Origin of the sequence: Embleya sp. AB8 (assembly GCF_049739465.1) — a bacterium.
Classification (GTDB): domain Bacteria; phylum Actinomycetota; class Actinomycetes; order Streptomycetales; family Streptomycetaceae; genus Embleya.
In genome coordinates, this window is the sequence record NZ_JBMHHY010000001.1 from 115,344 (window position 1) to 172,136 (window position 56,793).

Consider the following 56,793-nt stretch of genomic DNA (forward strand, 5'->3'; position numbering starts at 1 on the left):
ATCGCTCGGCGCAGGCGATGGGCGCCGAGATCGACGAGTTGCGCGCGCTGATCGGCGACGCGCCGTTCGGGGTCAACGCGTTCATGCCGCATCCGGCGCCCACCCCGGCCGAGGCCGACGCGACCCGGCGCTACGCGGGCTCGCTGGCCCGGGCCGCCGCGCGCTACGGCGGCACCGTGGGTACGCCCGCGCCCGGCTCGGAACGCGACGACTGGGACGCCAAGTTCGAACTGCTGCTGGCCCGCCCGGTGCCGGTGGTGAGCTTCACCTTCGGGCTGCCGGCGATGGCGCAGGTCACCGCGCTGAAGGCGGCCGGCACGCGGACCGTGGCCACCGTCACCACGCCCGAGGAGGCCCGGGTCGCCGTCGGGCACGGGGTCGACGCGCTGTGCGTACAGGGCGCGGAAGCCGGCGGCCACCAGGGCGGCTTCGGCAACCCCGACGCGCCCGCCCCGTACGGCCTGCTCACGCTGCTCACCCTGATCGCGGGCCAGACCGAGCTGCCGCTGATCGCCGCCGGCGGCCTGATGACGGGTCGTCAGATCGAGGCGGTCCGGCTGGCCGGCGCGAGTGCCGCCCAGCTCGGCACGGCCTTCCTGCGCTGCCCCGAAAGTGTCGCGCCCGCCGCGCACAAGGCCGCGCTGGCCGACCCGGCCTTCGACCGCAGCGTGCTCACCCGCGCCTTCTCCGGCCGCTGGGCCAGGGGCCTGCACAACGGCTTCGTGGCCCGGCACGAGGCCGAGGCCCCGGGCGTCTACCCCTACGTTCACCACCTGGTCTCGCCGATCCGCAAGGCCGCCGCCGCCCGGGGCGAGGCCGACGGTCTCGCGCTGTGGGCCGGCCAGGGCTGGCGCCTCGCCCGCGAGGAGCCGGCCGCCGAGGTGATCCACCGGCTCGTCGACGAGATGGCCGCCGCCCGAAAGGCATGCGCTTGAGCGCCCCCGTCTTCCTCGCCCCCGGCGAGTCGATCCGGCACGGCCGACAGGTCGTCCTCGACGGCGCCGAGGGGCGGCACGCCGTCACGGTTCGCCGACTGGCCCCGGGCGAGGAGATCGTCCTCGCCGACGGCGCCGGCCTGGCCGTACACGGCACGGTCAACCGCACCGAGGGCAAGGACACGCTGTACGTCGACGTCGACTCGCGCACCGAGGAACCCGCGCCGGCGCCGCGGATCGTGGTGGTCCAGGCACTGCCCAAGGGCGACCGCGGCGAGCTGGCCGTGGAGACGATGACCGAGGTCGGGGTCGATGCGATCGTGCCCTGGGCCGCCGCCCGCTGCATCACCCAGTGGAAGGGTGAGCGCGGCGCCAAGGCACTGGCCAAGTGGCGCGCCACCGCCCGCGAGGCGGGCAAGCAGGCCCGCCGGCTGCACCTGCCCGAGGTCACCGACCCGATGAGCACCAGGCAGGTCGCCGCGCTGCTGGGCGCCGCCGCGTTCGCCGGCGTCCTGCACGAGGCGGCCACCGAGCCGATCGCGACCGCCGCCACCCCGACCGAGGGCGATCTGGTCCTGGTGGTCGGCCCCGAGGGTGGCGTCGCCCCGGACGAGCTGGCCGCGTTCGCCGCCGCCGGCGCCACCGCCTACCGCCTGGGCCCGACCGTACTGCGCACCTCCACGGCCGGCGTCTCGGCCGCTTCCGTACTCCTGGCCCGATCCGGCCGCTGGGCCTGACCCGGCGGGTGGGTCACCCCACTACGATCGGGGGCGACCGCCCGTGATCGACTCGGACCCGATGGAGGCACCCATGGCTGCGGGGGAACCCCAGGCCGACTGCCTGTTCTGCAAGATCCTCGCCGGCGACGTCCCGGCCACGATCGTCCACGAGACCAAGGACGTGGTGGCCTTCCGGGACATCAACCCGCAGGCGCCCACGCACGTCCTGGTCATCCCGCGCGCGCACTACGCCAACGCGGGCGAACTGGGCGCCCAGGCCCCCGAACTGGCCAGCGCGCTGCTCGCCGAGGCGGCGGCCGTCGCGGCGGCCGAGGACCTCGCCGACGCGGGCTACCGGATCGTCTTCAACACCGGCGCCGGCGCCGGCCAGACCGTGTTCCACGTGCACGCACACCTCCTCGGGGGCCGCGGGCTGAGCTGGCCTCCCGGCTAGTCGGCCGTGTCCACCAGGGAATTCCTCGTCCTCGGCACCGCGAGCCAGGCCCCGACGCGGCAGCGCAACCACAACGGTTACCTGCTGCGCTGGGACGGCGAGGGGCTGCTGTTCGACCCCGGCGAGGGCACCCAGCGGCAGATGTTGCACGCCGGGGTGGCCGCGCACGACATCACCCGGATCTGCGTCACGCACTTCCACGGTGACCACTGCCTCGGCCTGCCCGGCGTGCTCCAGCGCATGTCGCTCGACCGGGTCCCGCACCCGGTGACCGCGCACTTCCCGGCCAGTGGCCGGCACTGGTTCGACCGGCTGCACCACGCGACCGCCTTCCACGAGGCGGCGGTGCTGCTCGAGCAGCCGCTGGCGGGGGAGCATGTGGTCCTCCCCGCCGGGCCGTTCACCCTGGAGGCCCGCCGACTGTCGCACCCGGTCGAGTCGTACGGCTACCGCGTCGTGGAACCGGACGGCCGCCGGATGTTGCCCGACCGGCTCGCCGCGCACGGCATCTTCGGGCCGGACGTGGGCCGGATCCAGCGCGCCGGCCGGGTCGGCGCGGTGACCCTGGAGCAGGTGAGCGCCCCCCGACCGGGCCAGAAGTTCGCCTTCGTGATGGACACCCGGCTGTGCCCGGCGGCCGTCGAACTGGCCCGCGACGTGGATCTGCTCGTGTGCGAGTCGACGTTCGCCGACGCGGATGCCGAACTGGCCCGCGAGGTCGGCCACCTCACCGCGCGCGAGGCGGCGGGCATCGCCGCCGAGGCGGGCGCGCGGCGGCTGGTGCTGACCCACTTCTCGCAGCGCTACCCCGATGTGACACCGCTGCTCGAGCAGGCCCGCGAGGTGTTCCCGGACACCGTCGCGGCGCACGACCTGGACCGGATCGAGATCCCGCGCCGGCGGCCGACGGCCGAATAATCCCCGGGTCCGCCAAGACCCAAGAGTTACCATTGAGCAACATCGAATCGCTTCCCGAACACGGAAATGAGGCGTGATCAGGCCGCCAAGGCCGCCCATGGCTCCCACGACGAACGCGCGAGGCGCGAGCTCCGAGAACACCCCGCGAAACAGCACGCGGGAAACTCCGACCGCGCAGGCCCAGGCGAAGATCACGATCCCCGCCAAGCACCCGATGGTGGCGCTCCTCGGTTCCGGCGACTCGTTCCTGCGAGTGGTCGAGCAGGGGTTCCCCGAGGTCGACATCCACGTCCGCGGCAACGAGGTCACCGTGGCCGGCAGCGAGACCGAGGTGGCCCTGGTCCGCCGGCTCTTCGACGAGCTCTTGGTCATCGTCCGCACCGGTCAGCCGCTCACCGAGGAGGCCGTGGAGCGCTCGGTGGCGATGGTGCGCTCGGGCGACGGGCACGGCCCGGCCGAGGTGATGACCCTCAACATCCTGTCCAACCGCGGCCGGACGATCCGCCCCAAGACGCTCAACCAGAAGAGCTACGTGGACGCGATCGACGAACACACCATCGTGTTCGGCCTCGGTCCGGCGGGCACCGGCAAGACCTACCTGGCGATGGCCAAGGCGGTCCAGGCCCTGCAGTCCAAGCAGGTCACCCGGATCATCCTGACCCGCCCCGCGGTCGAGGCGGGCGAGCGGCTCGGCTTCCTGCCCGGCACCCTCTACGAGAAGATCGACCCTTACCTGCGCCCGCTCTACGACGCGCTGCACGACATGATCGACCCCGACTCGATCCCGCGCCTGATGGCCGCCGGCACCATCGAGGTGGCTCCGCTCGCGTACATGCGAGGCCGGGCCCAGCCGGTCTTCACCAAGGTGCTGACCCCGTCGGGATTCCGCCCGATCGGCGAACTCGAGGTCGGCGATCTCGTCATCGGGTCCAGCGGTGAGCCGACCCCGGTCCTGGGTGTCTACCCACAGGGCGCGAAGGACATCTACCGCGTCACGGCTCAGGACGGGTCGTCGACCCTGTGCTGCGGTGAGCATCTGTGGACGGTCAGGACGGCTGCCGATCGTCGACGGGACAAGCCCTGGCGGGTGCTGGAAACCAGGGAGATGATCGGCAATCTTCGTGCCGCGCACGCCCGGCGCTATGAACTGCCGCTGTTGACCGGCCCCGCGTGCTTCCCCGAACGCGCGGTGCCGATGGATCCTTACGCCCTGGGGCTGTTGCTCGGCGACGGATGCCTGACGGGCGCGACCACCCCCGACTTCAGCACTGCCGATCCCGAGTCGGCCACCGCACTGGAAGCGGCGTTGCCCGGTGTTCGGGTGCGGGCGAGGAACCGGGTGGACTACGTACTGAATCGGGTGAAGGCGCCGGGTGACGTTGTCACGCTGGAGAATCCGGTCACCGGTGTACTCAGGGAACTGGAACTCCTCGGCGGCCGGTCGCAGTCGAAGTTCGTGCCGGACGCGTACCTGTACAACTCGGCCGAGATCCGGCTCGCGTTGCTCCAAGGACTGCTGGACTCCGACGGTGGGCCGGTGACGCAGAGCGGACGGACCTGCCGGATCCAGTACACGACGACATCGATCCTGTTGCGGGACGACGTGGTCGCGTTGGTTCGATCCCTCGGCGGCGTGGCGTACAGCCGACGCAGGGCCGCGTTGGGTCGCCCTCCCGGGCGGGCGAACGGCCGGGTGGTGGAGCATCGCCATGACGCCCACGTCATCGACATCAGGCTCCCCGAAGGCGTTGAACCCTTCCGGCTCACGCGCAAGCGGGAGAAGTACCGGGCTGCGGGTGGTGGTGGTCGACCGATGCGGCACATCGAAAGCATCGAACCCGCCGGTCGTGAGGAAGCGGTGTGCATCCAGGTCGCGGCGGCCGACTCGTTGTACGTTACGGAGGACTACCTCCTCACCCACAACACCCTCAACGACGCGTTCATCATCCTGGACGAGGCGCAGAACACCTCGGCCGAGCAGATGAAGATGTTCCTGACCCGACTCGGCTTCGGCTCGCGCATGGTGGTCACCGGGGACACCACCCAGGTCGACCTGCCCGGCGGGACCCAGTCCGGGCTGCGCGTGGTGCAGGAGATCCTGCGCGGCGTGGACGACATCGCGTTCTGCCGGCTCACCAGCGAGGATGTGGTCCGACACAAGCTCGTCGGCCGGATCGTGGACGCCTACGCGCGCTACGACGTCCAGGTCGAGGCCAACGGCCACCCGAACGGGGTGGGCACCGGCAACGGCGACGTGCCCAGGTCGCGCGGCCGGCGGCCGGCCGAGAAGAACGGTCGGGGCAAGCACACAGTGAACATGCAAGCAGTGGAACGGGAAGTGAACTGAAGGCCATGTCCATCGACATCGCCAACGAGTCCGGCACGGGGGTGGACGAACACGCGATCGTGGACGTCGCCCGGTGGACGCTGGACCGTATGCGCATCCATCCACTGGCGGAACTGTCCGTGGTCATCGTGGACGAACCCGCGATGGAGCAACTGCACATCCAGTGGATGGACCTGCCCGGTCCGACCGACGTGATGTCCTTCCCGATGGACGAGCTGCGTCCCGGCAAGGCCGACGAGGATCCCCCGCAGGGGTTGCTCGGCGACGTCGTGTTGTGTCCGACCGTCGCGCAGCGCCAGGGCGCGGCGGCCGGCCACTCCATGGACGACGAGCTGCACCTGCTCACCGTGCACGGCGTGTTGCACCTGCTGGGCTACGACCACGCGGAACCGGACGAGGAGCGCGAGATGTTCGCGCTCCAGAAGGAACTGCTCGAGTCCTGGCGGGAGGCCCGCCGCGCCGCGGAGGACCGCGGATGAGCCGGCCACGGGATATCCCCGCCCCCGACCGGAACCGGGCCGGGGGCGGCAGTGCCCGCTGACCGCGTGCTGCAACTGGTGATCGGCGCGATCGTGCTGGTCACCGCGGCCGGCCTGTTCGCCTGCCTGGAGGCCGCCCTCTCGCGCATCTCCCGGGTCCGCGCCGAGGAACTGGTCCGGGAGGAACGACGGGGCGCCAAACGGCTCCTGACGGTGGTTCAGGACCCCGCCCGATACCTCAACCTGGCGCTGTTGGTCCGGGTCGTCTGCGAGCTGTCGGCGGCCGTCCTGGTCACCGTGGTGTGCGTGGACGACTTCGCCGAGACCTGGCAGGCGGTGCTGGTCACCATCGGCATCATGGTCGTGGTGTCCTACGTCGCGGTCGGCGTGTCCCCGCGCACCGTCGGCCGCCAACACCCGGTCACCGTGGCCACGATCGGCGCACCCGTACTGCTCGGCCTGGCCCGCGTGCTCGGCCCGTTGCCGCGGCTGCTGATCCTGCTCGGCAACGCGCTCACCCCCGGCAAGGGCTTTCGTGAGGGCCCGTTCGCGTCCGAGGCCGAACTGCGCGCGTTCGTGGACCTGGCCGAGAAGGACTCGCTGATCGAGGGCGACGAGCGCGAGATGTTGCACTCGGTGCTGCAACTGGGCGACACCATCGTGCGCGAGGTGATGGTGCCGCGCCCGGACATGGTCTTCATCGAACGGCACAAGACGCTGCGCCAGGCGATGTCGCTGGCGCTGCGCTCCGGCTACTCGCGGATACCGGTGATCGGCGAGAACGAGGACGACGTGGTGGGCATCGTCTTCCTCAAGGACCTGGCCCGGCGCAGCACGGTGGGCGACCCCGACTGGGCCAAGGAGAGCGTCGACTCGATCATGCGCGCCGCGACCTTCGTGCCGGACAGCAAGCCGGCCGACGACCTGCTGCGCGAGATGCAGGCGGACCGCACGCACATGGTCGTGGTGGTGGACGAGTACGGCGGCACCGCCGGCCTGGTCACCATCGAGGACATCCTGGAGGAGATCGTCGGCGAGATCACCGACGAATACGACACCGAGAGCGCGCCGGTCGAACAACTCCCGGACGGCGCGTTCCGGGTCACCGCCCGCCTGCCCGTGGACGAGTTGGGCGAGCTGTTCGGCCTCGAACTCGACGACGAGGACGTGGAGACCGTCGGCGGGCTGCTCGCCAAGGCGCTCGGCCGGGTGCCGATCCCGGGCGCGACGGCCGTGGTCGAGGGATTGCGGCTGGTCGCGGAGAGCCCCTCGGGCCGGCGCAACCGGGTCGGCACGATCGTGGTGAGCCGGGTCGCGCCGGACCGGGACGTACCGGCCGGCGCCGCGGAGGGCCGGTCCGGGGCGGAGCGCAATCGCTGACGGGCCGCCGGGCCGGACGGGGAATGCGGCGAGTTAGGGTGTGCCGGCACCCGTACCGCGCCGAGTTGGAGGACCCCCGTGAGCGCCGAGACGCCCGAGTTCGCCGTCGACCCCGAGGACGCCAAGCTGGTCACCCTGGCCCGGGCCACCCGGGCCCGCAACGGGGCGAGCCAGGGGGCGGCGGTGCGGGACGAGACCGGGCGTACCTACACCGCGTCCACGGTCGCGCTGCCCTCGCTCGAACTGTCCGCGCTGCGCACGGCCGTGGCGATGGCGGTCGCGGGCGGTGCACGCGGCCTCGAGGCGGCGGCGATCGTGGGCACCGACGACGCGGTGACCGAGGCCGACCGGGCCGCGGTGCGCGACCTCGGCGGCGCCGGCACCCCGATCGTGTCGGCCGGCCCGGACGCGGTGGTGCGCTCGATCGCGACCGTCTGAGGTCGGCTTCGGGGCGCCCCGGGAACCCGGGGCGCAAGGAGCGCTCGCTTCTTGAGCGACAATGTCACCCATGAGTGATCGCCCTGACCCTTCCGCGCCCGTCCACCGCTCGGGCTTCGCGTGCTTCGTGGGCCGCCCCAACGCCGGCAAGTCCACCCTGACGAACGCGCTGGTGGGCACGAAGGTGGCGATCACGTCGGGCCGCCCCCAGACCACCCGCCACACGGTGCGCGGCATCGTGCACCGCCCCGACGGCCAGCTCGTCCTGGTCGACACCCCCGGCCTGCACAAGCCGCGCACCCTGCTCGGCCAGCGGCTCAACGACCTGGTCCGGGCCACCTGGGCGGAGGTCGATGTGATCGGCTTCTGTATCCCGGCCGACCAGAAGGTCGGCCCCGGCGACAAGTTCATCGCGGCCGAACTGGCCGAGGCCAAGCGCACGCCCAAGGTCGCGATCGTCACCAAGACCGACCTGGTGGACCAGCAGACGCTGGTCCAGCAGTTGCTCGCGGTGCAGAAGATGGGCGAGGACGTCGGCATCGAGTGGGCCGAGATCATCCCGGTCTCCGCCGTCGGGGACAGCCAGGTGACCCTGGTCGCCGACCTGTTGATGCCGCTGCTGCCGCCGGGCCCGTCGCTCTACCCGGACGGCGAACTCACCGACGAGCCGGAGATGGTGATGGCCGCCGAGCTGATCCGCGAGGCGGCGCTCGAAGGCGTGCGGGACGAACTCCCGCACTCGCTCGCGGTGGTCATCGAGGAGATGATCCCGCGCGAGGACCGTCCCGCCGACCGGCCGCTGCTCGACGTGCACGCGAACCTCTACGTCGAACGCCCGAGCCAGAAGGCGATCGTGATCGGCCACAAGGGCTCGCGGCTCAAGGACGTGGGCACCCGAGCCCGCAAGCAGATCGAGGCGCTGCTTGGGACGCCCGTCTACCTGGACCTTCACGTGAAGGTGGCCAAGGACTGGCAGCGCGACCCCAAGCAGCTGCGCAAGCTCGGATTCTGAGGTCGAACGGGTCGAACGGGTGGGTCAGCGGCCGTAGGGCGCGGGTGTGTTGCGCTTGGCGGTCACCAGGACGAAGACCGCGGCGCCGAGCGCGACCACGGCGCCGACCAGCAGCAGCCACAGGCCGATTCCGGTGCTGCCGTAGTGGTCGATGGTCTTCTTGACCAGTTCATGCGCTCTGCTCGGAATGTTGTCCTTCTTGATCGGCAGCCGGGACGGCTCGGCGAGGTTCCAGGCCGCAAGCCCGATCGCGACCACCGCCGGCACGGCGCCGGCGGCGGCGAGCGGGGCCTTGCGCAGCAGGATCCCGGCGGCGAACAGGGCGAGCACCACGATGCCCGCGATCAGCGTGTACACGCCGTCGCCGCCGAGGCCCTTGTAGGTCCCGCTTTCGCCGTTGGCATCGATCTTGAGCCACGGCAGGCACGACCCGACGATGATCAGCACCGCGGCGATCGCCCCCGCGATCGCCGCCGGTCCGAACGACGGCAGCCCGCCGCCCACGCCGCCTCCGCCCGGCATGGGCGGCGGGTATCCACCGGGTTGCGGCCCGTAGCCCGGCTGCGGCGGCACACCGTACGGACCGGGCTGCTGCTGCCCGTACACCGGCGGCGGCTGCTGGCCGTACTGCTGCGGGGGCTGCTGCCCGTACTGCGGCGGCGGGGGCGGCTGCTGGCCGTAGCCGCCCGGTTGCGGCTGTCCGTAGCCCGGTCCGCCCTGCTGGGGGTATCCGCCGGGCCGGCCCTGACCCGGCTGTGGTCCGTATGGGCCCTGGTTGTCGTAACTCATACTCAGGAGCGTAGGAGGAACGGGCCCCTCCGGGGAGAGGCTCCGGTCAAAAGATCACATGTGTTCGTATGCCGGATGCCTGCTCGGCCCGTTCGGCGGGTCGGGTATGGTTGCCGACATCATGCGTCAGTGGCTGCTTCTCCTTAGCCGCCGCGCCGGGGGCTCATCCCTCTGACCGAGGTCAGACCGGCTCCCCCGTCGCGGGGATAGAGGCATGTCCGCACGTCGGAGCCTCCGGGATGTCGCTTCCTCCCGTCGCCGGCCTACCTGCCGTTGCAGTCCCTTCCTCGCGCTCAGGAGACCAGCCGCATGTCCTTCGTGACTCGCCCCACGCCGATCACCGCCTCGTCCGTGACGCAGCAGCCGTCCGGGATGCCGATCCACAAGTACCGGCCGTTTCGCGGCGTCGACCTGCCGGACCGCACGTGGCCGTCGAAGACGATCACCGTCGCGCCGCGCTGGCTGTCCACCGACCTGCGCGACGGCAATCAGGCGCTGATCGACCCGATGAGCCCGGCCCGCAAGCGGACCATGTTCGATCTGCTGGTGCGGATGGGCTACAAGGAGATCGAGGTCGGCTTCCCGGCCGCCTCGCAGACCGACTTCGACTTCATCCGCTCGATCATCGAATCGGGCGCGGTACCGGACGACGTCACCATCTCGGTGCTCACCCAGGCCCGCGAGGAACTGATCGAGCGCACCGTCGAGTCGCTGATCGGCGCGCCCAAGGCCACCGTGCACCTGTACAACGCGACCGCGCCGGAGTTCCGCCGGGTCGTCTTCAACGTCGATCGTGCGCAGTGCAAGGCGATCGCGGTCTCCGGCACCGAGCATGTGCTGCGCTTCGCGGACAAGCACCTGGGCGCGGAGACCGCGTTCGGCTACGAGTACTCGCCGGAGATCTTCATCGACACCGAGCTGGACTTCGCCCTGGAGGTCTGCGAGGCGGTGATGGACGTCTGGCAGCCGGCGGCCGGGCGCGAGATCGTGCTGAACCTGCCCGCGACCATCGAGCGCTCGACGCCGAACGTGTACGCGGACCAGATCGAGTGGATGAGCCGCAACCTGAGCCGTCGCGAGTTCGTCGCGGTGTCCGTGCATCCGCACAACGACCGCGGCGCGGCGGTGGCGGCCACCGAGCTGGCGGTGATGGCGGGCGCCGACCGGGTCGAGGGTTGCCTGTTCGGGCACGGTGAGCGCACCGGCAATGTGGACCTGGTCACGCTGGGGATGAACCTGTTCAGCCAGGGCGTGGACCCGATGATCGACTTCTCCGAGATCGACGAGATCCGGCGCACCGTCGAATACTGCACGCAACTGCCGGTGCACCCGCGCCACCCGTACGCGGGCGACCTGGTCTACACCGCGTTCTCCGGCTCGCACCAGGACGCGATCAAGAAGGGCCTGGAGGTGCTGGAGCGGGACGCGGTGGCGGCGGGCAAGCCGGTCGAGGAGCTGAACTGGGCGGTGCCCTACCTGCCGATCGACCCGAAGGACGTGGGCCGCACCTACGAGGCGGTGATCCGGGTGAACAGCCAGTCCGGCAAGGGCGGCATCGCCTACGTGCTCAAGGCCGACCACCGGATGGACCTGCCGCGGCGCGCGCAGATCGAGTTCTCCCGGATCATCCAGACCAAGACCGACGCCGAGGGCGGCGAGGTGACGCCGGCTCAGATCTGGGCCGCGTTCCGGGACGAGTACCTGCCCACCCCGGATGCCTCGTGGGGCCGGCTCGAGCTGCACGGGCACCGGACGGTCTCCGGCGAGGACGGCAAGGACGTACTCACCGTCGAGATCGGCGTGGACGGCGTGGTCCGCACCCTGGAGGCGATCGGCAACGGCCCGATCGACGCGTTCGTCCGGGCCCTGGGCGACCTGGGCTTCGACGCCCGGGTGCTGGACTACAGCGAGCACGCGATGAGCGGCGGCGAGGACGCGCGGGCCGCGGCCTACGTCGAGTGCGCGGTCGACGGCCGGGTGTTGTGGGGCGTGGGCGTGGACGAGAACATCGTGCGCGCTTCGCTGGCGGCGATCGTGAGCGCGGTAAACCGGGCCGCGCGCGGCTGATCCGCGCGTTCGCAAGGCACGGCGAGACAACGGCGGTTCCCGGTCGCACCGGGGGCCGCCGTTTTCCATTCCATGACGCCGGAGTACCGGTTCCGGGTGTGCCGGGCGGTGGACACGTTGGGGTTCCGGGCCACCCATCGGGTACCGGCCCGCGCGAGTAAAAGTAACCATCTGTCCGCTTTCGATGACGCTTCGTGAAATTCGTGGCAGCATCGAAGCAGGCGGGAATATCGCGCTCCGCCGCGCGGGACGCAGGGGGCGGCACCATGTTTTTCGTCGTGGGCATCCGGACCATCCGATCGGCGATCGGGGACGGCGAGTTCCACTGTCCGGCGTGCGGCGGTGATCGGCGCTTCCGCAAGGGCGGCGGCCGGCGCCGACTCGTGCTGTTCGGCGTCGCGTTGATCCCGCTCGGGCGGGCCGGCTCGGGCATCGAGTGCGCGGTGTGCTGCACCCGGCACGACGTCTCGGTCCTGGAGGCACCGACCGCCCGGGCGCTCACCCTGCTGCTGCGCGAGGCGGTCCGCACCCTGGTGGTGGCCGTGGTGGCGGCCGTGGACGACGAGCCGCACGAGGCGGACACGGTGCGCGCGGCGGCGGTCGAGGCGGTCCGAGCCGCGGGCATGCCGAGCTACGACGCCTGCACGCTGGCCGCCGACGTCGGCGCGCACCTGGCCCAGGACACCGAGTGGGCGCTCGCCGAGATCGCCCCGCACCTCGCGGTGGCCGGGCGCGAGCACCTGGTCGGCGTGGCGGCCCGGGTCGCACTGGCCGGCGGGGCGTACGACCCGGCGCATCGGGTGATCCTCTACCACGCCGGCGACCGACTCGGCCTGGGCCGGGCCCGCGTCGATCACGTGCTCGCGGGCCCGTGAGCCGGCACACCGGCCCCGGCGTGCCGGTGGCGCGCGGCACAATGGGAGCATGAGCCTCCTCCGTGACGAGGGTGTCGTGTTGCGCGCCCAGAAGTTGGGTGAGGCCGACCGCATCATCACCCTCCTGACCCGCGACCACGGGATCGTGCGCGCGGTCGCGCGCGGGGTGCGCAAGACGAAGTCGAAGTTCGGCGCCCGGGTCGAGCCGTTCGCGCACGTGGACATCCAGTTCTTCACCCGCGGCAGCGACTTCCCCGGGCGCGGCCTGCCGATCATCACGCAGGTCGAGACGCTGGGCGCGTACGGCGGTCGACTCGCGCTCGACTACGCCGCCTACACCTCCGGCACGGCGATCCTGGAGACCGCCGAGCGGCTCACCGACCACGAGCGCGGGCAGCCCGCGATGCAGCAATACCTGCTGCTGATCGGCGCGCTGCGCACCCTCGCGGGCGGCGCGCACGAGCCGGGCCTGGTGCTGGACGCGTTCCTGCTCCGCTCGCTCGCGGTGGCGGGCTACGCGCCCAGCTTCGCCGACTGCGCGCGCTGCGGGCTGACCGGGCCCAACCGCTTCTTCTCGGTGCAGGGCGGCGGGACGGTCTGCGGCGACTGCCGCCCGGCCGGATCCGTCGTACCCTCACCCGAGACCCTTTCCCTGCTCGGTGCGTTGTTGACCGGCGACTGGGGCCGAGCCGACGCGAGCGAGCCGCGGCACCGGCGCGAGGGCAGCGGCCTGGTGGCCGCGTATCTGCAATGGCACCTGGAGCGGGGTATCCGCTCGTTGAGATTGGTGGAGAGATCGTGAGTCAGTCGCGTGGCCGCTTCGGCCTGTTTTCCCGCCGCCGGCGGGCCGAGTCGGCCCCCGCCCGGGCCGCTCGCGAGCAGCGGCACTACCGCGACCCCAAGCCGCACGCCGGGGGCGCGCTGCCCCCGGAGATTCCGGCCGACCTGGTGCCCAGGCACATCGCGCTGGTGATGGACGGCAACGGCCGCTGGGCCAAGGAGCGCGGCCTGGCCCGCACCGACGGGCACACCGCGGGCGAGGCGTCGTTGTTCGACGTGGTCGAGGGCGCCGCGCAGATCGGCGTCAAGTACCTGTCCGCGTACGCCTTCTCCACCGAGAACTGGAAGCGCTCGCCCGAGGAGGTGCGCTTCCTGATGGGCTTCAACATCGACACGATCCACCGGCGGATCGACGAGATGGACGAACTCGGCGTACGGATCCGCTGGTGCGGCCGGCGGCCCCGGCTGTGGGCGAGCGTGATCCGCGAGCTGGAGATCGCCGAGGAGCGGACCAAGGACAACACCAACCTCACCCTGGCGATGTGCATCAACTACGGCGGCCGGGCCGAGATCGCGGACGCGGCGGCGTTGATCGCGCAGGACGTCAAGGCGGGTCGGCTCGACCCGAAGAAGGTCGACGAGAAGTTGTTCGCCAAGTACCTGGACGAGCCGGACATGCCCGACGTCGACCTGTTCATCCGCTCCTCCGGCGAGCAGCGCACCTCCAACTTCCTGCTGTGGCAGTCCGCTTACGCCGAAATGGTCTTCCTGGACGTGCTCTGGCCGGACTTCGACCGACGGCACATGTGGCAGGCGGTCGAGACCTACGCGGCGCGCGATCGGCGCTACGGCGGCGCGCTGCCCAACCCGGTCGCGGCGGCGGAACCGGTGACCTCGGGCTCCTCGGCGGCCGGCAAGGCCTGAGCGGGCACCCGGTTTTGCTCGCGGGCGGGGTCGGATCGCCCACGTGGGCGATGGCTGTCGGGTGAAAGGTTCGCAAAGGGGGGCGTGCGCCCTGCGGCGGCCCGACGATCAATGCGAACATGACCATCATGTTCGAGAAGAGCGCGCCGCCGCGCCCCGTTGCCGCCGCGCGGGTGGCAACGCCCCGCGGCGCCGAGACGTCGCCCGCGACCGCCGGACCCGTGTCCCACGGTCGCCCGCCCGCCGAGCGATGGCGGCCGGGCCAACTCGAATTCTTCGTCCTGGCGCTGATCGTGCTGCTGTTCGCGCAGCCGTGGATCGTGGACCGGCTCGGCTCGCCCCGGATGCAGACCTGGGCCACCGTGTTCGTCGCGATCTCGATCCAGGCGCTGCCGTTCCTGGTGCTCGGCACGCTGCTGTCGGCCGCGATCACGGCGTTCGTACCGCCGTCGGTGTTCACCAAGGTGTTGCCCAAGCGGCAGTCCCTCGCGGTGCCGGTCGCCGGCGCCGCCGGGGCGATCCTGCCCGGTTGTGAGTGCGCGTCCGTGCCGGTGGCCAGCGGGCTGATGGCACGTGGGGTGGCGCCGGCTGCGGCGCTGGCGTTCCTGCTGTCCTCGCCGGCGATCAACCCGATCGTGCTGACCGCGACCGCGGTGGCCTTCCCCAAGCAGCCCGAGATGGTGCTCGCCCGGTTCGTCGCCTCGCTGGGCACGGCGGTACTGATGGGCTGGTTGTGGGCCCGGTTCGGCCGACCCGAGTGGATCAGGCCGATGAACCGCCCGCACGATCACGGCGGCAGCGGCAAGTGGGAGAACTTCCGGCTCGCCCTCCAACACGACTTCCTGCACGCGGGCGGCTACCTGGTGATCGGCGCGATGACCGCCGCGACGCTCAACGTCACGGTGCCCAAGCACGTGATCGACGCGGTCTCCGGCTCGCCGTGGTTCGCGGTCCTGGCGCTGGCCTTCCTCGCGGTGCTGCTCGCGGTCTGCTCCGAGGCGGACGCGTTCGTCGCGGCGAGCCTGCTGGGTTTCTCGCCGACCGCGAAGCTCGCCTTCATGGTGGTCGGCCCGATGGTGGACGTGAAGCTGATCGCGCTCCAGTCGGGCACCTTCGGGCGCGGCTTCGCGGCCCGGTTCTCCTCGGCGACGTTCGTGGTGGCGATCGTCGCAAGCTACGGCGTCGGATGGTGGTTGTTGTGAGGCGGGACGTCCAGGCGGTCCTGTTGATCCTGATCGGCGGCGCGCTGCTGCGCATCTCGCTGACCGACATGTACCTGCGCTACGTCAAGGAGGCGCTGCGCCCGGCGCTGATCGCCGCGGGCGCGGTGCTGCTCCTGGTCGGGCTGATCTCGGCGGTCCGGGACGGGATCCAGCGCCGGGCGGAGGAGCCGGCGACGCCCGCCGAGGCGGCGGACGACGAGCACGCCGGCCACGACCACTCGGCCGGGCCGCGCGCGGCCTGGCTGCTGTGCCTGCCGGTGCTCGCGCTGTTCCTGATCGCGCCGCCCGCGCTCGGCTCGTACACCGCGTCACGCTCGAACAACGTGGTGGCCAAGCCGGCCGCCGCGTCCAACGACGCCGGCTTCCCCGCACTGCCGCCGGGGGACCCGCTGCCGATGAGCCTGGCCGACTTCCTGATCCGCTCGGTCTGGGACACCAGCGCGCCACTCAAGGACCGCAACGTACAACTCACCGGCTTCGTCACCCCCGGCAAGGCCCCGGGCACCTGGTACGTCACGAGGATGGTGATCAGCTGCTGTGCCGCCGACGCCTTCGCCCGCAAGATCGAGGTACACGGCGCCGCCGCGCCACCCACCGACTCCTGGGTCACGGTGACCGGCCGCTGGCTCCCCAACGGCCAGATCCAGGCGGACGACGCGATGCCGGCGCTGACCGCCACGAAGATCGACCGAATCCCGGCACCGAAGGAGCCGTACGAATAACAGGACGCCGGACGCGCAAGCCGGTCGCGTCCGGCGCGACCATCTCGTCCGCCGTTGCCGAGCCGGCCCACTCGACCGACGAATCCAGCCCGGCCGGCGTTCGAGGCCAAGTGCGTCAGCGCGAGGTGCACCCGACACGATCGGTGTGCATCATCCAGCCCGGCCGGCGTTTGAGGCCAGAGCTTTTCAACCCGCGCCCACGGCACATTGCGCACACGTACCGAAGATCTCCAGCTCGTGCGAGACGTCCCCGAATCCGTGTTCCGCCGCGATCCGGTTCGCCCACCGCTCGACCGCCGGACCCTCGACCTCGACCGTGCGCCCGCACGAGCGACAGACCAGGTGGTGGTGGTGCCCCCGGCTGCACCGTCGGTAGACCGACTCGCCGTCCTGGGTGCGCAACACGTCGACCTCGTCCGCGTCCGCCAGTGCCTGGAGCGTCCGGTAGACCGTGGTCAGCCCGACCGCCTCGCCGCGCTGCTTGAGCAGATCGTGCAGATCCTGCGCACTGCGGAAGTCCTCGATCTCGTCGAGAAGCGCCGAGACGGCGGCACGCTGCCGGGTGGACCGACCCCGTACCGGGCTCGTGCCATGGGCGGTGGTCACCTGGGTGCCTCCTCGATCGCAGTGGGCCGGACGAGGCGTGTGTGCCTACGTCGCCATTGTGCCGGCGCCGGGTACCTCCGCGTCCACATGCACGTCGTCCGCGCGCAACGCGTCCGCCTGTGCCGCGGCGGCCTCCGCACGCCGGGCCCGGCGCCGATTCAGCGGCGCCGCGAGCACCCCCACCAGGACGAACAGCGCGATCGCGAGCAGCACGATGGTGGCCCCGGGCGGCGCGTCGACGTAATACGTCAGCGCCGTCCCGGACACCGAGACCAGCACGCCGACCACGATCGAGATCGCCGCCGTCATCGAGAAGGTCCGGGACAACTGCTGCGCGACCGCGACCGGGACCACCATCAGTGCGCTGACCAGGAGCAGTCCCACCACCCGCATCGCGACGGTGACGGTGACCGCGGCGGTGACCGCGAGCAGCAGGTTCAGCGCGCGCACCGGCAACCCCGTCACCCGGGCGAAGTCCTCGTCCTGACACACCGTGAACAGCGCGCGGCGCAGCCCGAGGGTGACCGCGAGCACCGCGACGGCCAGGATCGTGATCACCCGGATGTCCTCGGGCGAGACCGAGGTCAGCGAACCGAACAGATACGACTGGAGATTCGCGTTCGAGCCGTCCGGCGCGAGGTTGATCAACATCACGCCGCCCGCGATGCCGCCGTAGAACAGCACGGAGAGCGCGACGTCCCCGCTGACCTTGTTGCGCTCGCGAATCAGCTCGATCAGCACCGCGCCGACCGACGCGGTGAGCACCGCGGTCAGTACGGGGGAGGTGCTGAGCAGGAAGCCGAGCCCGACTCCGGTGAGCGCGACGTGCCCGATGCCGTCGCCCATGAACGCCTGCCGGCGCTGCACCAGATACACGCCCACGGCGGGCGCGGTCATCCCGACGAGCAGCGCCGCAAGCAGCGCGCGCTGCATGAAGGGGAAGTCCAGGATCGTCACGAGAGCAGTCCCATCCCGGCGCGGTGCGCGGTGTGTTCGTCGTGCGGGTGCACATGGTCGTGGCCCGGCAGGGCATGTTGGCCGACCGCCCGGGGCGGCGGGCCGTCGTGGCACACGCAGCCCTCGCGCAGTACCACCGCGCGGTCGATCAGCGGCTCCAGCGGGCCGAGTTCGTGCAGGACGAGCAACACGGCCCGGCCCTGCTCCTGCTGTCGGCGCAGGGTGCCGGCGAGTACCTCCTGGCTGCGCAGATCCACGCCGGCCATCGGCTCGTCCATGATCAGCAGATCGGGGCGGCGGGCCAGGGCGCGGGCGATCAGCACTCGCTGCTGCTGGCCGCCGGACAGGTTCGCGATGCCGTCGCGGGCACGATCGCGCATGCCGACCGCGTCCAGCGCCTCGTCCACCGCGGCCCGGCCCGCGCGGCCCGGCCCGAACAGCCGGCGGCCGTTCAGCAGCCCCGAGCCGACCACCTCCCGCACGCTGGCGGGCACTCCGGCGGCGGCCGTGGTGCGCTGCGGTACGTAGCCGATCCGGGACCAGTCGCGAAAGCGGGCGAACGGCGTGCCGAAGAGTTCGATGTCGCCGCCGGTCAGCGGGACCAGGCCGACCAGCGTGCGGACCAGGGTGGACTTGCCCGAGCCGTTGGCGCCGAGCAGCGCGACCACCTCGCCGGGGCGCACCGCGAGGTCGACCCCGCGCAACACCGGCCGGCCGCCGAGGGACGCGGTGCCGGCGATCAGTCTGGCCACCGGCGGGTGGAGATCCGCCCCGAGATCCGCCCCGAGATCCGTCCGAAGATCCGTCATGAGCAGCCGAGTCCCTTCCGCAGCGCGTCCAGGTTGGCGCGCATCACCGAGAAGTAATCGTCTCGGGCCTCGTCTTTTATGCCCTCGAGCGGATCGAGCACCGCGGTTTGCACCTTCAGGTCCTCGGCGAGCGTCTTGGCCGTCTTGGGCTCGGCCAGGGTCTCGAAGAAGATCGTGGTGACCCCCTTGTCCCGGGCCAGCTTCTGGATGTCGGCCCGGCGGGCCGGCGAGGGCTCGGACTCCGGGTTGACGCCGTTGACCGCGATCTCGTTGAGGTGGTAACGCTCCGCGACGTAGCCGAAGGCGGCGTGACTGGTCACGATGTCCTTGCGCGCGCAGGTCTTCAGGCCGGTGGCGAACTCGCCGTCGAGCTCGTTCAGCCGGGTCACCAGGGCCGCGGCGCGCTCGCGATAGTCGGCCGCGTTGGCCGGGTCGGCGGCGGCGAGCGACTCGCCCACACCCGTACTGATCGCGGCGAGCCGGGTCGGGTCCAGCCATACGTGCGGGTCGCCGTGGTCGGCCGTGGCGTGGTCGTGGCCCGCGTGCTCGTCGCCGGCGCCGTGCACCTCGGTGCCGTGCTCCTCCAGCGGTGCGAATCGGGTCGCCTCCGCGGTGTGCTTGGGTTTGTTCTGCGAGATCGCCTTGTCCACGGCGGGCTGCAGGCCCTTGAGGTAGACCACCAGGTCGGCCTGCGAGATCGCGCCGACCTGCTTGGGGGTCAGCTCCAGGTCGTGCGGCTCGGCGCCGGCCTTGGTCAGGTTCGTCACCTTCACGTGCGGCCCGCCGACCTGCTGGGCGACGAATTTCATCGGATAGAAGGCGGCGATCACCCGCAATTTCGCGCCCGCCCCGGTGTCCGCCTTCGCGTCGTCCGTGCCGGCACACCCGGAGAGCGTCAGGGCGGAGGCGGCGGCGGTCGCGAGCAGGGCGGCCGGGGCGGCGCGGCGTATCTTCATGACAATGATTCTCAACTAGAATGACAATCGTTGTCAATAATAGACCGTTGGGCCAACCGTGGCGGACCCGGCCCGGCCGTTATGGATTTACGGCGGTGACCAGCACGCCGGTAGCCTGTGCCGACACTGTCACTGCCCGCATCGTCGCACCGAAGAGAGCATTGTGGCCGCCGACAAGATCGACACCATCGTCAGCCTGAGCAAGCGCCGAGGCTTCGTTTACCCCTGTAGTGAGATCTACGGCGGCCAGCGGGCCGCCTGGGACTACGGTCCCCTCGGCGTGGAGCTCAAGGAGAACATCAAGCGCCAGTGGTGGCGCACGATGGTCACCTCGCGTGACGACATCGTCGGTCTGGACTCCTCGGTCATCCTCGCCCGCGAGGTGTGGGAGGCGTCCGGCCACGTCGAGGCGTTCGTCGACCCGCTGACCGAGTGCACCTCGTGCCACAAGCGCTACCGCGCCGACCACCTCGAAGAGGCGTACGAGGCCAAGCGCGGCCGGCTGCCTGAGAACGGGCTTGCCGACATCACCTGCCCCAACTGCGGCAACAAGGGCACCTTCACCGAGCCCAAGATGTTCAACGGTCTCCTGCAGACCTTCCTCGGCCCCACCCAGGACGAGTCCGGCCGCGCCTACCTGCGCCCGGAGACCGCCCAGGGCATCTTCATCAACTACAAGGCCGTCGAGCAGACCTCGCGCAAGAAGCCGCCGTTCGGCATCGCCCAGACCGGCAAGAGCTTCCGCAACGAGATCACCCCCGGCAACTTCATCTTCCGCACGCGCGAGTTCGAGCAGATGGAGATGGAGTTCTTCGTCAAGCCGGGTGAGGACGAGACCTGGCAGGAGTACTGGATGCAGCAGCGCTGGGACTGGTACATCGGTCTCGGCCTGAACCCGGACAACATGCGCTTCTTCGAGCACCCGAAGGAGAAGTTGTCGCACTACTCCAAGCGCACCGTCGACATCGAGTACCGCTTCAACTTCGGCGGCACCGAGTTCTCCGAGCTGGAGGGCATCGCCAACCGCACGGACTACGACCTGCGCACCCACTCGGAGAAGTCCGGCACCGATCTGTCGTACTTCGACCAGGAGGCCGGCGAGCGCTGGTTCCCCTACGTCATCGAGCCGGCCGCGGGCCTGAACCGGGCGATGCTCGCGTTCCTCCTCGACGCCTACTTCGAGGACGAGGCGCCGAACGCCAAGGGCAAGCTGGAGAAGCGCACCGTGCTGCGCCTGGACCCGCGCCTGGCGCCGGTCAAGGCGGCCATCCTGCCGCTGTCGCGCAACACCGACCTGTCGCCCAAGGCGCGCGGGCTGGCCGCCGACCTGCGGCAATACTGGAACTGCGACTTCGACGACGCCGGGGCGATCGGCCGGCGCTACCGCCGCCAGGACGAGATCGGCACGCCGTTCTGCATCACCGTGGACTTCGACACCCTCGAGGACGACGCGGTGACCGTGCGCTCGCGCGACACGATGCAGCAGGAGCGGGTGTCCCTCGACCAGGTCGTGGGCTATCTCGCGGCGCGGCTGCCGGGCTGCTGACCCGGGTCCGGCGCCAGGGCTCGAAGACACGCCCTGGGCCGGGCCGAAGAACGTGAGGGGCGCCGTCGCGGACGGCGCCCCTCACGTCGTTTTCGCGGCTATCGCGCGGCTATCGCGTCGTGTACTACTTCATCTACTACTTCATCGTGAAGATGCCCGCCACGATGCGGTCGCTCATCCGGAAGTTCAGGTCGTCCAGTACGTTGCCCGCCGCCTTCGTGGCGTCCTCGCCCTGTCCCTTGACCGGCCCGCCGTCGGCCCGGCCGAGGTCGAACACCAGGACGTAGTGGCCGGTGGTGGTGGCCACCGCGACGTGTTCGGAGCCGTCCTTGAAGGTGACCCCGCTCGACGCCGGCGGCTGGAGCCAGGCGATCGGGGAGGTGGAGACCGGAATCGACGCCAACGCCTTCTTCAACGCCTGTGCGTGGTCCCGGTCCGGGACCGAGATCACCGCCAGCGACACCGCGTACTTCCCGGTCGAGTCCTTGTACGACCCGCGCAGCACGCCGAGGCAACCGTTCTGGGTGATTGCCGAGCCGGTGGTGGTGACCACCTTCGAACAGTCCTTGGCCGCCGAGCCGTCACTGGCCAACTGCCGGTACTTCCCGCCGGTGCGCCCGGCGAACTCGGCGGTGTCCTTGAAGAAGTAGTCGGTGGTGAAGGCCAGCTTGTCGGTCGAGACGGCGTCGATCGCGGACTGGTTCGGCGGCGGCGCGGACTGGAACGATTTGGGTTCGTCACCACCGGGCGCGGCCGAGCCGCCTCCCGACGGCAGCACGGCGCGGTTGGGGGCCGAGGTCGGCGAGGTCTGCGCGGCGGGCTTCTTGTCGTCGCCGCCGTCCTTGGACAGGAAGAGATACGCGCCGCCGCCGATCACCGCGAGGGCCACCACCCCGGCCACCGGCAGCAGCCACTTCGGCCGCCGCGGCGCGGGCGGCGGGGGTGGTCCGTAGCCCCCGCCGTACTGCTGCTGCGGATAGGGCGGTCCGTACGGCTGCTGCCCGGGACCGGGCTGCCCATAGGGCTGCTGCGGTCCGTAGGCCGGCTGCTGTCCGTAGGGCGGTTGGCCGTTGTTCGGCTGTCCGTACGGCTGTTGCCCGTAGCCGTAGCCGGGCCCGTTCGGGGGCTGCGGGGGCGGAAAGGCACTCATGGTGCGGAGATTAGTTCATGCCGACGACGGCTCGGACCCGGCCGGCTCGGCATCGTCGGCCGCGCCGGCCAACCGGGCCCGGGCCGCCATCAACGCGAACCCCAGCAGGTTCGGCCCGCGCCACCGCTCGGGGTCGCCCGCCCGCTCGTCGTCGGCGGCCAGCCCGATGCCCCAGATCCGGTCCAGCGGGCTGGCCTCGACCAGCACCCGCCGCCCGGTGCCGAGCAGGAACGCGCGCATCGCCGGGTGTTGTTCGAACTTGGCCACATTGCCGCGTGTGATCAGCTCGAACCGCTCGGCCACCCAGCGCTGTTCGTCGAACCCGCGCACCTGCCGGCCGATCGTCTTGGCGGTCTTGGGATGCCCCGCCGCCAACACCCGCCGCTCCGCGTCCGCGTCGCCGAACATCCGCGCCTTGCCGGCCATCATCCAGTGCTCGGCGGTGCGATAGGTCACTCCGTCCACGGTGAACGGCGACGGATACCACTGGCTCAGGCAGCTCGAGTCGATGTCCCCGAGCGGCTCCCGATGGCCCCAGAAGAAGACGTACTTCACCCGGGGCGGGCGCCGGGCCCGCGACACCAGGGCCGCGAGGTCGAGCGGCTCGACGTCGAGTCCGTCGGCCGGCTCGTCGACGGTGGTGCCGAAATCGCTGCTCATGGCCGCGATCGTGCCGGCCCCCGCCGACACCTCGCCGGCGGTTATTCCGGCAGCTGTTCCGGGAGGGTGCTGTTCCCGGTGGGGGACAATGGATCGGATCCGTCCCGACACCCCTCCTGGAGCACCGTCCATGGCACCCGCCGACGCACCCGCCCGCGACGCGACCGCCCGCCCCTGGGCGCCGCTGCCGCTGGGCGCCTCGGGCGGTGCGCGGATCTGGCCGCCGGTCGTGCTGGCCCCGATGGCGGGCATCACCAACGCGCCGTTTCGCACGCTGTGCCAGGAACAGGCCGAGGCGGCCACCACCGCGCGACCGGCCGGGCTCTACGTCAGCGAGATGATCACCACCCGCGCGCTGGTCGAACGGGACGCCAAGACCCTGCGGCTGATCCGCTTCGCGGACACCGAGCGTCCGCGCAGCATCCAGCTCTACGGCGTCGACCCGGACATCGTCGGCCGCGCGGTGGCGATGATCGTGGACGAGGACCTCGCCGACCACATCGACCTCAACTTCGGTTGCCCGGTGCCCAAGGTCACCCGCAAGGGCGGCGGCTCCGCGCTGCCCTACAAGCGCAACCTGCTGCGCGACATCCTGCGCTCGGCGGTGCAGAACGCGCGCGGTGTGCCGGTGACGATCAAGATGCGCAAGGGCATCGACGACGACCACCTGACCTACCTCGACGCGGGCCGGATCGCGGTGGACGAGGGGATCACCTGGGTCGCCCTGCACGGCCGCACCGCCGAGCAGCACTACGGCGGCACCGCCGACTGGTCCGCGATCGCGCGCCTGAAGGAGGTGGTCACCGACATCCCGGTGCTCGGCAACGGCGACATCTGGGACGCCGAGGACGCGCTGCGGATGATGCGCGAGACCGGCTGCGACGGCGTCGTGGTCGGCCGGGGCTGTCTGGGTCGCCCGTGGTTGTTCCGCGATCTGGTGTCCGCGTTCGAGGGCAGCGCCGACCGGGCCCGCCCGACACTGGGCGAGGCCACCACGATCATGCGCCGGCACGCGGTACTCCTCGCCGAGTGGATCGGCGACGAGCGGCACGGCGTGACCGACCTGCGCAAGCACGTCGCGTGGTACCTGAAGGGCTTCTCGGTCGGCGGCACCATCCGGCGCGGCCTGGCCACCGCGAGCAGCCTGGCCGAACTCGACGACTGGTTCGGCAAGCTCGACCTGGACCAGCCCTGGCCGGTCGGCGCGGACGGACCGCGCGGGCGCACCGCCGGCGGCAAGCGGGTCGTGTTGCCCGAGGGCTGGCTGGACGACCCGGAGTGCGCGCTGCCCCCGATCGACGCCGAACTGGACCACTCCGGCGGCTGATCCCGGCCGGGCCGGCGAATTCCGCAAGCACCCCGATGTCGCCCACGGTGACGTCGTAGAGTGAGTGGATGCCCAAGATTCGAGCGTCCTCCGTCGCCGAACACCGCGCGATGCAGCACGCCGCGCTGCTCGACGCCGCGCGGAGCCTGCTCGACGAGGGCGGCTTCGCCGCGCTGACCTTCCCCGCGCTGGCCGAACGCACCGGCCTGGCCCGCTCCTCGCTCTACGAATACTTCGCCTCGCGCGCCGCCGTGGTCGAGGAGTTGTGCGCGGTGGACCTGCCCGCGTGGGTGGCCGAGGTCGAGGACGCGATGGGCGCGACCGAGGACCCGGCGCAGAAGATCGCGGCCTACGTGGCCCGCCAGTTGGAACTGGTCGGTGATCGCCGTCATCGTGTCGTGGTCGCCATCTCCACCGGCGAGCTGGACGCGAACGCGCGCGAGCGCATCCGGGCCGCGCACGGGCGGATCGTCGAACTGGTGGTGGACGCGCTCGCCGCGCTCGGCCACCGCGACCCGATGCTGGTCGCCACGCTGGTCCAGGGCATGGTCGACGCGGCCGTCCGCCGCATCGAGTGCGGCGCCGACCCCGGCGCGGTCGAGGAAGCCACACTGGCCCTCGTGCTCGGCGGCGTGGCCAGGGTCGGATAACCGCCGGCGTTCGGCACGTTCGGATACAGCCGCACCCGGGTTCGGCGCAGCAGGGTGAGCGGGTCGCGATACTCCGGGACCAACAGCCCCCAGTGCAGACACGGCTCGGCCAGGTGGAACGGCCCCGGCGCGAGCACCCCGAGCGGCTCGCCCGCCGCGACCGCGCGACCCGCCGGCACCGACGCGAGCACCGGCTCGTAGGTCGTGCGCACGTCGCCGTGCCGCACCGTGACCACCGCGCGCCCCGCCACCCGCCCCGCGAACGCCACCACTCCGGCGCCCGCGGCCCGCACCGGCTGCCCGACCCGCGCGGCCAGATCGACCCCACGATGCCCGGCCAGCCAGGCCGCGGCCGGCGGCTCGAACCCGCGCAGCACCGCGGGTCGCGGATCCAGCGGCCACACCCACCGGCGCGGTGCGACGGCGGATCGCCGCGCGGCGGGCGCGGCCGGCGGACCGGCCGTCGACAACACCGCGGTGAGCAACAACAAACACAGCACGATCGGCCCGCGTCCCGGCCCGGATGGATTCATGCGTCCAGATTCGCCGCCCGCGGACGACCCCCGGGACGATGCGTACGAGCCTGTGGACAAATGACCGTGCACTGCGCGTAGACAACTTTTTTGTCCACAAGCGGCCGACAATCGCCCACCGAGGACCGATCCACCTCGAAAGCCGGGACCTCGGATACAGGCTGACGAGACGTCGGAAAACGGTGGCCGGAAGGCGAGTCGCTCGGCCGCGCGGGGTTCCCGTACACTTCCCGGAGCGGCCCGGCCTTCCGGGTCGACTTCGCGCGCCCACCTTCGAGCCGCCGACGTCCCGCATGGCGAGACGCCAATGAGCGGGACTCGATGGGGACACCTCTCGGTCCGGGAAATCCGCAAGGACCTCGGCGTGGTGTCGCGGGCGTCAGGCGTGGCGGCGACCCGTCGCCACGGCACAACCGAGAGTCCCGGGCACGATCGCCGGGACGAGAGCCCAAGGAGCGTACGGCCATGGCCGTCGTCACGATGCGGGAGCTGCTGGAAAGCGGCGTCCACTTCGGTCACCAGACCCGCCGCTGGAACCCGAAGATGAAGCGCTTCATCTTCACGGAGCGCAACGGCATCTACATCATCGACCTGCTCCAGTCGCTGTCGTACATCGACCGCGCCTACGAGTTCGTCAAGGAGACCGTCGCCCACGGTGGCACGATCCTCTTCGTCGGCACCAAGAAGCAGGCGCAGGAAGCGATCGCCGAGCAGGCGACGCGCGTGGGCATGCCCTACGTCAACCAGCGCTGGCTCGGCGGCATGCTGACCAACTTCTCGACCGTCTACAAGCGCCTCCAGCGCCTGAAGGAGCTCGAGCAGCTCGACTTCGACGACGTGGCCGGCTCGGGCATGACGAAGAAGGAACTGCTCGTCCTCAAGCGCGAGAAGGACAAGCTGGCGAAGACCCTCGGCGGCATCCGCGACATGCAGCGCGTGCCCTCGGCCGTGTGGATCGTGGACACCAAGAAGGAGCACATCGGCGTCGGCGAGGCCCGGAAGCTGCACATCCCGGTCGTCGCGATCCTCGACACCAACTGTGACCCCGACGAGGTCGACTACAAGATCCCGGGCAACGACGACGCGATCCGCTCGGTCACGCTGCTCACCCGCGTGATCGCCGACGCCGTCGCCGACGGTCTCATGTCGCGTGCCGGTGGCGCCGCCGCCGACGCCAAGGCCACCGCCGGCGAGCCCCTCGCCGACTGGGAGCGCGAGCTGCTCGAGGCCGGCAAGAAGGAAGAGGCGGCCCCGGCCGCCGACGCCGCGCCGGCCACCGAGGAGATCGTCGAGTCCGGCTCGGTCACCGAGGCCGATGTCGTGGCCGAGACCGAGACCGGCGAGACCGCCGCGACCGAGGCCGCCGCCGAGGCGCCTGTCGCCGAGGCGCCCGCCGCCGAGGCCGACCCGCAGGTCTGACCCTGGATCGAGGGGTACGACGGCCCAGCCGGCGTACCCCTCGCCCTGTGCCGGGGCCCGATCACGGTGCGTACGCATCCCGTACTGCCTCGTATGTGTCGGAATACCGCACAGTCCCTTGACCTTCATCGGGTGGGGCGACACCCTCACCCGCAGTCGCTCGGGCAACCGGGCCGCTGACCCGAGAGACGAGAGAATCAGGACATGGCGAACTTCTCCGCCGCGGACGTGAAGAAGCTCCGTGAGCTCACCGCCGCAGGCATGATGGACTGCAAGAAGGCCCTCGAAGAGGCCGAAGGTGACGTCGACAAGGCGGTCGAGATCCTTCGCGTCAAGGGCCAGAAGGGCGTCACCAAGCGCGAGGGCCGCTCGGCCTCGAACGGCGCGGTCGTCGCGCTGCTCGACGGCAACGCGTCCGGCGTGCTGGTCGAGCTCAAGTGCGAGACCGACTTCGTGGCCAAGAGCCCGAAGTTCGTCGAGGCCGCCGACGCGATCGCCGCGCACGTCGCGAAGACCTCGCCCGCCGACCTCGCCGCGCTGCTCGCGAGCGAGATCGAGGCCGGCAAGAGCGTCCGGCAGTACGTGGACGACGCCAACGTCACGCTCGGCGAGAAGATCGTCCTCGACCGCTTCGCGCAGTACGCCGACGGTTTCGTCGCCGCCTACCTGCACAAGACCAGCCCCGACCTGCCCGCGCAGATCGGCGTGCTGATCGAGCTGGACGGCGCCAACGCCGAGGTCGCCAAGGACGTCGCGCAGCACATCGCCGCGTTCTCCCCCACGGTGCTCCGCCGCGAGGACGTGCCGGCCGAGACGGTCGAGAACGAGCGTCGTGTGGCCGAGGCCACCGCGCGCGAGGAGGGCAAGCCCGAGGCCGCCCTCGAGCGCATCGTCGACGGCCGGGTGACCGGCTTCTACAAGGAGAACGTGCTGCTCGACCAGGCGTTCGCCAAGGACGCCAAGAAGTCCGTGGGCAAGGTTCTGGACGAGGCCGGCGTCAAGGTCAAGCGGTTCACCCGCTTCCGCGTCGGCGTCTGAACCGAAGCTCGCGGCACCGCCCCGATTCATGCATGAACGCGGTCGGGGCATGCAGTAGGCATGAACGCAGTAGGCAGCAGGATGGCGAGGAGGCCGCAAGGCGTGGAGGGAACCGTGCAGGAAACCGAAACGAAGGCGGCCTCCTCGTCGTCCGCCGAGGGCGACGAGCCGAACCCATACGCCCGCCGGGTGCTGCTCAAGCTCTCCGGTGAGGCGTTCGCGGGTGGTGGCGCCCTCGGCGTCGACCCCGACACCGTGCAGACCATCGCGCTCCAGATCGCCGACGTGGTGCGGCGCGGCACACAGGTGGCCATCGTCATCGGCGGTGGCAACTTCTTCCGCGGCGCCGAGCTGCAGATCCGCGGCATGGACCGCGCGCGCTCGGACTACATGGGCATGCTCGGGACCGTGATGAACTGCCTCGCGCTCCAGGACTTCCTGGAGAAGCAGGGCATCGACACCCGCGTGCAGACCGCCATCACGATGGGCCAGGTCGCCGAGCCGTACATCCCGCGCCGTGCCGTGCGACACCTGGAAAAGGGTCGCGTGGTCATCTTCGGCGCGGGCATGGGCATGCCCTACTTCTCCACCGACACCACGGCCGCGCAGCGTGCGCTCGAGATCGACGCGGTCGCGCTGCTGATGGCCAAGGGTGTCGACGGCGTGTACGACTGCGACCCGAAGTCCCACCCGGACGCGGTCATGTTCGATCGGCTGGATCACGCCGAGGTGCTCGCCCGCGGGCTCAAGGTCGCGGACGCCACCGCGATCAGCCTGTGCATGGACAACGAACTGCCGATCGTCGTCTTCAACCTGCTCGTCGAGGGCAACATCGCCCGCGCCGTGCGGGGTGAGAAGATCGGCACCCTGGTCAGCCGTACCGACGGCTGATCGACGGCGACAGGACCGGGACAGGAGCCGAGATGATCGACGAGATTCTCCTCGAGGCCGAGGAAAAGATGGAGAAGGCCGTCGTGGTCGCCAAGGAGGACTTCGCGGCGATCCGCACGGGCCGGGCCACCCCCGCCATGTTCAACAAGATCCTGGTGGACTACTACGGCTCGCCGACGCCGGTGAACCAGCTCGCCTCGTTCACCACGCCCGAGCCGCGCATGGTCATCGTGACCCCGTTCGACCGCGGCTCGACGAACGCGATCGTCAAGGCGATCCGCGACTCGGACCTCGGGGTCAACCCGACCGACGACGGCAAGCTGATCCGCGTGGTCTTCCCGCAGCTGACCGAGGAACGCCGCAAGGAGTTCATCAAGCTGGCGCGAGGCAAGGGCGAGGACGCCAAGATCTCGTTGCGGGCGATCCGGCGCAAGGCCAAGGAGACGCTCGACAAGCTGGTCAAGGACGGCGAGAGCGGCGAGGACGAGGTGCGTCGCGCCGAGAAGGAACTCGACGACACGACCCACAAGTACGTCGCGCAGATCGACGAGTTGCTGAAGCACAAGGAAGCCGAGCTGCTCGAAGTCTGATGAACGACTCGACCTGGGGCGGTACGCCGCCGGCCGATCCGCCCGCGGGAGCGCACCCCGATCTGCCGCCCGGCCACGACCCGTACGGGTCGTACGGCGCGTGGCCGGAGCAGGTTCCGGATGCCTCCACGGGTCAGGACGCGGCCCACTACGACGCGGTTCGGTCCGGCGGCTACGGGGATGGCGCCACTCGTGCGCAGCAGCACTTTCCCGCCGGCGTCGGGGTACAGACACAGGATGACCACACGCAGCCGGCACCGATCGCGGGTTACCACCCGGGCGACGATCCGGCCCGCTCGGGATTCTCCTTCGGCGAGGAATCGTTCGACGAGCACTCGTTCGGCGAGGAGTCCGCTGCGGTGGACGCGGCCCGGCTCGAAGCCGGGCGTGAGGGGTCCGTGGTGACCGAGGAGCCGCCCGCCAAACCGGTCGGCAAGGCCGGTCGCAACCTGCCCCAGGCGATCGGGGTCGGCGCCGGACTCGGCGCGGTCATCGTCGCCTCGCTGCTCACCCTGCCGGTGTTGTTCGTCGGCGTCGTGCTGCTCGCGGTCCTGGTCGGCCTGTGGGAGCTGGCGGGCGCGTTCGGCAAGGCCGAGGCGGTCACCGACGCGGCCGGCCGCACCGCACAGGGCGCCACCGTCGGGCGCGGGATCCGGATCCCGCTCGTGCCGCTGGCGGTCGGCTCGGTGGCGATGCTGGTGGCGGGCTACGCGCGCGGTGCCGAAGGGCTTGCGATCGCGACCGCGCTGACCGCGATCGCGGTGATGATCTGGCGGATGACCGAGGGGCCCGAGGACTTCCTCCGGGACATGACGGCGGGTGTGTTCACCGTCTTCTATCTGCCGTTCCTGGCCGGGTTCGCGGTGCTCATGCTCGCCGACCACGACGGCGCGCACCGGGTGTTGACCTTCATCATCCTGGTGGTCTGCGCGGACACCGGTGCCTACGCGGCCGGGGTGATCTCCGGTGGTCGGCACAAGATGGCGCCCACGATCAGTCCCGGCAAGAGCTGGGAGGGCTTCGCCGGGGGCGTGTTCCTGGCCGCCGTCGCCGGTGCCGTGTGTGTGCTGACCATGCTCGACGGCGCGTGGTGGCAGGGCGCCGTGGTGGGCGTCGCCGCCGCCGCGGTGTCCGCGCTCGGCGACCTGGCCGAGTCGATGATCAAGCGCGACCTCAAGGTCAAGGACATGGGCAACCTGCTGCCCGGCCACGGCGGCGTGATGGACCGCCTCGACTCACTGCTCGCCGCGGCCCCCGTGGTGTGGCTGCTGCTCGCCGTATTCGTCTGACCCGGACCCGAATCCGGCCGATTTCCGGATGGCCGCGTGTGCACGAGAGCGGGGTCGATCCGGCCCCGCCCGTACACCTGCGACACTGGACGAGCCATGCCCAAACCAGGAGAACTCACCTTCACCGCGCCGCCGCGTCGTTCGAAGCCGCCGCGCCACCTTGCCGACCTGACCCCCGCCGAGCGCCGTGAGGCGGTGGCCGAGCTGGGCGAGAAGCCGTTTCGCGCGGCCCAACTCGCCAAGCACTACTTCGGTCACCTCTCGGACGACCCCGCGCAGTGGACCGACATGCCCGCCGCGTCGCGGGCCAAGCTCGCCGAGGCGCTGCTGCCCACGCTGATGACCTCGGTGCGGGACATCTCGTGCGACGACGGCGCGACCCGCAAATCGTTGTGGAAGCTCTTCGACGGCACGCTCGTCGAGGCCGTCCTGATGCGCTATCCCGACCGGGTCACGATGTGTGTGTCCTCGCAGGCGGGCTGCGGGATGAACTGCCCGTTCTGCGCCACCGGCCAGGCCGGGCTGACCCGTAACCTGTCCACCGGCGAGATCGTCGAACAGGTGCTCGCCGGCGCCCGGGCGCTCGCCCGCGGCGAGGTGCCCGGCGGTCCGGGCCGGGTCAGCAACATCGTCTTCATGGGCATGGGCGAGCCGCTTGCCAACTACAAGGCCGTGGTCGGCGCGGTGCGCCGGCTGACCGACCCGGGCCCCGACGGCCTCGGCATCTCCGCCCGCTCGGTGACGATGTCCACGGTCGGCCTGGTCCCGGCGATGTACAAGCTCGCCGAGGAGCGGATCCCGGTCACCCTGGCCCTGTCCCTGCACGCGCCCGACGACGACCTGCGCAACACGTTGGTCCCGGTGAACACCCGCTGGGACGTGCGCGAGGTGCTGGACGCGGCGTGGCACTACGAGGGCGTCACCGGCCGCCGGGTCTCCATCGAGTACGCGCTGATCAAGGACATCAACGACCACGGCTGGCGGGCCGACCTGCTGGGGCGCCGGCTCAAGAACCACAACGCGCACGTCAACCTGATCCCGCTCAACCCCACCCCGGGGTCGAAGTGGACGGCGTCGACCGCCGAGCGCCAGGACGAGTTCGTCCGCCTGCTCACCAAGCACGGCGTACCGGTCACCGTCCGGGACACCCGAGGCCGCGACATCGACGGCGCGTGCGGCCAACTCGCCGCCGCCGAGGGGTAGTCCGGCCCACCGGCCGGGCAAGCCGGACATCCGGGGCAGGTCACGGGCGCACCGCGCGAGGATATAGAACGGGTAACGAATCCTTATCGGATCCTTAGGCGCCGCAGGGCAGACTGATCTCAGTGCCAGGCCGTCGGATCCTTTGATCCCCCCGTTCGAATGATCCGGCGGTGGCACGCCAAAGCCGCCGGTCGAAGGGACACGATCCGGCGCACGGCTCGGGGTCGCGTGGCCCCCGAGACGATAAGCACTTCGAGCCCGTCGCGGAAGGGGACGCCGCGCCGGGCTCGAAGTGTTTTCCCAGGTCCGGGAGTTCGCCGAGGGCGCGGACGCGGCCTCAGGCCCGACCCCGGCGGCGCGGCCGTTCGTCGCGCAGGATCACCACCGCCGCCGCGATCAGCGTGCCGGCCAGCAGGCCGACCGCCCACACGGTGCCCAGCGTCGCGGCGCGGGTGGACACCGTCGGGAACGCATTGCCGCCGCCGTGCGCCGGCCACGCGGCCAGCGCGCCGACCGCGACCGAGGACACCAGGCAGACCAGCACCGGCACCGCGAGGGCGATCAGCGCCGCGCGACGATCCATCGGAGTGGTCGCGCCGATCGCGTGCAGCGTGCGGGAGGTCTCCCGGCGGGCCGAGCCGTATTCCACGACCACCGTGAACAACAACGCCGCCGCGCACGACGACGCCGTGGCCACGATCAGGAACAGCGGCGCGTCGGCCATCCGTACCGGCGTCCCGTCGCCCGCCAACAGGCTCGTGGTGACCACCGCGAGGGCGATCGTGCTCAGCCCCAGCGGCAGCGCCAGGCCGCGCGCGCCGGCCTCGATCCGGCGGGCCGCGCACAACGACCACACCCGACCGGCTCGGGCCGCCCAGCCCGCGCCGAGCCAGGTCACCAACCACGGCACGGTCAGCGCCGCGCCCAGCAGCACCGCACCGTAGCCCGCCACCGCCGCCGGCAGCGCGCCGTGTGGAAGCCGCTTCGGCCGGGCCGGGTCGGCGATCAGGTATTGCCCGAGCAGCCCGGCCAGCACCAGCAACGGACCGACGTACGACGGCACGCGCGGCAATCGGCGGGCGCCCGCCGGCCGTACCTCGAGCGCGGCGGCCGCCGCCGCGATCGCGGGGAGCAGTACGAGCAGCGCGACCGGGCCCGGCCAGGACACCGAGGCGTCCACCGCGAGCAGCCGGCCGATCGCACGGGGGGCCGAACCGAGCAGCGAGCGCAGGACCAGGTGCGCCTGGGTGCCGGCGATCACCCCGACCAGGGCCGCGATGCCCGCCTCCACCGCGACCGGACCGCGCCGGTGAGCGGTGGGCGGGTGGTCGGGGTGGGCGGCCGGGCGGCGATCCGCGCGGTGCTGCCGCGCCGGCCGGCCCGCCGCCGCGCTCAGGACACCCACCGCGATCAACACCGGCAGCGCCGCAAGGAGCGGACCGATCAGCGCCGGCCCGGGCCGCCCGCTCGGCCGCGCCCAGGCCAGCAGCGACAACAACACCAGGGCGGCCGTACCCGCCACCGCCGCGCCGGCCAGCACCCGGGCGGCGTCGACCGGGGAGGCGCCGCGCAACGCGTGCCGCCCGAACATCGGGTCGCGCCGGGACACCGCGCTACCACCCGTCCGCGCGCGGATCGGGGCGACCTTCGCGCAGCGCCAGACCGTGGTCCGCGTGCGCCGACACCCTGGCATCGGCGGTGGCCAGCACCAGGGTCATCCCGTGCGAGCGCACCGCGGAGACCAGGATCCGCATCAGGTGGTCGAGGTCGGCGTCGACCAGGCCGTGCGCCGGCTCGTCCGCGAACACCACCGCCGGCCGGGTGACCAGCGCCCGGGCGACCGCCGCCCGTCGCAGCGACGCCGGCCCCAGAGCGGCCGGTCGGGAGTCGGCATGCTCGGCGACGTCCACGCGCTCCATCCAGTGCCGGGCGATCGCGAACGCCTCGGCCCGGCGTACCCGGCCGAGCAGCAGCGGCAGCGCGACGTTCTCCGCCACGGTCAACTCCGGCAGCAGCCGGGTGCGGCCGTCGACCAGCCCGAAGTGCCGCCTGCGCAACGCGGTTCGGCCCTTCTCGTCGAGCACGTGCAGCGGGCCGCTGTTGAACCAGACCTCGCCGGAATCGGGCGCGACCACCCCGGACAGACACGTGAGCAGCGCCGACTTGCCGGCGCCGGGGGGACCGGTGATCGCGAACGTCTCCTCGGCGCGGACCGCCGCCGACACGTCCCGGAGCAATGTGGTCGGACCCCGGGTGAGGGTGAGCCCACGACCGCGCAGCACGTCGTTGTCGGGTGGGGTGGCCGGTCCGGCGCCGGCGACGGTGCGCCGGTCATCGGGTCTCGCCGGGCGGGACGACAGGGACATGGCACACCTCCCGCAGAGAAAAGTTCGTTGCCAACCCGTCTCCTCCAACGAGCGTCGCGGCACCCGATTGCGGCGGGGCCGACCAACGCCCTCACTCGGAAACCCTGCCGGCGGCGGGAGTTCGCGCCCACCATGATGAGGCGAACAGGCGTATCGAACACGTTCCGAACGGGGTGCACATGAACCGCCGGCTCGATCTTCCAGATCTGCTCAATGCCCGCGACATCGGCGGCCTACCGCTGATCGACGGGGGAGTCACTCGTACGGGCGTACTGCTGCGCAGCGAGACCCCGGATCTGCTCACCGCCGAGGGGATCGACCGGCTCACCCACACGCACCGCGTCCGGCACGTGCTGGACCTGCGCTCGGCCGGCGAGGGGCTGCCGGTGACCGAGTGGCCGGGGGTGACCCGGCATCGGTTGCCGCTGCTCGGCCGGCGCTCCGCACTGGTCGCCGATCGGGCCGCGATCGGCGACATCTCGGCCGGGCAGACCCAGGGCCTGGACCTGGACGAGGACATCGACCTGGGCAGCGTGGACGAGTTCGGCGCGGGGCTGCTCTATCTGCGGATGGCCGAGCGCGGCGGTGAGTCGTACGTCCGGTCCCTGGAGATCCTGGCCGGCGACGGCGGGGTGCCCGCGCTGGTGCACTGCACCGCGGGCAAGGACCGGACCGGGATCCTGGTCGCGCTGCTCCTGTCGGTCGCCGGCGTCGAGCGAGAGGCGATCATCGCCGACTACACCGAGACCCAGACGCACCTGGACGAGATGTTCGAGCGGATCGACCGGTTGCCCAGGCAGCCGCGGATCGACCCGGCGAGCCCGGTCGCCCCCGCGATGCGCGGCGCGGCGCGCGCGTCCATCGACACGTTCCTGCGGGTGCTGGCCGAGCGGCACGGCTCGGCGGCGGAGTTCCTGCTCGGGGTCGGCGCGCCCCCGGAGCACCTGGAGTCCTGGCGCCGGGTGATCCGGGGGCGGTGACCGGGCCGGCTCAGTGGCCGAGGAAGCGGCCGAAGGCGTGCGCGAGCCGGGAGTCCTTCCCGGTGCGCTGCTCCTCGACGTCGGCGCCCGCCATCACCCGCAGGCCCACGTTGGCGCCGATCCAGCGCAGCGGTTCCGGCTCCCACCTGGGGGAGCGGTGCCGGACCCAGGGCAGCCGGGTCAGCTCGGTGTACTCGTCGCGGATCAGGTCGGCGAGGGTGCGGCCGGCGAGGTTCGCGGTGCCCACGCCGTCGCCGACGTAGCCGCCCGCCCAGGCGAGGCCGCGGGCGCGGTCGAGACCGCAACCGGCGTACCAGTCGCGGGCCACGCCCAGCGGGCCGCCCCACGTGTGGGTGATCCGCGCGTCGGCCACCGCCGGGAACAGCTCGGTGAGCACCCGGCGCAGCTCGGCGAAGACCTTCTCGTCCCGGTCGAACTCGGGCCGTACCTTCGAGCCGAAGTGGTACGGCGCGCCGCGTCCGCCGAAGGCGAGCCGGTCGTCGGCGGTGCGCTGCCCGTAGATGATCAGGTGCCGCAGATCGCTGAAGCTCTGCCGACGGGCCAGGCCCACCTCGTCCCAGAACGCCTTCGGCAGCGGCTCGGTGGCGATCATCAGCGAGTACACCGGCGCGAGTTCGCGGCGGAAGCCGGCCAACTCGGCGGTGTAGCCCTCGGTGGCCCGGACCACCACGTCGGCGCGTACCCGACCGTAGGGGGTGAGCGCGGCGCCGGGCTCGATCGCGGTGACGGGGGTGTGCTCGTGGATGGTCACCCCGAGCGCGCTCACCGCGGCGGCCAGGCCGCGGGCCAGCTTGGCGGGGTGGATCACCGCGCAGTGCGGGGTGTAGGTGCCGCCGAGCACGTCGGTGGCGCCGACCATGGCGCGGGCCTCGGCCGCGTCCAGGAGGCGGGCGTCCGCGTCGTCGAAGCCCCACGCGTGTTCGTCCGCGACCAGTGCCCGCGCCCGGGCCAGTTGTACGGGGGTGCGGGCCAGCACGACCGTGCCGCCCTTGGTGAAGTCGCAGTCGATGCCCTCCTCGGCAACCACTCGGCCGACCTCGTCCACGGTCGCGTTCATCGCCCGCTGCTGGGCGACGGCCCGCTCGCGGGTGCTGGTGCGGGCCACCTTCGCGATCGAGGCCGGGAACAGCGCCGAGCACCAGCCGCCGTTGCGGCCGGAGGCGCCGAAGCCGGCCACCTCCCGCTCCAGGACCACGATCCGCAACCTCGGATCGGCCTTGGCCAGGTAGTACGCGGTCCACAGGCCGGTGTAGCCGGCGCCGACGATGGCCACGTCCACGTCCAGATCGCCGGCGAGCGCGGGGCGCGCGGTGATCGGCTCGTCGAGCGTGTCGAACCACAACGACACGTCGCGGTAGTCGGCGGTCATCGTTGCCACTTCCTCAGGTAGTCCGGGGCGGGCAGGTCGAAGCGCAGGTCCGGGGCGGCCACCGGCTCGCCGAAGTGTTCCGTGATCGGCACCACGCCGGCCCAGATCGGGGTGTCCAGGTCGTCCCGGTCGTCCTCCGGCGGCCCGTCGGAGATCTTCACCGAGGCCTCGGCCAGGGACAGCGCCAGGACCAGGGTCGCGGCCAGTTCCTTGGCCCGATGCGGGCGCAGTTCCTCGCGTCGGCCGGGCAGCAGCCGGTCGGTGAGCAGGTCGAGGGCGGCGGCCTTGTCCCGGTCCGGGAGTACGACGCACGAGCCGAGCACCATCGCGCTGCGGTAGTGCATGGACGACTCGAACGCCGAGCGGGCCACCACGAGTCCGTCGAGCAGGGTCACGGTCAGGCAGGTCGGGGCACCGGCGGCCAGACCGCGAAAGAGCCGGCTGCCGGTGGAGCCGTGGATCAGGACTCGCTCGCCGTCCCGGGCGTAGGCGACCGGGAGGACGAACGGTTGACCGTCCTCGCCGGTGATCGCCAGGTGGCCGACCAGGCCGGCGTCCAACACGGCGTGCAGCGCGGACCGCTCCGTCACCGCGTGGTCGGGCAGGCGTCGTATGCGGGTGCGGGGGGTGGCGCCGGGGTCGGGGTGGCTCATCGGGCCTCGATCCGTCGATTCCTCTGGATTACCTGGTATTTGGGGTGATTTGCGAGCGGAAACGAGTCTGCCGCCGGCGCGCACGGGGTGTGCGCGACGGCGGCAGACTCGGAGGGTTCGTCGAAATGCCGGGGTTTACAGCTTGGTCCAGGCCTCGGTCAGCACCCCGCGCAGGATCTGCTCGATCTCGTCGAACACGCCCTGGTCCGCGGTCAGCGGCGGGGAGAGCTGGATGACCGGGTCGCCGCGGTCGTCGGCGCGGCAGTACAGGCCGTTGTCATAGAGCGCCGTGGAGAGGAAGCCGCGCAGCAGGCGCTCGGCCTCGTCCTCGTTGAAGGTCTCCTTGGTGCCCTTGTCCTTGACCATCTCGATGCCGTAGAAGTACCCGTTGCCGCGCACGTCGCCGACGATCGGCAGGTCCTGGAGCTTCTGCAGCGTGCTCAGGAACTTGGACTCGTTGTCCAGCACGTGCTGGTTCAGGCCCTCGCGCTCGAAGATGTCGAGGTTGGCCAGCGCCACGGCGGAGGACACCGGGTGCCCGCCGAAGGTGTAGCCGTGCATGAAGACGTTGTCGCTGCCGTTGTAGAACGGCTCGGCGAGGCGGTCCGACACGATCATCGCGCCGATCGGGGAGTAGCCCGAGGTCATGCCCTTGGCGCAGGTGATGATGTCCGGCACGTAGTCGAACTTGTCACACGCGAACATCGTGCCGAGCCGGCCGAACGCGCAGATGACCTCGTCCGAGACGAGCAGCACGTCGTACTGGTCGCAGATCTCGCGCACGCGCTGGAAGTAGCCGGGCGGCGGCGGGAAGCAACCACCGGCGTTCTGCACCGGCTCGAGGAAGACCGCGGCGACGGTGTCGGCGCCCTCGTTGAGGATGGCCACCTCGATCTGGTCCGCGGCCCAGCGGCCGAAGCCCTCGGGCGAGGAGTCGGCCAGGAACTCCGGCTTGCGGTACTGGTTGGTGTTCGGCACCCGGAAGGTGCTGGGCACCAGCGGCTCGTACGGCGCCTTGTAGTCCGGCAGGCCGGTGATCGACAGGGCGCCCTGCGGGGTGCCGTGGTAGGCGATGGCGCGCGAGATGACCTTGTGCTTGGTCGGCTTGCCGGTCAGCTTGAAGTAGTGCTTGGCCAGCTTCCACGCGGACTCGACGGCCTCGCCGCCGCCGGTGGTGAAGAAGACCTTGTTCAGGTCGCCCGGGGCGTAGTTCGCCAGTCGCTCGGCCAGTTCGATCGCCTTGGGGTGGGCGTAGCTCCACACCGGGAAGAAGGCGAGCTGCTCGGCCTGCTTGCGGGCGACCTCGGCCAGCTCGGTGCGGCCGTGGCCGGCCTGGACGACGAACAGGCCGGCGAGGCCGTCGATGTACCTGCGCCCGTTGGTGTCCCAGATGTAGCTGCCCTCACCGCGCACGATGGTCGGCACGGGAGCTTTCTCGTACGACGACATGCGGGTGAAGTGCATCCACAGGTGGTCGTAGGCGCTCTTGGAGAGGGCCGCGTTGTCGTACTGCTCTGTCATCGAGTACCCCACTGGTAGGTCTGCTTCCGAAGCTTCAGGTAGACGAAGCTCTCGGTGCTCCGTACGCCCGGAATCGCTCGAATCCTCTTGTTGATGATGTCGAGCAAGTGGTCGTCGTTCTCGCATACGAGTTCCACGATGAGGTCGAACGAACCCGCCGTGATCACGACGTAGTCCACTTCCTTCATCGTGGCCAGGATGTCCGCCACGGGTTCGATGTCCCCTTCGACCCGAACCCCGACCATGGCCTGGCGATGGAAGCCGACGGTCAGCGGATCCGTCACCGCGACGATCTGCATCACGCCCTGGTCGAGCAGGCGCTGTACGCGTTGACGTACGGCGGCCTCCGAGAGACCGACGGCCTTGCCGATCGCGGCGTACGAGCGGCGTCCGTCCTCCTGGAGCTGCTCGATGATCGCCTTCGACACGGCGTCGGCCGGCGCATTCGGGTTTCTGTCTCGACCGGCCACGTGGTCACTCTGCCTCATCAGATGGGCCTTTCGCAAGGGAATCCGTTGACTTTGATCATGAGGACAACTGATTCAGTTGTTGCTGCGTGTTAGGGGTGCGGATATCGATACCGGTCCGGTTAGGCTGGGAAGGCGGCCCAGGTCGGGAAAATGGACCTCCTCGCCGTCCTGCCGGCGCCGCCCCGTTTTCGAAGGAGACTTGGGACATGAGCGACCTGCGTACTCTGCGCAACTACATCGACGGCACGTTCACCGACGCCGCGGACGGCGGCACGCTCGACATCGTCGACCCCGCCACCGGCGAGGTCTACGCGACGTCCCCGCTCTCTCGCGAGCGGGACGTCGACGCGGCGATGCGCGCGGCGGCCACGGCGTTCGAGAGCTGGAGCGAGACCACGCCCGCCGAGCGCCAGCTCGCACTGCTGAAGATCGCCGACGCGGTGGAGAAGCGCGCCGACGAACTGATCGACGCCGAGTGTCGCAACACCGGCAAGCCCCGCGCGCTGACCGCGTCCGAGGAAATCCCGCCGATGGTGGACCAGATCCGCTTCTTCGCGGGTGCCGCGCGCATGCTGGAGGGCAAGTCGGCCGGCGAGTACATGGCGGGGCACACCTCCATGGTGCGGCGCGAGCCGGTCGGCGTGTGTGCGCAGGTGGCGCCGTGGAACTACCCGATGATGATGGCCGTGTGGAAGTTCGCGCCGGCCCTGGCCGCGGGCAACACCGTGGTGCTCAAGCCGTCCGACACCACGCCCGAGTCCACTGTGCTGCTCGCCGAGATCATCGGCGAGATCCTGCCCGCCGGCGTGTTCAACGTGATCTGCGGCGACCGCGACACCGGTCGGCTGATGGTCGAGCACAAGACGCCGGCGATGGCCTCGATCACCGGTTCGGTGCGGGCGGGCATGGCGGTCGCGGAGAGCGCTTCCAAGGACCTCAAGCGAGTGCACCTCGAACTCGGCGGCAAGGCGCCGGTCGTGGTCTTCGAGGACGCCGACATCGCCGCCGCGGCCGAGGGCATCGCCGGCGCCGGCTTCTTCAACGCCGGCCAGGACTGCACCGCCGCGACCCGGGTGCTCGTGCACTCCTCGATCCGCGACGAGTTCGTCACCGCGCTGGCCGCCGCGGCCAATGCCACCTCGACCGGCCCGCACGACGACGCGGACTACGGCCCGGTCAACAACGTCAACCAGCTCGCCCAGGTCGGCGGCTTCATCGAGCGCCTGCCGGCGCACGCCAAGGTCGAGGCCGGCGGGCACCGGGTCGGCGACAAGGGCTTCTTCTACGCGCCGACCGTGGTCTCCGGCCTCAAGCAGGACGACGAGATCATCCAGAACGAGGTCTTCGGCCCGGTGATCACCGTCCAGTCCTTCGAGGACGAGGCCGAGGCGCTGGCCAACGCCAACGGCGTGCAGTACGCGCTGGCCTCCTCGGTGTGGACCAAGGATCACGGCCGGGCGATGCGGATGGCCAAGCGGCTCGACTTCGGCTGTGTGTGGATCAACACGCACATCCCGCTGGTCGCCGAGATGCCGCACGGCGGCTTCAAGCACTCCGGCTACGGCAAGGACCTCTCCGGCTACGGCTTCGAGGACTACACCCGGATCAAGCACGTGATGACCAACTACGACGCCTGATCCCACCCGCCGGGCGGCCGGCGGCCGGCGACACCGCACGCACCCTGTCAACTCCGCTCCGCGAGGGTTGACAGGGTGCGTGTTGCCGTCGGGGGTGGGGCGACGCCACGATGCGGTGGGCCATTTCGTCCGCACCCGCGGTCCTCCGCCCACCGGGCAGGCCCACCCCGCATTCGCCAAGGAGTCGCCGATGACCCGCGCCCGCACTCGCGCCCAGTCCCCGCTGCGGATCGCCGGCCACCGGGTGGATCGGCGGATGTTCCTGCGCGGCACCGGCGCGGCGGCGGCGCTCGGCACCCTGGCCGCGTGCGGTGTGCCGTCCGCCTACGTCAAGGAGAGCGAGCGCGGCGGCGCGGACCGGTCGGCCAAGGAGAAGGTGGTGCGCTTCTCCAACTGGGCGCTCTACATCGACGTCGACGACAAGGACGAGCAGCGCCACCCCACGCTCGACGCGTTCACCGAGAAGACCGGGATCAAGGTCCGGTATTCCGAGGAGATCAACGACAACGACGAGTTCTTCGGCAAGATCCACCCGGCCATCCAGGCGGGCAAGGAGCCGGGTCGGGACGCGATCGTCATCTCGGACTGGATGTGTACCCGCTTCGTCCGGCTCGGCTGGGTGCAGAAGCTGGACAAGGCCAACCTGCCGCAGGTGGGCGCCAACCTCGCCGAATCGTTGCGCAGCCCGGGCTACGACCCCAGGCGTGAGTACACCGTGCCGTGGCAGAGCGGGATGACCGGCATCGCGTACAACAAGAAGCTGGTGGGTCGCGAGATCCACTCGGTGAACGACCTGTGGCGGCCCGAACTCAAGGGCCGGGTGACCGTGTTCGCGGGCTTCATGGAGGCGGTCGCGCTGCTGATGCTCGGCGAGGGCGCGAACATCCGCACCTTCACCGACGCCGACGTGGACAAGGTGATGGAGCGGATGCAGAAGCTGGTGGACAAGAAGCACATCCGCAGCTTCACCGGCAACGACTACACCTCGGGCCTGGCCAGCGGCGACATCCTGGCCTGCCAGGCGTATTCGGGCGACGTGGGCCAGCTCAAGCTGGACAACCCCGACATCGAGTTCGTGGTCCCGGAAGAGGGCGCCGAGCTGTGGTCGGAGAACCTCATGGTGCCGAACAAGGCCGCGCACAAGACCAACGCCGAGAAGCTGATGGACTTCTACTACGACCCGGAGATCGCCGCCGAACTGGCGCACTACGTGGCGTACGTATGTCCGGTGCCGGCCGCGCAGCAGGTGATGGCCGAGTCCCAGGACAAGGCGATGCGCGAGTCGGCGAGCAACCCGCTGATCTTCCCGGACGCGGAGATGACCGCGAAGCTGCACGGCATGCGGGAGACCACCGAGGACGAGGAACGCCGCTGGGAAAAGGCGTGGGGCAAGATCATCGGCCTGTGAGCCGACGATCGCCGGGTCAGCGGCCGGTGAGGGCCGGATCGGCGGCGATCGCGCCGCGATAGGCGCGCAACCCGAGCAGTGGGAACACCAGTACGGAGACCATCCCGGCGCCGACCATCGCGGCGGCGGTACTCGCCTTCAACTCGCCCTCGGCCACCCCGATCCCGGTGATCACCACGATCAGCGGCAGCCCGGCCGAGCCGAACAGCGCCAGGCCCAGCCGTACCGCGGCCGGTGCGCCGCGCTCCACCAGGTACGTCGGCACGCCGCGGACCAGCAGGAACAACACCAGGAACAGCGGCAGCAGAGCCACCGTGCCCAGGTCCGCGAACAACGCGCGCCCGTCGAAGCGCACGCCGCTGACCACGAAGAACACCGGGATGAACATCCCGAACCCGATCGCGTCCAGCTTGCCCGCGACCGTCTCGCGCGCCTCTGCCGGCATGTCGGACAGCAGCAGCCGGATGATCAGCCCGGCCGCGAACGCGCCCAGCAGCGCGTCCAGCCCCAACTCGTCCGCGGCCCAGACCAGGACCGCGAGGACGAGTACGCCGAGCCGGATCGCGAGTTGGCCGCTGGAGTGCAGGGTGGCCCGGACCACCCGGTCCAGCGGGGCGGGCAGCGGCCGGCGGGCGAACGCGAGCACCACCACCGTCACCGCCGCGAAACAGGCCAGCGCGACCGCCGAGGCGCCCGCGTTGCGCCCGCTCAGCAGCAGCGAGACGGCCACGATCGGGCCGAACTCGCCGAGCGTGCCGATCGCCATCACCTGCGCGCCGAACCGGGTGGGCAGCGCGCCTGCGTCGCGCAGGATCGGCAGCAGCGTGCCGAGCGCGGTGGTGGTCAGCGCGAGGCCGACCACCAGGCGCGACACGGTCGAGCCGGACCACACCAGCAGCAGGCCGACCAGCAGCCCGACCGGCAGGGACAGCGCCCAGCCCAACGTCGCCCGGCGCAGCGGCCGGCCGCTGAGTCGGGCCAGGTCGATCTCGAAGCCGGCCAGGAACATCAGGAACGCCAGGCCGAAGTTGGCGGTGAAGGTGAGCACCGTCGTCTCGTGCACCCAGCTCAGCACCGACGGTCCGGCCAGCACCCCGAGCAGCAGTTCGAGCACCACGGTCGGCACCGGCAGCAGGCGGCCGAGCAGATCGGCCGCCAGCGGCGCGACGAAGGCCAGGGTCAGGACGATCAGGAAGGGTGCGCTGTCGTGGGACACCGGCGGAGCATAGTGCGCGTTCGGCGGCTTTTCGGGCAGCCGCGCAGGTCACCCGGCCGCCGGCGGGCGGGAGCCGCCCGGACGGACGCACTAGGGTCGATGGCCATGACCAGCAGCTCCCCCGAGGCCCCCGCCGGGCCCGCCGTCGAATCGCCCGCCGACCCCGTCGCGGACCCCACCGCCGACCGTGCCGACCCGCCCGCCGAGCCGGTGAGCTGGGACGTCGTGGTGATCGGCGCCGGGCCCGCCGGGGCGTCCGCGGCCCTGGCCGCCGCGCGCGCCGGGCGCCGCGTGCTGGTCCTGGACCGGGCCGAACTGCCGCGCTACAAGACCTGCGGCGGGGGCATCATCGGCCCCTCGAAGCACGCCCTCCCGCCCGGCTTCGAGCCGCCGGTGGAGGACCTGGTCCACGAGGTCGAGTTCACCCTGCGCGGTCGCCGGCGACGGGTGCGCTCGTCCCGGACCACGCTGATCGGCCTGGTCGACCGGGCCCGCTTCGACGAGGCGCTGACCCGGGCGGCGGTGGCCGCGGGCGCGGTGTTGCGCGAGGGCGCCACGGTCACCCGGATCGCCGAGTCGGCGGGCCGGGTGACGCTGACCCTGGCCGGCGGCGAGCAGGTCCGGGCCCGCGCGGTGGTCGGCGCGGACGGCAGCGCGGGCCGCAGCTCCGCCTATGTCGGGGTCACCTTCGACCGGGTCGACCTGGGCCTGGAGGCGGAGATCCCGGTGCCGCCGGAGGTGGCCGCGCACTGGCGCGGCCGGGTCCTGCTCGACTGGGGCCCGCTGCCGGGCTCGTACGGGTGGGTCTTCCCCAAGGGCGACACGCTCACCGTGGGGGTGATCAGCGCGCGCGGCGAGGGCGAGGCGACCCGGGCCTACCTGCGCGACTTCATCGGTCGGCTCGGCCTGGCCGGGTTCCGCCCGGCGATCGAGTCGGGACACCTGACCCGCTGCCGCAAGGAGAGCGCGCCGCTGTCCCGCGGCCGGGTGCTGGTCGCCGGGGACGCCGCCGGGCTGCTTGAGCCGTGGACGCGCGAGGGCATCTCGTACGCGCTGCGTTCGGGCCGGTCGGCGGGGGAGCGGGCCGCGGAGGTGGCCGGGGTGGACACCGACGCCGAGGTGGACAAGCTCGGCGCGGCCTACCACGCGGACATCGACGCGGTGCTCGGTCGTGAGATGCGCGCCGGCCGGCTGCTGCTCGACGTGTTCGAGCGGCACCCCGCGATGTTGCACCACGCGGTGAGCACCCTGCCGCAGGGCTGGCGGGTGTTCCGCAAGGTGGTCCAGGGGCGCGCCACCTTCGCCGACCTGCTGGAGCGGCCCGCCGCCCGCCGGGTGCTGGCGCTGACCGGACACTGACCGCGGACCGCCCCGGGCCCGCCGTTCGCGGGTCCGGGGCGGTCCGGTCCGCCCGGCGGCGGCCGGGCGCGCTCAGCGACGCAGCGCCTCCAGGCCGAGCAGTGCCACGTGCAGCGACAGGCAGCTCTCCACCTGGTCCAGGTCCACGCCGAGGACCCGTTCGATCCGGTGCAGCCGTTCGTAGAAGGACGGCCGGGACAGATGCGCGGCGTCGGCCGCCGCGGACTTGTTGCGGCCGTGCTCGAGATAGATCTGCAACATCGGGACCAGCTGGGTGCCCTGTTGCGCGTCGTAGGCCAGCAGGGGGCCGAGTTCGCGTTCCACGTAGGTCTGGAGTCGGGCGTCGTCGCGCAGCAGGTGCAGCAGACCGCGCAGCCGGACGTCGGGCAGCCGGTAGAACGCGGCCTTGCCGCCCTGGTGCAGCGCGGCGTCGGCGACCTGGGTCGCCTCCAACAACGAGCGCCGCGCATCGCGCACCGCGCCCACCGAGGAGCCGACCGCGACCACGATGTCGTCCGCGAGGTCCGGCGCGAGTCGGCGGACCGCGGCGGCGAAGCCCTCCAACGCGCCGTCCTCGGTGTCCTGCGAGCCGAGTGCGACCAACAGGCCCACGTTGTCGTCGTCGAGCCCGCCGACCAGCGCGGCCAGCCGCCGCTCGCGCACCGCCGCGGCGGCGATCTCGGTGAAGTCGCGCAGTCGGGCCTGGGATTCCAGCGCGGCCGGGGTCACGCTGCGGCGCAGCCGCAACACCACGCCGACCAGGCGCCGCCCCTCCAGCGGGACACCGAGCGCGCGGGCGCGCAACGTCACCTCGGCCACCGTGTAGGAGTGGGTCAGGATCCCGGAGAGCAGGGTGCGGTGGGTCTGCCGCTCCAGGCTCTCCCGATCGCGCACCACCAGCCGGTTCAGGGCCAGGGTGGACGCGGCCCGTTCGAGCAGCATGGTCTGCCGCGCGGGCGGCGCGGTGCCGTCGCCGACCAGCATCAGCCGGCCCCAGTCGTGCCCGCGCGCGCCGACCGTGGTGACCAGCCATCCGGTGCGCTCGTCGAACGCGGTCCGGGCGGACACGCGCAGCTGCCGGGAGCGGTCCTCCCAGTTCTCCAGGAGCGTCTCGGCGGCCAGGCCGGCCGCGTCGTAGGCGAGCACCTGGTGTGCGAGGTTCTCCAGGATCACCGGCCGGCCGGCCATTCGGGATGCCTGCCGGACGATCTCGGCGGGTTCGGCGCCCTCGACGGCCAGCTCGTTGAACGCCTGGTGTACCGCCTCGGAGGCCTGGAGCTCGGCCAGCTGGGCGTCGATGATCAGGCCGTGTACGGCCTCGGTGATGCCGATGAAGCGGGTCTCGTTGCGCAACGTGATCACCGGCAGGCCGACCTGCTCGGCCGCCGCGACCAGGGCGCGCGGCAGCTGCTCGGTGTAGCGCCGGCCCAGTTCGACCACCAGGCCGGCCGCGTCCACCTCGGCCAGGTCGCGGATGTAGCGTTGCAGACCCTCGCGCTCCTCGGGGAGGGCGATGCCGGTGGCCATCACCAGTTCGCCACCCTTGAGCAGTCGGGTCACGTCCGGCAGCTCGCTGATGTGCACCCAGCGCACCGGCCGGGCCAGGCCACGTTCGCCCGCGACCACCTGTGGGCGACCGCGCTGGACGATATCGAGGGCCAGTACGTCGGCCACCGTGGGGAACATTCGACAACCTCCGCGAACTGACTTCGGCCCGACCGCGGTGCGGTTGTTCCCGCCGGAAGCGGGAATCGTCGAGCAATCTGTAAATGGCTCGGTGGGCGGTGCTTCCATGGTGACAGGTCGCCGGGGTGTCCGAGCGGCGGCCCCGGGGTTCGCGGGGGCGGTTCACGACCTGTAAAGCCCACCCACGCCTACCTGTCGATGTGCCTGTTGCGGCACCCCGTGTCGAAACGGCATCGTCCTACGCTGACGCGGCTCACGCGCATAACCACCACCCGCGGCGCCCGTCGGCTCATCGAAAATCCCTTGGAGGGCTCCCATGCCTATGCAGGACTTCGGCAAAGGTCATCAATACGTCGGGGGACAACTGCGGCAGGGCTCGTCCGGGGAGACCTTCGACGTCACCGACCCGGCCACCGGCGAGACGATCGACACCCTGACCCTGGCCGCGCCCGCGGACGTGGACGCGGCGGTGGCCGCCGCCAAGGCCGCCTTCCCGCAGTGGTCGGGGGCCACCCCGGGCGAGCGGGCGAGCGCGCTGAACCGGCTCTCGGTGCTGCTCGACGAGCGCGCCGCCGACTTCGCCCGGGTGGAGAGCGCGCAGGCGGGCAAGCCGATCCGGCTGACCACCGAGTTCGACGTGCCGGGCACGGTCGACAACACCGCGTTCTTCGCCGGCGCCGCGCGCAACCTGGAGGGCAAGGCGGCCGGGGAGTACGCGACCGGCTCCACGTCGATGATCCGCCGCGAGGCGATCGGCGTGGTCGGCTCGATCGCGCCGTGGAACTACCCGCTCCAGATGGCCGCCTGGAAGATCCTGCCGGCCATCGCGGCGGGCAACACGATCGTGCTCAAGCCGGCCGAGATCACCCCGCTGACCTCGCTGATGTTCGCCCAGGCGTGCACCGACGCGGGCATCCCGGACGGCGTGGTCAACGTGATCACCGGTCAGGGGCGGACCGTCGGCGAATACCTGATGGGCCACGCCGACGTGTCGATGATCTCCTTCACCGGCTCCACCGGAGTGGGCAAGCGGGTCGGCGAGGTGGCGCTGCGCACGGTCAAGCGGCTGCACCTCGAACTCGGCGGCAAGGCCCCGTTCGTGGTCTTCGACGACGCCGACCCGGACGCCGCGATCAACGGCGCGGTCGCCGCGTCGCTGATCAACTCGGGCCAGGACTGCACCGCCGCGACCCGCGCCTACGTGCAGCGCCCGCTGTTCGACGCGTTCGTGGCCGGCGTCGCGGAGCTGTACCGGGGCATCCGGCTGGGCGACACCACCGACTTCTCGACCGACCTCGGCCCGCTGGTCTCGCGCCGGCAGCAGGAGTCGGTGGCCGGCTTCGTCGAGCGCGCCCGCGGCTACGGCGCGACCGTGGTCACCGGCGGCGAGATCCCCGGCGGCGAACTGGCCAAGGGCGCCTTCTACCGCCCGACGCTGATCACCGGGGTGGCCCAGGACAGCGAGATCGTGCAGGACGAGATCTTCGGCCCGGTCCTGGTCGTACTGCCCTTCGACAGCGACGACGAGGGCATCCGGCTCGCCAACGACACCCCCTACGGCCTGGCCGCCTCCGCGTGGACGCGCGACATCTTCCGCTCGCTGCGGGCCACCCGGGAGATCCAGGCCGGCTGCGTGTGGGTCAACGACCACATCCCGATCATCAGCGACATGCCGCACGGCGGGTACAAGGCGTCCGGCTTCGGCAAGGACATGTCGCAGTACTCCTTCGACGAGTACACCCAGGTCAAGCACGTCATGTACGACGGCACGGGCATCGCCCGCAAGGACTGGCACCGGACCATCTTCGGAGACCGGTAACCACCCCCCATCGAACGGGCGGCCGGGAGCGCGAGCTCCCGTCCGCCCTCGCGCCCGCGATGCGGCGAGAGGAAACATGACTGAGCAGCAGCGGGCCGGCGCCACCGGCGACGTCTCCTTGGCGGGCCTGAGCAAGCACTACGGCGACTTCACGGCCGTGCGACCCATGGACCTGACCATCCCGGCCGGATCCTTCTTCGCCCTTCTCGGCGCCTCGGGTTGCGGCAAGACCACGACGCTGCGGATGATCGCCGGCCTGGAGCAGCCCTCCACCGGCACGGTCAGTATCGGCGACCGCGATGTCACGGCGTTGCCGCCGTACAAGCGCCCGGTCAACACGGTGTTCCAGAACTACGCGCTGTTCCCGCACCTGAGCGTGGCCGACAACGTCGGCTTCGGACTCAAGCGGCGCGGCGTCAAGGACACCGCGCAGCCGGTCAAGGACATGCTCGACCTGGTCGAACTGGGCCATCTGGCCAAGCGCAAGCCCACCCAACTCTCCGGCGGCCAGCAGCAGCGGGTCGCGGTGGCCCGGGCGCTGATCAACACCCCGCAGGTATTGCTCCTGGACGAGCCGCTGGGCGCGCTCGACCTCAAGCTGCGCCGGCAGATGCAGCTCGAACTCAAGCGCATCCAGACCGACGTGGGCATCACCTTCGTGCACGTGACGCACGACCAGGAAGAGGCCATGACGATGGCCGACACGATCGCCGTGATGAACGGCGGCCGAATAGAGCAACTCGGCTCGCCGGTCGAGCTGTACGAGGCGCCGCGCACCACGTTCGTGGCCAACTTCCTGGGCCAGTCCAACCTGCTCGAGGCCAAGGTCACCGGGCGCGCCGACGGCGATCTGCTGCTCGACGCGCAGGGCAACCGGCTCGCGCTGCCCGCCGCCCGTTCGGCCGCCGCGGGCGACCGGCTGGTGATGGGCATCCGGCCGGAGAAGATCACCATCGCCTTCGCGGACGGGGCGAGTGTCGCGGACAACCGCAACCGGCTCGACGGCGGGGTGATCGTGGACGCCGCGTTCATCGGCGTCTCCACGCAGTACGTGGTGCGGATGCCGTGGGACCAGGAGTTCACCGTCTTCGAACAGAACATGGAGCGCGATGCGCGCCTGGTGCCCGGCGCGAAGGTGGTGCTGCACTGGAACCCCGAGCACGGCTTCGGCCTGGAGTCGGGCGACCTGACCGCGGGCATCGCCGAGGCGAGCGAGGACGCCGCGTGAGCGCCCTGGGCACCCTGGGCACGGGTACGGCGGGGGGTGCGGAGACCGCGGCCTCGCCGATCGAGCCGAAGAAGCGCGGCAGATGGGTACCGTACGCGCTGCTCGCGCCCGGCCTGCTGTGGCTCGTGGTGTTCTTCGCGATCCCGATGGTGGTCCAGGGCTCCACGTCGCTGCAGACCGGCAACCTGACCAAGGGCTACGACCTCACCTGGCACTGGGCCACCTACTGGGACGCGATCGACCAGTACTACCCGCAGTTCCTGCGCTCGTTCGGCTACGCCGCCGCGGCCACCGTGTTGTGTCTGCTGATCGGCTATCCGCTCGCCTACGCGATCGCGTTCAAGGCGGGCAAGTGGCGCGGCATGTGGCTGGTGTTGGTGATCGCGCCGTTCTTCACCAGCTTCCTGGTCCGCACGCTGGCCTGGAAGACGATCCTGGCGGACAACGGGATCGTCGTGGACGTGCTCAACAAGCTGCGCTTCACCGACGTCACCGCGTTCCTCGGACTCACCCAGGACGACCGGGTGTTGGCCACGCCGCTCGCGGTGATCTGCGGACTGACCTACAACTTCCTGCCGTTCATGGTGCTGCCGCTGTACGCCTGCCTGGAGCGGATCGATCCGCGCCTGCACGAGGCGGCCGGCGATCTGTACGCGTCGCCGCGCACGACCTTCGCCAAGGTCACCTTCCCGCTGTCGCTGCCGGGCGTGGTCTCCGGCACGCTGCTCACCTTCATCCCGGCCTCCGGCGACTACGTCAACGCGCAGTGGCTCGGCTCGCCGGACACCGGCATGGCGGGCAATGTGATCCAGACCCAGTTCCTGCGGGTCCTGGACTATCCGACCGCCGCCGCCCTGTCGTTCATCCTGATGTTGCTGATCGTGCTCATGGTGACCGCGTACATCCGCAAGGCGGGGACGGAGGACCTGGTCTGATGGCCGTCGTCAACTGGTTGCGGCGCAATGTCATCGTGCTGTTCGGGCTGCTCGCGCTCGGCTACATGACGCTGCCCAACCTCGTCGTGCTGATGTTCTCGTTCAACGATCCGAACGGGCGCTTCAACTACACCTGGAACGGCTTCACCACGAACGCGTGGGAACAGCCGTGCGGGGTCGCGGGCATCTGCGACTCGGTCGCGATCAGCATGAAGATCGCGGTGCTGTCCACGCTGATCGCCACCGTGCTCGGCACCGCGATCGCCTTCGCGCTCGGCCGCTACCGGTTCCGGGCCCGCGGCGCGATCAACACGCTGCTGTTCCTGCCGATGTCGATGCCCGAGGTGGTGATGGGCGCCTCGCTGGGCACGCTGTTCCTGAACATGCGGATCAACACCGGCTTCGTGACCATCCTGATCGCGCACATCATGTTCTGCCTGAGCTTCGTGGTGGTTGCGGTCAAGGCCCGGGTGCTCGGCATGGATCCCAAGCTCGAAGAGGCCGCGCAGGACCTGTACGCCTCGCCCGTCCAGGTGTTCCTGCGGGTGACCCTGCCGCTCGCGGCGCCCGGCATCGGGGCCGGCGCGATGCTCGCCTTCGCGCTGAGCTTCGACGACTTCGTGATCACCAACTTCACCTCGGGCAACACCGTCACGTTCCCGATGTTCGTCTACGGCGCGGCCCAGCGCGGCACGCCGCCGCAGATCAACGTGATCGGCTCGGCGATGTTCGTGATCGCCGTGCTGATCGTGATGATCGGCCAGATCCGCGCCTCGCGGCGGGCCAAAGCGCGGGCGTAGCCTCGCCCGGCGGATGATGAACAATCCCAGATCTGTAGCTATGCGGTGAAAACCGCCGGGGTCCGACAAGGGGACCCCGGCGGGCCCCGCGAAAGTGGTGAAACCCATGGGTCCCCGGAACACCTCGGATCCTGCCCCCTCGGTCGAGGCGGTCCGCGCGCTCGCGGACGCCGCACCGGTTCCCTTCTGGCTGGACCAGCCGGACCGCCCGCAACCGCGCGCGGCCCTGGTCGGCGACGAGCACTGCGATCTCGCCATCGTCGGCGGCGGCTACTCGGGCCTGTGGACCGCGCTGATCGCCAAGGAGCGCAACCCCTCGCGGGACGTGGTCCTGCTCGAGGCGCACGAGATCGGCTGGGCGGCCTCGGGCCGCAACGGCGGCTTCTGCGCGGCGAGTCTGACCCACGGCTTCTACAACGGCCTGGACCGCTGGGAGCGCGAACTCGCGCAGCTGGAGCGGCTCGGCGAGGAGAACCTCGACGAGATCGAGGCGGCGATCAAGCGCTACGGGATCGACTGCGACTTCCGCCGCACCGGCGAACTCAACGTGGCCACCCAGCCGCACCAGGTCGAGGAACTGCGCGAGGAGGTCGAGCTGGCCGCCAAGTACGGTACCGAGCTGACCTTCCTGGACCGGGACCAGGTCCGCGCGGAGGTCGACTCGCCGACCTACCTGGCGGGTGTGTGGGACAAGACCGGCTGTGCGATCGTCGACCCGGCCCGGCTGGCCTGGGGCCTCAAGGCCGCGTGCGAGTCGCTGGGCGTGCGGATCCACGAGCGCACCAAGGTGACCCGACTGGCCGAGCACGGCTCCGGGATGGTCCTGGAGAGCGCCTACGGCCGGGTCTTCGCCGGGCAGGTGGCGCTGGGCACCAACGTCTTCCCGTCGCTGGTCAAGCGGCTGCGGCCGTTCGTGGTCCCGGTCTACGACTACGCGATGATGACCGAGCCGCTGAGCGCCGAGCAGCTCGCGGCGCTCGGCTGGGCCAACCGCCAGGGCATCGGCGACACCAACAACCAGTTCCACTACTACCGGCTCAGCGCGGACAACCGGATCCTGTGGGGCGGCTACGACGCCGTCTACCACTACGGCGGCCGGCTGGCCGCGGAACTGGACCAGCGCCCGGCCACGTTCGCGAAGCTCGCGCAGCACTTCTTCGACACCTTCCCGCAGCTGGACGGCCTGCGCTTCACCCACACGTGGGGCGGCGCGATCGACACGTGCAGCCGCTTCTCGGCGTTCTTCGGGACGGCGTACAAGGGCAAGGTCGCCTACGCGATGGGCTTCACCGGCCTGGGCGTGGGCGCCACCAGGTTCGGCGCGGAGGTCATGCTCGACAAGCTGGCCGGCCGCCCGACCGAGCGCACCGAACTCGAAATGGTCCGCACGAAGCCTCTCCCGTTCCCCCCGGAACCGATCAAGTGGGCGGGCGTGACGATGACCAAGTGGTCGATGGACCGCGCCGACAAGAACGCCGGCAAGCGCAACCTGTGGCTCAAGGCACTGGACAAGGTGGGCATGGGCTTCGATAGCTGAGCCGAACCGGAGGGGTGGACGCACCATGGCCGAGAGGCCGGGTACGCCCACCCCTTTTGCGGTGGATCCGCAGCCTTCATTCCCGAGGTAACGGGCGGAGCGGGTGGGCATCCTGTAAGGCGAACGGCCCAACCGCCGACACTCTGGAGCTTGAGCCTCGCGCGCCCGGCCGCAAGACTGGCGCCGTACGGGGCTTGTGCGGCCCCTCGCCAAACCGCATCCCCGGAAGGCCGAACCGTGACGAACCACGTAACCCACTGGATTGCCAACGCGGAGTGGACCGGTACCTCCGAGCGTCGGGGCGACATCCACAACCCCGCCACCGGCAAGGTCACCGGCACGGTCGACTTCGCCTCGGTGGCCGAGGTCGACGAGGCCGTCTCGGTCGCCGTCCGCGCCTTCGCCACGTGGAAGAACGCCTCGCTCGCGAAGCGCTCCTCGGTGCTCTTCAACTTCCGCGAGCTGCTCAACGCCAAGAAGGACGAGCTGGCCGCGATCATCGTGGCCGAGCACGGCAAGGTGCACTCGGACGCGCTCGGCGAGATCGCCCGCGGCCAGGAGGTCGTGGAACTCGCCTGCGGCATCCCGCACCTGCAGAAGGGCGGCCACTCCGAGCAGGCCTCGACCGGCATCGACGTCTACTCGATCCGCCAGCCGCTGGGCCCGGTCGCGATCATCTCGCCGTTCAACTTCCCGGCGATGGTCCCGATGTGGTTCTTCCCGATCGCGATCGCCACCGGCAATACGGTGATCCTCAAGCCGAGCGAGAAGGACCCGTCCACCGCGAACTTCCTGGCCGAGCTGTGGCAGCAGGCCGGGCTGCCCGAGGGCGTGTTCAACGTCGTGCACGGGGACAAGGTCGCCGTCGACCGCATCCTGGAGCACCCGGACATCAAGTCCGTCTCGTTCGTCGGCTCGACCCCGATCGCCAAGTACGTGTACGAGAACGGCACCCGCTACGGGAAGCGCGTCCAGGCCCTCGGCGGCGCCAAGAACCACATGCTGGTGCTCCCGGACGCCGACCTGGACCTGGTCGCGGACGCCGCGGTCAACGCCGGGTTCGGCGCTGCCGGCGAGCGCTGCATGGCGATCTCGGCCCTGGTCGCGGTCGAGCCGATCGCCGACGAGCTGATCGCCCGGATCAAGGAGCGGATGGCCAAGCTCCGAGTCGGCGCGGGCAACGACGCCGACTCCGAGATGGGCCCGCTGGTCACCCGGCAACACGCGGACAAGGTGCTGTCCTACGTCCAGGCGGGCCAGGACCAGGGCGCGACGCTCGTGGTCGACGGCCGCGCGCACCCGATCAACGGCGACGACACGGCCGACGGCTACTGGGTCGGCCCGACCCTGTTCGACCACGTCACCCCCGAGATGTCGATCTACACGGACGAGATCTTCGGCCCGGTGTTGTCCGTGGTCCGGGTCGAGTCCTACGACGAGGGCCTGGCGCTGATCAACGCCAACCCGTACGGCAACGGCACCGCGATCTTCACCAACGACGGTGGCGCGGCCCGCAAGTTCCAGAACGAGGTCGAGGTCGGCATGATCGGGATCAACGTGCCGATCCCGGTCCCGGTCGCCTACTACTCGTTCGGCGGCTGGAAGAACTCGCTGTTCGGCGACCTGCACGCGTACGGCGCCGACGGCGTGCAGTTCTTCACCCGCGGCAAGGTCGTCACCCAGCGCTGGCTCGACCCCAGCCACGGTGGGATCAACCTGGGCTTCCCGACCAACGACTGACCCTTCGCCCGACCCGGTCCCGCCTCGGCGAGACCGCCCGGCGCGGCCCGCCCGACCCCGACGACGTGGTCCGGCGGGCTTCGCCATTTCCTCCGCGCGCCTTCCCTGGCAGCATGCTTGACGGGTCGTCAGATGATCAGTCGACGGCCGTTACGGACCTGAACAGGGGAACGGCGCATGCCCGAAGAAGCCACTCCGGCCGGCGATACCGCCATCCGGTTGATCCAGATCTCCGACGTGCACTACCGGGACGCCCCGGGCACCCACGGATTCGTGCGCCACGACCCGGACGCGGGGCTGGCCGCGACCCTCGCGGACGCCGCCGAAGCGCTCGCCGCGGCCGATGTGCTGGTCGCCTCGGGCGACTTGGCCGACACCGGCGAGCCGGGGGCCTATCGGCGCCTGGGGGACGTGCTCCAGGGACTGTCGGTGCCGGTGTACTGCCTCCCGGGCAACCACGACAGCCACGACGCCTACACGGCGGGTCTCCCGCGCACCGGCGTGCACCTGGAACCGGCGGTGCGGATCGGGTCCTGGCTGCTGCTCATGGTGGACACCAACGCGCTCGGCCGCGAACACGTGGGCGAGGGGGTCTACCGCGACCTCGACGACCGGATGACCCGCGCCGACGGACCGGAGTTGAGCGCGCCCGAGGCGGCCCGGATCCGGGAGATCCTGGCCGGTTCGGACGCCGAGCACGCGCTGCTGTTCGTCCATCAGCCGCCGCTCGCGGAGATCTGCCCGAACCTGGACCCCTCCGGCCGACTCGGCGCGCTGCTACGCGACTTCCCGCGGATCCGGGCCATCTCCGGGGGACACCTGCACGGCTCCCTGGAGGGCGAGTTCGGCGGCGTCCCGGTGTTCGTGGCGCCCTCGACCACCTACAGCATCGACTACGCCGGCAGGCGCTTCGACGGCCCCGGCTACCGCACCTTCACACTGCATCCGGACGGCCGGGTCGAGTCCGCGGCGCATACCGTGCCCGGTCCGATCACCGACGCGATGCGGGCCAGGCCCGCGCCGCGCTTCCTCACCGAGCTGATGCTGGGCGTGGTGACGATCGAGGAGATGCGCGAGCTGACCGACGAGCAGTTCGAGCAACGGTTCGGCGAACCCCGTCCGGTACGCGGCGCCTGAGTGCGCTCCCCAGTCGGCCGGACCAACCCGAGGAGACCCGTGACACAACATCAGGCGGACGGCATCGTGCTCGAAGGTGTGCGCAACTTCCGCGACATCGGCGGTCTGCCGACCACCGACGGCCGCCGGATACGCCCCGGCCGCTACTTCCGCAGCGGCCATCTGGCCAAGCCCACGGCCGCCGACCGGGCGATCATCGCGGGCCTGGGCATCCGGCTCGTGGTGGATCTGCGCAGCGCGGCCGACATCGACATGGACGGCGCCGACGTGCTGCCCGCCGGCGCGCGATGGCTCAACCTGTCGATGTCCGACCCGGCCCGGCACGGGACGTTCTGGAGCGACATGCGCAGTGCCGACCTGGACGTACTGCGCGAACGGCTCGGCGACGGCCGGGCCGAGCAGTCGATCGCGGCGGACTACCGCGACCAGGTGGTGAGTCGGGTCGACAAGCACGCCGAACTGTTGCGCGCGCTGCTCGCCGCCGACGGCCTGCCGGTCGTGGTGCACTGCTCGGCCGGCAAGGACCGCGCGGGCATCGCCGCGGCCCTGGTCCAGCGGATCGTCGGGGTCTCCGCGGCGGACGTGGTGGCGAACTACCTGATCAGCAACGACCCGGCGAACCGCTACGAGCTGAACAGCGACAAACTCGCGATGCGCCCGGGACTGCTCGAACTCTTCCGGCCGTTCCTCGAGGTGCGCGAGGAGTATCTGCGCGGCGCCCTGGAGGTGATGGACACCCACTGGGGGAGCTTCGACGCCTACCTGGAACGCGGCCTGGGCCTGGACGCGGACCGATTGGCCCGGCTGCGCGCGGCGTTGCTCGACTGAGCCGGCACGAATACGAACCGCCCGAGGCCGGTGCCCACCGGAGGAGGCACCGCCCTCGGGCGGGTACAACGGCCCAGTCGGGCCCTCGGGCCGATCAGGAGTCGTCGGCCATCAGCTTGATGTTCCAGCGGGTCTCCTGCCGCGGACGCAGGTACAACACCCAGTAGAGCGCGGCGACGAGCACCACCCCTCCGGTGATGTACAGCGCGCGCAGCGGCTGTTCGGTCAGTACGTAGATCATCGCCGCGATCAGCAGCACCGGGATCGCCGGCCACAGCGGCATTCGCCACGCCTGCGTGTGCTTGTGCGTACCCCGCCGGGCGACCAACGTGGCCAGCGCCACCATCAGGTAGAGCGCGGCCACCGCGACGCCGGTGACCTCGCCGAGGATGTCCAG

52 protein-coding genes and 1 pseudogene (2 of these 53 running past the window's edge) are annotated in these 56,793 nt (G+C 71.1%); 36 read left to right on the top strand and 17 right to left on the bottom strand.

Annotated features, from left to right (window positions below):
• The 9 genes from ABIA38_RS00500 to era form a co-directional block, all read left to right on the top strand.
• A protein-coding gene (locus ABIA38_RS00500; protein ID WP_424636743.1) for an NAD(P)H-dependent flavin oxidoreductase crosses the window boundary here: on the top strand, positions 1–935 show its 3' portion. 133 nt of this gene lie to the left of the window's left edge; 935 of the gene's 1,068 nt are visible here — the last part of the coding sequence; its start codon lies beyond the left edge, outside the window; the stop codon is at positions 933–935.
• On the top strand, positions 932–1,672 hold the full coding sequence (locus ABIA38_RS00505) for a 16S rRNA (uracil(1498)-N(3))-methyltransferase (protein ID WP_424636311.1): 741 nt from the start codon (positions 932–934) through the stop codon (positions 1,670–1,672). The genes ABIA38_RS00500 and ABIA38_RS00505 overlap by 4 nt, the downstream gene beginning before the upstream one ends.
• A gap of 73 nt (positions 1,673–1,745) precedes the next feature.
• A complete protein-coding gene (locus ABIA38_RS00510) occupies positions 1,746–2,108 on the top strand; it encodes an HIT domain-containing protein (RefSeq protein WP_424636312.1) in 363 nt (120 codons plus the stop codon).
• Positions 2,109–2,114: 6 nt separating this feature from the next.
• Positions 2,115–3,026 (top strand): ribonuclease Z, encoded by a 912-nt coding sequence (locus ABIA38_RS00515; RefSeq protein WP_424636313.1) that lies wholly within the window; start codon positions 2,115–2,117, stop codon positions 3,024–3,026.
• Positions 3,027–3,240: 214 nt separating this feature from the next.
• Positions 3,241–5,373 carry a PhoH family protein gene (locus ABIA38_RS00520; protein WP_424636744.1) on the top strand — a complete coding sequence of 711 codons (2,133 nt, stop codon included), beginning with the start codon at positions 3,241–3,243 and terminating at the stop codon, positions 5,371–5,373.
• Between the two features lie 5 nt (positions 5,374–5,378).
• Entirely contained in the window at positions 5,379–5,852 is a 474-nt protein-coding gene (gene ybeY / locus ABIA38_RS00525; protein WP_424636314.1) for an rRNA maturation RNase YbeY, read from the top strand.
• Positions 5,853–5,903: 51 nt separating this feature from the next.
• Positions 5,904–7,232, top strand: coding sequence for a hemolysin family protein (locus ABIA38_RS00530; RefSeq protein WP_424636315.1), 1,329 nt, complete (start codon positions 5,904–5,906; stop codon positions 7,230–7,232).
• Positions 7,233–7,310: 78 nt separating this feature from the next.
• Positions 7,311–7,670, top strand: a complete 360-nt coding sequence (locus ABIA38_RS00535; RefSeq protein WP_424636316.1) for a cytidine deaminase — start codon at positions 7,311–7,313, stop codon at positions 7,668–7,670.
• A 61-nt stretch (positions 7,671–7,731) separates the two neighbouring features.
• Positions 7,732–8,682, top strand: a complete 951-nt coding sequence (era, locus tag ABIA38_RS00540) for a GTPase Era (protein WP_424636317.1) — start codon at positions 7,732–7,734, stop codon at positions 8,680–8,682.
• A 24-nt stretch (positions 8,683–8,706) separates the two neighbouring features.
• On the opposite strand, the gene ABIA38_RS00545 is transcribed toward era, so the two are convergent.
• The gene (locus tag ABIA38_RS00545) at positions 8,707–9,471 is read right to left on the bottom strand and encodes a Trp biosynthesis-associated membrane protein (protein ID WP_424636318.1); all 765 of its coding nucleotides are present in this window, start codon (positions 9,469–9,471) and stop codon (positions 8,707–8,709) included.
• A gap of 309 nt (positions 9,472–9,780) precedes the next feature.
• Here ABIA38_RS00545 and leuA point away from each other — a divergent pair, with 309 nt between their 5' ends.
• The 6 genes from leuA (at position 9,781) to ABIA38_RS00575 (ending at position 16,062) form a co-directional block, all read left to right on the top strand.
• Complete coding sequence (leuA, locus tag ABIA38_RS00550; protein ID WP_424636319.1) at positions 9,781–11,538, top strand: 2-isopropylmalate synthase; 1,758 nt, start codon at positions 9,781–9,783, stop codon at positions 11,536–11,538.
• Positions 11,539–11,804: 266 nt separating this feature from the next.
• Entirely contained in the window at positions 11,805–12,413 is a 609-nt protein-coding gene (locus tag ABIA38_RS00555) for a TerB family tellurite resistance protein (RefSeq protein ID WP_424636320.1), read from the top strand.
• Between the two features lie 49 nt (positions 12,414–12,462).
• Positions 12,463–13,215, top strand: a complete 753-nt coding sequence (recO, locus tag ABIA38_RS00560) for a DNA repair protein RecO (RefSeq protein WP_424636321.1) — start codon at positions 12,463–12,465, stop codon at positions 13,213–13,215.
• Positions 13,212–14,117, top strand: a complete 906-nt coding sequence (locus ABIA38_RS00565; protein WP_424636322.1) for an isoprenyl transferase — start codon at positions 13,212–13,214, stop codon at positions 14,115–14,117. The genes recO and ABIA38_RS00565 overlap by 4 nt, the downstream gene beginning before the upstream one ends.
• Before the next feature lie 119 nt (positions 14,118–14,236).
• Positions 14,237–15,319: a permease gene (locus ABIA38_RS00570; protein ID WP_424636323.1), complete on the top strand. Its 1,083-nt coding sequence runs from the start codon at positions 14,237–14,239 to the stop codon at positions 15,317–15,319.
• Positions 15,316–16,062, top strand: a complete 747-nt coding sequence (locus tag ABIA38_RS00575) for a TIGR03943 family putative permease subunit (RefSeq protein WP_424636324.1) — start codon at positions 15,316–15,318, stop codon at positions 16,060–16,062. The genes ABIA38_RS00570 and ABIA38_RS00575 overlap by 4 nt, the downstream gene beginning before the upstream one ends.
• A 186-nt stretch (positions 16,063–16,248) precedes the next feature.
• Here ABIA38_RS00575 and ABIA38_RS00580 read toward each other — a convergent pair whose 3' ends face one another.
• The 4 genes from ABIA38_RS00580 to ABIA38_RS00595 are packed head-to-tail and all read right to left on the bottom strand — an operon-like array spanning position 16,249 to position 19,390.
• Entirely contained in the window at positions 16,249–16,668 is a 420-nt protein-coding gene (locus tag ABIA38_RS00580; protein WP_424636325.1) for a Fur family transcriptional regulator, read from the bottom strand.
• A gap of 45 nt (positions 16,669–16,713) precedes the next feature.
• Positions 16,714–17,625, bottom strand: a complete 912-nt coding sequence (locus ABIA38_RS00585) for a metal ABC transporter permease (protein WP_424636326.1) — start codon at positions 17,623–17,625, stop codon at positions 16,714–16,716.
• Positions 17,622–18,434, bottom strand: coding sequence for a metal ABC transporter ATP-binding protein (locus ABIA38_RS00590; RefSeq protein ID WP_424636327.1), 813 nt, complete (start codon positions 18,432–18,434; stop codon positions 17,622–17,624). Before ABIA38_RS00590 ends, ABIA38_RS00585 begins: the two co-directional genes overlap by 4 nt.
• Positions 18,431–19,390 (bottom strand): metal ABC transporter substrate-binding protein, encoded by a 960-nt coding sequence (locus ABIA38_RS00595; RefSeq protein WP_424636328.1) that lies wholly within the window; start codon positions 19,388–19,390, stop codon positions 18,431–18,433. The genes ABIA38_RS00590 and ABIA38_RS00595 overlap by 4 nt, the downstream gene beginning before the upstream one ends.
• 163 nt (positions 19,391–19,553) lie before the next feature.
• Here ABIA38_RS00595 and ABIA38_RS00600 point away from each other — a divergent pair, with 163 nt between their 5' ends.
• Positions 19,554–20,936, top strand: a complete 1,383-nt coding sequence (locus tag ABIA38_RS00600) for a glycine--tRNA ligase (protein ID WP_424636329.1) — start codon at positions 19,554–19,556, stop codon at positions 20,934–20,936.
• Between the two features lie 136 nt (positions 20,937–21,072).
• Here ABIA38_RS00600 and ABIA38_RS00605 read toward each other — a convergent pair whose 3' ends face one another.
• Together ABIA38_RS00605 and ABIA38_RS00610 are read right to left on the bottom strand one after the other, a co-directional pair.
• Entirely contained in the window at positions 21,073–22,086 is a 1,014-nt protein-coding gene (locus ABIA38_RS00605) for a hypothetical protein (protein ID WP_424636330.1), read from the bottom strand.
• Positions 22,087–22,101: 15 nt separating this feature from the next.
• Positions 22,102–22,746, bottom strand: coding sequence for an NADAR family protein (locus ABIA38_RS00610; RefSeq protein WP_424636331.1), 645 nt, complete (start codon positions 22,744–22,746; stop codon positions 22,102–22,104).
• A gap of 130 nt (positions 22,747–22,876) precedes the next feature.
• Here ABIA38_RS00610 and dusB point away from each other — a divergent pair, with 130 nt between their 5' ends.
• Both dusB and ABIA38_RS00620 read left to right on the top strand, forming a co-directional pair.
• Positions 22,877–24,073 carry a tRNA dihydrouridine synthase DusB gene (gene dusB / locus ABIA38_RS00615; RefSeq protein WP_424636332.1) on the top strand — a complete coding sequence of 399 codons (1,197 nt, stop codon included), beginning with the start codon at positions 22,877–22,879 and terminating at the stop codon, positions 24,071–24,073.
• A gap of 68 nt (positions 24,074–24,141) precedes the next feature.
• Positions 24,142–24,723 carry a TetR/AcrR family transcriptional regulator gene (locus ABIA38_RS00620; protein WP_424636333.1) on the top strand — a complete coding sequence of 194 codons (582 nt, stop codon included), beginning with the start codon at positions 24,142–24,144 and terminating at the stop codon, positions 24,721–24,723.
• A gap of 95 nt (positions 24,724–24,818) precedes the next feature.
• Here ABIA38_RS00620 and ABIA38_RS00625 read toward each other — a convergent pair.
• A pseudogene (locus ABIA38_RS00625) lies at positions 24,819–25,256 on the bottom strand (peptidoglycan DD-metalloendopeptidase family protein); the annotation flags it as partial.
• Positions 25,257–25,721: 465 nt separating this feature from the next.
• Here ABIA38_RS00625 and rpsB point away from each other — a divergent pair.
• From rpsB to rlmN, 6 genes are all read left to right on the top strand, one after another.
• Positions 25,722–26,675: a 30S ribosomal protein S2 gene (gene rpsB / locus ABIA38_RS00630; RefSeq protein ID WP_424636334.1), complete on the top strand. Its 954-nt coding sequence runs from the start codon at positions 25,722–25,724 to the stop codon at positions 26,673–26,675.
• A 204-nt stretch (positions 26,676–26,879) separates the two neighbouring features.
• The gene (gene tsf, locus ABIA38_RS00635) at positions 26,880–27,713 is read left to right on the top strand and encodes a translation elongation factor Ts (protein ID WP_424636335.1); all 834 of its coding nucleotides are present in this window, start codon (positions 26,880–26,882) and stop codon (positions 27,711–27,713) included.
• An 81-nt stretch (positions 27,714–27,794) separates the two neighbouring features.
• On the top strand, positions 27,795–28,604 hold the full coding sequence (gene pyrH / locus ABIA38_RS00640) for a UMP kinase (RefSeq protein ID WP_424636745.1): 810 nt from the start codon (positions 27,795–27,797) through the stop codon (positions 28,602–28,604).
• A 32-nt stretch (positions 28,605–28,636) separates the two neighbouring features.
• The gene (gene frr / locus ABIA38_RS00645; RefSeq protein WP_391582826.1) at positions 28,637–29,194 is read left to right on the top strand and encodes a ribosome recycling factor; all 558 of its coding nucleotides are present in this window, start codon (positions 28,637–28,639) and stop codon (positions 29,192–29,194) included.
• A complete protein-coding gene (locus ABIA38_RS00650) occupies positions 29,194–30,483 on the top strand; it encodes a phosphatidate cytidylyltransferase (RefSeq protein WP_424636336.1) in 1,290 nt (429 codons plus the stop codon). The genes frr and ABIA38_RS00650 overlap by 1 nt, the downstream gene beginning before the upstream one ends.
• A 96-nt stretch (positions 30,484–30,579) precedes the next feature.
• Positions 30,580–31,686 (top strand): 23S rRNA (adenine(2503)-C(2))-methyltransferase RlmN, encoded by a 1,107-nt coding sequence (rlmN, locus tag ABIA38_RS00655; RefSeq protein ID WP_424636337.1) that lies wholly within the window; start codon positions 30,580–30,582, stop codon positions 31,684–31,686.
• A 337-nt stretch (positions 31,687–32,023) separates the two neighbouring features.
• Here the strand turns inward: rlmN and ABIA38_RS00660 are convergent, their stop codons facing one another.
• Positions 32,024–33,295 carry a hypothetical protein gene (locus tag ABIA38_RS00660; RefSeq protein ID WP_424636338.1) on the bottom strand — a complete coding sequence of 424 codons (1,272 nt, stop codon included), beginning with the start codon at positions 33,293–33,295 and terminating at the stop codon, positions 32,024–32,026.
• Between the two features lie 4 nt (positions 33,296–33,299).
• Positions 33,300–34,052, bottom strand: a complete 753-nt coding sequence (locus ABIA38_RS00665; RefSeq protein WP_424636339.1) for an ABC transporter ATP-binding protein — start codon at positions 34,050–34,052, stop codon at positions 33,300–33,302.
• Between the two features lie 179 nt (positions 34,053–34,231).
• On the opposite strand from ABIA38_RS00665, the gene ABIA38_RS00670 reads away from it, so the two are divergent.
• Positions 34,232–35,032, top strand: coding sequence for a tyrosine-protein phosphatase (locus ABIA38_RS00670; protein WP_424636340.1), 801 nt, complete (start codon positions 34,232–34,234; stop codon positions 35,030–35,032).
• Between the two features lie 10 nt (positions 35,033–35,042).
• On the opposite strand, the gene ABIA38_RS00675 is transcribed toward ABIA38_RS00670, so the two are convergent.
• The 4 genes from ABIA38_RS00675 to ABIA38_RS00690 all read right to left on the bottom strand — a co-directional run bounded on the left by ABIA38_RS00675 (position 35,043) and on the right by ABIA38_RS00690 (position 39,084).
• Entirely contained in the window at positions 35,043–36,422 is a 1,380-nt protein-coding gene (locus tag ABIA38_RS00675; protein WP_424636341.1) for an NAD(P)/FAD-dependent oxidoreductase, read from the bottom strand.
• Positions 36,419–37,075 carry a pyridoxamine 5'-phosphate oxidase family protein gene (locus ABIA38_RS00680; RefSeq protein ID WP_424636342.1) on the bottom strand — a complete coding sequence of 219 codons (657 nt, stop codon included), beginning with the start codon at positions 37,073–37,075 and terminating at the stop codon, positions 36,419–36,421. Before ABIA38_RS00680 ends, ABIA38_RS00675 begins: the two co-directional genes overlap by 4 nt.
• Positions 37,076–37,210: 135 nt before the next feature.
• A complete protein-coding gene (locus ABIA38_RS00685) occupies positions 37,211–38,596 on the bottom strand; it encodes an aspartate aminotransferase family protein (protein WP_424636343.1) in 1,386 nt (461 codons plus the stop codon).
• A complete protein-coding gene (locus ABIA38_RS00690) occupies positions 38,593–39,084 on the bottom strand; it encodes an Lrp/AsnC family transcriptional regulator (RefSeq protein WP_424636344.1) in 492 nt (163 codons plus the stop codon). Before ABIA38_RS00690 ends, ABIA38_RS00685 begins: the two co-directional genes overlap by 4 nt.
• A gap of 188 nt (positions 39,085–39,272) precedes the next feature.
• Here ABIA38_RS00690 and ABIA38_RS00695 point away from each other — a divergent pair, with 188 nt between their 5' ends.
• Together ABIA38_RS00695 and ABIA38_RS00700 are read left to right on the top strand one after the other, a co-directional pair.
• Positions 39,273–40,703: a gamma-aminobutyraldehyde dehydrogenase gene (locus tag ABIA38_RS00695; protein ID WP_424636345.1), complete on the top strand. Its 1,431-nt coding sequence runs from the start codon at positions 39,273–39,275 to the stop codon at positions 40,701–40,703.
• A gap of 190 nt (positions 40,704–40,893) precedes the next feature.
• Positions 40,894–42,111 (top strand): polyamine ABC transporter substrate-binding protein, encoded by a 1,218-nt coding sequence (locus ABIA38_RS00700; protein ID WP_424636346.1) that lies wholly within the window; start codon positions 40,894–40,896, stop codon positions 42,109–42,111.
• Positions 42,112–42,127: 16 nt separating this feature from the next.
• Here ABIA38_RS00700 and ABIA38_RS00705 read toward each other — a convergent pair whose 3' ends face one another.
• Positions 42,128–43,327 (bottom strand): cation:proton antiporter, encoded by a 1,200-nt coding sequence (locus ABIA38_RS00705; RefSeq protein ID WP_424636347.1) that lies wholly within the window; start codon positions 43,325–43,327, stop codon positions 42,128–42,130.
• A 105-nt stretch (positions 43,328–43,432) separates the two neighbouring features.
• Between ABIA38_RS00705 and ABIA38_RS00710 the strand changes: the two genes are divergently transcribed.
• The gene (locus ABIA38_RS00710; protein ID WP_424636348.1) at positions 43,433–44,686 is read left to right on the top strand and encodes a geranylgeranyl reductase family protein; all 1,254 of its coding nucleotides are present in this window, start codon (positions 43,433–43,435) and stop codon (positions 44,684–44,686) included.
• A gap of 72 nt (positions 44,687–44,758) precedes the next feature.
• Here ABIA38_RS00710 and ABIA38_RS00715 read toward each other — a convergent pair whose 3' ends face one another.
• Entirely contained in the window at positions 44,759–46,372 is a 1,614-nt protein-coding gene (locus ABIA38_RS00715; protein ID WP_424636349.1) for a PucR family transcriptional regulator, read from the bottom strand.
• Between the two features lie 322 nt (positions 46,373–46,694).
• Between ABIA38_RS00715 and ABIA38_RS00720 the strand changes: the two genes are divergently transcribed.
• From ABIA38_RS00720 to ABIA38_RS00755, 8 genes are all read left to right on the top strand, one after another.
• A complete protein-coding gene (locus tag ABIA38_RS00720; protein ID WP_424636746.1) occupies positions 46,695–48,191 on the top strand; it encodes a gamma-aminobutyraldehyde dehydrogenase in 1,497 nt (498 codons plus the stop codon).
• Positions 48,192–48,267: 76 nt separating this feature from the next.
• Positions 48,268–49,419 (top strand): ABC transporter ATP-binding protein, encoded by a 1,152-nt coding sequence (locus ABIA38_RS00725; protein WP_424636350.1) that lies wholly within the window; start codon positions 48,268–48,270, stop codon positions 49,417–49,419.
• 5 nt (positions 49,420–49,424) lie between these two features.
• Complete coding sequence (locus tag ABIA38_RS00730) at positions 49,425–50,354, top strand: ABC transporter permease (RefSeq protein ID WP_424636747.1); 930 nt, start codon at positions 49,425–49,427, stop codon at positions 50,352–50,354.
• On the top strand, positions 50,354–51,154 hold the full coding sequence (locus tag ABIA38_RS00735) for an ABC transporter permease (RefSeq protein ID WP_424636351.1): 801 nt from the start codon (positions 50,354–50,356) through the stop codon (positions 51,152–51,154). Before ABIA38_RS00730 ends, ABIA38_RS00735 begins: the two co-directional genes overlap by 1 nt.
• Positions 51,155–51,260: 106 nt before the next feature.
• Positions 51,261–52,691, top strand: a complete 1,431-nt coding sequence (locus ABIA38_RS00740) for an NAD(P)/FAD-dependent oxidoreductase (protein WP_424636352.1) — start codon at positions 51,261–51,263, stop codon at positions 52,689–52,691.
• A gap of 237 nt (positions 52,692–52,928) precedes the next feature.
• A complete protein-coding gene (locus ABIA38_RS00745) occupies positions 52,929–54,431 on the top strand; it encodes a CoA-acylating methylmalonate-semialdehyde dehydrogenase (RefSeq protein WP_424636353.1) in 1,503 nt (500 codons plus the stop codon).
• A 177-nt stretch (positions 54,432–54,608) separates the two neighbouring features.
• On the top strand, positions 54,609–55,568 hold the full coding sequence (locus ABIA38_RS00750) for a metallophosphoesterase (RefSeq protein ID WP_424636354.1): 960 nt from the start codon (positions 54,609–54,611) through the stop codon (positions 55,566–55,568).
• A gap of 39 nt (positions 55,569–55,607) precedes the next feature.
• Positions 55,608–56,396: a tyrosine-protein phosphatase gene (locus ABIA38_RS00755; RefSeq protein ID WP_424636355.1), complete on the top strand. Its 789-nt coding sequence runs from the start codon at positions 55,608–55,610 to the stop codon at positions 56,394–56,396.
• Positions 56,397–56,490: 94 nt separating this feature from the next.
• Here the strand turns inward: ABIA38_RS00755 and ABIA38_RS00760 are convergent, their stop codons facing one another.
• Positions 56,491–56,793 carry the 3' end of an APC family permease gene (locus ABIA38_RS00760; RefSeq protein WP_424636356.1) on the bottom strand. 1,113 nt of this gene lie beyond the right edge of the window, so only the last 303 of its 1,416 coding nucleotides appear in the window; the start codon falls outside the window, past its right edge; it ends in the stop codon at positions 56,491–56,493.

Excerpts from the sequence above, each read along its gene's own strand:
- ABIA38_RS00725 (WP_424636350.1), top strand. The coding sequence starts at position 48,268 with ATGACTGAGCAGCAGCGGGCCGGCGCCACCGGCGACGTCTCCTTGGCG.
- ABIA38_RS00740 (WP_424636352.1), top strand. The coding sequence starts at position 51,261 with ATGGGTCCCCGGAACACCTCGGATCCTGCCCCCTCGGTCGAGGCGGTC.
- ybeY (WP_424636314.1), top strand. The coding sequence starts at position 5,379 with ATGTCCATCGACATCGCCAACGAGTCCGGCACGGGGGTGGACGAACAC.
- ABIA38_RS00695 (WP_424636345.1), top strand. The coding sequence starts at position 39,273 with ATGAGCGACCTGCGTACTCTGCGCAACTACATCGACGGCACGTTCACC.
- ABIA38_RS00750 (WP_424636354.1), top strand. The coding sequence starts at position 54,609 with ATGCCCGAAGAAGCCACTCCGGCCGGCGATACCGCCATCCGGTTGATC.
- ABIA38_RS00735 (WP_424636351.1), top strand. The coding sequence starts at position 50,354 with ATGGCCGTCGTCAACTGGTTGCGGCGCAATGTCATCGTGCTGTTCGGG.
- leuA (WP_424636319.1), top strand. The coding sequence starts at position 9,781 with ATGTCCTTCGTGACTCGCCCCACGCCGATCACCGCCTCGTCCGTGACG.
- ABIA38_RS00605 (WP_424636330.1), bottom strand. The coding sequence starts at position 22,086 with ATGAGTGCCTTTCCGCCCCCGCAGCCCCCGAACGGGCCCGGCTACGGC.
- ABIA38_RS00510 (WP_424636312.1), top strand. The coding sequence starts at position 1,746 with ATGGCTGCGGGGGAACCCCAGGCCGACTGCCTGTTCTGCAAGATCCTC.
- ABIA38_RS00620 (WP_424636333.1), top strand. The coding sequence starts at position 24,142 with ATGCCCAAGATTCGAGCGTCCTCCGTCGCCGAACACCGCGCGATGCAG.
- ABIA38_RS00590 (WP_424636327.1), bottom strand. The coding sequence starts at position 18,434 with ATGACGGATCTTCGGACGGATCTCGGGGCGGATCTCGGGGCGGATCTC.
- rlmN (WP_424636337.1), top strand. The coding sequence starts at position 30,580 with ATGCCCAAACCAGGAGAACTCACCTTCACCGCGCCGCCGCGTCGTTCG.
- ABIA38_RS00520 (WP_424636744.1), top strand. The coding sequence starts at position 3,241 with ATGGTGGCGCTCCTCGGTTCCGGCGACTCGTTCCTGCGAGTGGTCGAG.
- recO (WP_424636321.1), top strand. The coding sequence starts at position 12,463 with ATGAGCCTCCTCCGTGACGAGGGTGTCGTGTTGCGCGCCCAGAAGTTG.
- ABIA38_RS00595 (WP_424636328.1), bottom strand. The coding sequence starts at position 19,390 with ATGAAGATACGCCGCGCCGCCCCGGCCGCCCTGCTCGCGACCGCCGCC.
- ABIA38_RS00555 (WP_424636320.1), top strand. The coding sequence starts at position 11,805 with ATGTTTTTCGTCGTGGGCATCCGGACCATCCGATCGGCGATCGGGGAC.
- tsf (WP_424636335.1), top strand. The coding sequence starts at position 26,880 with ATGGCGAACTTCTCCGCCGCGGACGTGAAGAAGCTCCGTGAGCTCACC.
- rpsB (WP_424636334.1), top strand. The coding sequence starts at position 25,722 with ATGGCCGTCGTCACGATGCGGGAGCTGCTGGAAAGCGGCGTCCACTTC.
- ABIA38_RS00685 (WP_424636343.1), bottom strand. The coding sequence starts at position 38,596 with ATGACAGAGCAGTACGACAACGCGGCCCTCTCCAAGAGCGCCTACGAC.
- ABIA38_RS00715 (WP_424636349.1), bottom strand. The coding sequence starts at position 46,372 with ATGTTCCCCACGGTGGCCGACGTACTGGCCCTCGATATCGTCCAGCGC.
- era (WP_424636317.1), top strand. The coding sequence starts at position 7,732 with ATGTCACCCATGAGTGATCGCCCTGACCCTTCCGCGCCCGTCCACCGC.
- ABIA38_RS00670 (WP_424636340.1), top strand. The coding sequence starts at position 34,232 with ATGAACCGCCGGCTCGATCTTCCAGATCTGCTCAATGCCCGCGACATC.
- ABIA38_RS00545 (WP_424636318.1), bottom strand. The coding sequence starts at position 9,471 with ATGAGTTACGACAACCAGGGCCCATACGGACCACAGCCGGGTCAGGGC.
- ABIA38_RS00680 (WP_424636342.1), bottom strand. The coding sequence starts at position 37,075 with ATGAGCCACCCCGACCCCGGCGCCACCCCCCGCACCCGCATACGACGC.
- ABIA38_RS00675 (WP_424636341.1), bottom strand. The coding sequence starts at position 36,422 with ATGACCGCCGACTACCGCGACGTGTCGTTGTGGTTCGACACGCTCGAC.
- ABIA38_RS00700 (WP_424636346.1), top strand. The coding sequence starts at position 40,894 with ATGACCCGCGCCCGCACTCGCGCCCAGTCCCCGCTGCGGATCGCCGGC.
- ABIA38_RS00690 (WP_424636344.1), bottom strand. The coding sequence starts at position 39,084 with ATGAGGCAGAGTGACCACGTGGCCGGTCGAGACAGAAACCCGAATGCG.
- frr (WP_391582826.1), top strand. The coding sequence starts at position 28,637 with ATGATCGACGAGATTCTCCTCGAGGCCGAGGAAAAGATGGAGAAGGCC.
- ABIA38_RS00610 (WP_424636331.1), bottom strand. The coding sequence starts at position 22,746 with ATGAGCAGCGATTTCGGCACCACCGTCGACGAGCCGGCCGACGGACTC.
- ABIA38_RS00720 (WP_424636746.1), top strand. The coding sequence starts at position 46,695 with ATGCAGGACTTCGGCAAAGGTCATCAATACGTCGGGGGACAACTGCGG.
- ABIA38_RS00665 (WP_424636339.1), bottom strand. The coding sequence starts at position 34,052 with ATGTCCCTGTCGTCCCGCCCGGCGAGACCCGATGACCGGCGCACCGTC.
- pyrH (WP_424636745.1), top strand. The coding sequence starts at position 27,795 with ATGGCGAGGAGGCCGCAAGGCGTGGAGGGAACCGTGCAGGAAACCGAA.
- ABIA38_RS00650 (WP_424636336.1), top strand. The coding sequence starts at position 29,194 with ATGAACGACTCGACCTGGGGCGGTACGCCGCCGGCCGATCCGCCCGCG.
- dusB (WP_424636332.1), top strand. The coding sequence starts at position 22,877 with ATGGCACCCGCCGACGCACCCGCCCGCGACGCGACCGCCCGCCCCTGG.
- ABIA38_RS00570 (WP_424636323.1), top strand. The coding sequence starts at position 14,237 with ATGACCATCATGTTCGAGAAGAGCGCGCCGCCGCGCCCCGTTGCCGCC.
- ABIA38_RS00710 (WP_424636348.1), top strand. The coding sequence starts at position 43,433 with ATGACCAGCAGCTCCCCCGAGGCCCCCGCCGGGCCCGCCGTCGAATCG.